The organism is Azospirillum sp. TSO35-2 (assembly GCF_003116095.1).
Classification (GTDB): Bacteria; Pseudomonadota; Alphaproteobacteria; order Azospirillales; family Azospirillaceae; genus Azospirillum.
Genome location: NZ_LGRA01000022.1, coordinates 202,771 through 258,086 on the forward strand (window position 1 = coordinate 202,771; position 55,316 = coordinate 258,086).

52 protein-coding genes and 1 tRNA gene are annotated in these 55,316 nt (G+C 69.4%); 22 read left to right on the forward strand and 31 right to left on the reverse strand.

Going from position 1 to position 55,316, the window contains the following annotated elements:
• Nucleotides 1-178: 178 nt before the first annotated feature.
• Together TSO352_RS30810 and TSO352_RS30815 are read left to right on the forward strand one after the other, a co-directional pair.
• The gene (locus TSO352_RS30810) at nt 179-1,087 is read left to right on the forward strand and encodes an IclR family transcriptional regulator (RefSeq protein WP_109111093.1); all 909 of its coding nucleotides are present in this window, start codon (nt 179-181) and stop codon (nt 1,085-1,087) included.
• A 406-nt stretch (nt 1,088-1,493) separates the two neighbouring features.
• Nucleotides 1,494-2,510 (forward strand): NAD(P)H-quinone oxidoreductase, encoded by a 1,017-nt coding sequence (locus TSO352_RS30815; RefSeq protein WP_109111094.1) that lies wholly within the window; start codon nt 1,494-1,496, stop codon nt 2,508-2,510.
• Nucleotides 2,511-2,520: 10 nt separating this feature from the next.
• On the opposite strand, the gene TSO352_RS30820 is transcribed toward TSO352_RS30815, so the two are convergent.
• From TSO352_RS30820 to TSO352_RS30830, 3 genes are all read right to left on the reverse strand, one after another.
• Nucleotides 2,521-3,945: a hypothetical protein gene (locus TSO352_RS30820; protein ID WP_109111095.1), complete on the reverse strand. Its 1,425-nt coding sequence runs from the start codon at nt 3,943-3,945 to the stop codon at nt 2,521-2,523.
• Nucleotides 3,946-3,957: 12 nt separating this feature from the next.
• Nucleotides 3,958-4,671: a BON domain-containing protein gene (locus tag TSO352_RS30825; protein WP_247872555.1), complete on the reverse strand. Its 714-nt coding sequence runs from the start codon at nt 4,669-4,671 to the stop codon at nt 3,958-3,960.
• A gap of 106 nt (nt 4,672-4,777) precedes the next feature.
• Nucleotides 4,778-5,560 (reverse strand): N-acetylmuramoyl-L-alanine amidase, encoded by a 783-nt coding sequence (locus TSO352_RS30830; protein ID WP_247872556.1) that lies wholly within the window; start codon nt 5,558-5,560, stop codon nt 4,778-4,780.
• A gap of 320 nt (nt 5,561-5,880) precedes the next feature.
• On the opposite strand from TSO352_RS30830, the gene TSO352_RS33690 reads away from it, so the two are divergent.
• On the forward strand, nt 5,881-6,048 hold the full coding sequence (locus TSO352_RS33690) for a hypothetical protein (RefSeq protein WP_199231792.1): 168 nt from the start codon (nt 5,881-5,883) through the stop codon (nt 6,046-6,048).
• Between the two features lie 223 nt (nt 6,049-6,271).
• On the opposite strand, the gene TSO352_RS30835 is transcribed toward TSO352_RS33690, so the two are convergent.
• On the reverse strand, nt 6,272-6,658 hold the full coding sequence (locus TSO352_RS30835; RefSeq protein ID WP_109111098.1) for a hypothetical protein: 387 nt from the start codon (nt 6,656-6,658) through the stop codon (nt 6,272-6,274).
• Nucleotides 6,659-6,865: 207 nt separating this feature from the next.
• Here TSO352_RS30835 and purU point away from each other — a divergent pair, with 207 nt between their 5' ends.
• Nucleotides 6,866-7,732 (forward strand): formyltetrahydrofolate deformylase, encoded by an 867-nt coding sequence (gene purU, locus TSO352_RS30840; RefSeq protein ID WP_109111099.1) that lies wholly within the window; start codon nt 6,866-6,868, stop codon nt 7,730-7,732.
• A gap of 125 nt (nt 7,733-7,857) precedes the next feature.
• Here purU and TSO352_RS30845 read toward each other — a convergent pair whose 3' ends face one another.
• Nucleotides 7,858-8,670: a response regulator gene (locus TSO352_RS30845; protein ID WP_109111100.1), complete on the reverse strand. Its 813-nt coding sequence runs from the start codon at nt 8,668-8,670 to the stop codon at nt 7,858-7,860.
• 772 nt (nt 8,671-9,442) lie between these two features.
• On the opposite strand from TSO352_RS30845, the gene TSO352_RS30850 reads away from it, so the two are divergent.
• Nucleotides 9,443-9,976, forward strand: coding sequence for a hypothetical protein (locus tag TSO352_RS30850; protein WP_247872557.1), 534 nt, complete (start codon nt 9,443-9,445; stop codon nt 9,974-9,976).
• 355 nt (nt 9,977-10,331) lie between these two features.
• The gene (locus TSO352_RS30855; protein ID WP_109111102.1) at nt 10,332-11,963 is read left to right on the forward strand and encodes an AMP-binding protein; all 1,632 of its coding nucleotides are present in this window, start codon (nt 10,332-10,334) and stop codon (nt 11,961-11,963) included.
• Nucleotides 11,964-11,972: 9 nt separating this feature from the next.
• Here the strand turns inward: TSO352_RS30855 and TSO352_RS30860 are convergent, their stop codons facing one another.
• A complete protein-coding gene (locus TSO352_RS30860) occupies nt 11,973-12,848 on the reverse strand; it encodes a ChbG/HpnK family deacetylase (protein WP_109111103.1) in 876 nt (291 codons plus the stop codon).
• Nucleotides 12,849-12,921: 73 nt separating this feature from the next.
• Entirely contained in the window at nt 12,922-13,878 is a 957-nt protein-coding gene (locus tag TSO352_RS30865) for a DMT family transporter (protein ID WP_109111104.1), read from the reverse strand.
• A 394-nt stretch (nt 13,879-14,272) separates the two neighbouring features.
• Between TSO352_RS30865 and TSO352_RS30870 the strand changes: the two genes are divergently transcribed.
• The 8 genes from TSO352_RS30870 (at nt 14,273) to oxlT (ending at nt 22,781) form a co-directional block, all read left to right on the forward strand.
• Nucleotides 14,273-15,871 (forward strand): ABC transporter substrate-binding protein, encoded by a 1,599-nt coding sequence (locus TSO352_RS30870; protein WP_109111105.1) that lies wholly within the window; start codon nt 14,273-14,275, stop codon nt 15,869-15,871.
• 212 nt (nt 15,872-16,083) lie between these two features.
• Entirely contained in the window at nt 16,084-17,094 is a 1,011-nt protein-coding gene (locus TSO352_RS30875; protein WP_109111106.1) for an ABC transporter permease subunit, read from the forward strand.
• Nucleotides 17,095-17,103: 9 nt separating this feature from the next.
• A complete protein-coding gene (locus TSO352_RS30880) occupies nt 17,104-18,015 on the forward strand; it encodes an ABC transporter permease subunit (protein WP_199231793.1) in 912 nt (303 codons plus the stop codon).
• A 4-nt stretch (nt 18,016-18,019) separates the two neighbouring features.
• The gene (locus TSO352_RS30885) at nt 18,020-19,009 is read left to right on the forward strand and encodes an ABC transporter ATP-binding protein (protein ID WP_109111107.1); all 990 of its coding nucleotides are present in this window, start codon (nt 18,020-18,022) and stop codon (nt 19,007-19,009) included.
• On the forward strand, nt 19,009-20,031 hold the full coding sequence (locus TSO352_RS30890) for a peptide ABC transporter ATP-binding protein (protein WP_109111108.1): 1,023 nt from the start codon (nt 19,009-19,011) through the stop codon (nt 20,029-20,031). The genes TSO352_RS30885 and TSO352_RS30890 overlap by 1 nt, the downstream gene beginning before the upstream one ends.
• Nucleotides 20,032-20,161: 130 nt before the next feature.
• The gene (locus TSO352_RS30895; RefSeq protein WP_109111109.1) at nt 20,162-20,650 is read left to right on the forward strand and encodes a YajQ family cyclic di-GMP-binding protein; all 489 of its coding nucleotides are present in this window, start codon (nt 20,162-20,164) and stop codon (nt 20,648-20,650) included.
• A gap of 193 nt (nt 20,651-20,843) precedes the next feature.
• A complete protein-coding gene (locus TSO352_RS30900) occupies nt 20,844-21,236 on the forward strand; it encodes a hypothetical protein (protein WP_109111110.1) in 393 nt (130 codons plus the stop codon).
• 249 nt (nt 21,237-21,485) lie between these two features.
• Complete coding sequence (gene oxlT, locus TSO352_RS30905) at nt 21,486-22,781, forward strand: oxalate/formate MFS antiporter (protein WP_109111111.1); 1,296 nt, start codon at nt 21,486-21,488, stop codon at nt 22,779-22,781.
• Between the two features lie 17 nt (nt 22,782-22,798).
• Here oxlT and TSO352_RS30910 read toward each other — a convergent pair whose 3' ends face one another.
• From TSO352_RS30910 to TSO352_RS30920, 3 genes are all read right to left on the reverse strand, one after another.
• The gene (locus tag TSO352_RS30910) at nt 22,799-23,689 is read right to left on the reverse strand and encodes a S49 family peptidase (RefSeq protein WP_109111112.1); all 891 of its coding nucleotides are present in this window, start codon (nt 23,687-23,689) and stop codon (nt 22,799-22,801) included.
• Between the two features lie 65 nt (nt 23,690-23,754).
• Nucleotides 23,755-24,501, reverse strand: coding sequence for a methyltransferase (locus TSO352_RS30915; protein ID WP_109111113.1), 747 nt, complete (start codon nt 24,499-24,501; stop codon nt 23,755-23,757).
• Entirely contained in the window at nt 24,498-24,704 is a 207-nt protein-coding gene (locus TSO352_RS30920; RefSeq protein WP_109111114.1) for a DUF2007 domain-containing protein, read from the reverse strand. Before TSO352_RS30920 ends, TSO352_RS30915 begins: the two co-directional genes overlap by 4 nt.
• Nucleotides 24,705-24,804: 100 nt before the next feature.
• Between TSO352_RS30920 and TSO352_RS30925 the strand changes: the two genes are divergently transcribed.
• On the forward strand, nt 24,805-25,821 hold the full coding sequence (locus TSO352_RS30925; protein ID WP_109111115.1) for a polyprenyl synthetase family protein: 1,017 nt from the start codon (nt 24,805-24,807) through the stop codon (nt 25,819-25,821).
• Between the two features lie 142 nt (nt 25,822-25,963).
• Nucleotides 25,964-26,040: transfer RNA gene (locus TSO352_RS30930), tRNA-Pro, on the forward strand.
• Between the two features lie 60 nt (nt 26,041-26,100).
• On the opposite strand, the gene TSO352_RS30935 is transcribed toward TSO352_RS30930, so the two are convergent.
• Together TSO352_RS30935 and TSO352_RS30940 are read right to left on the reverse strand one after the other, a co-directional pair.
• A complete protein-coding gene (locus tag TSO352_RS30935) occupies nt 26,101-26,880 on the reverse strand; it encodes a metallophosphoesterase (RefSeq protein ID WP_109111116.1) in 780 nt (259 codons plus the stop codon).
• Between the two features lie 118 nt (nt 26,881-26,998).
• Nucleotides 26,999-28,423: a tetratricopeptide repeat protein gene (locus TSO352_RS30940; RefSeq protein ID WP_109111117.1), complete on the reverse strand. Its 1,425-nt coding sequence runs from the start codon at nt 28,421-28,423 to the stop codon at nt 26,999-27,001.
• Nucleotides 28,424-28,544: 121 nt separating this feature from the next.
• Between TSO352_RS30940 and TSO352_RS30945 the strand changes: the two genes are divergently transcribed.
• Nucleotides 28,545-29,807: an ABC transporter substrate-binding protein gene (locus tag TSO352_RS30945; protein WP_109111118.1), complete on the forward strand. Its 1,263-nt coding sequence runs from the start codon at nt 28,545-28,547 to the stop codon at nt 29,805-29,807.
• 258 nt (nt 29,808-30,065) lie between these two features.
• Here TSO352_RS30945 and TSO352_RS30950 read toward each other — a convergent pair whose 3' ends face one another.
• Together TSO352_RS30950 and TSO352_RS30955 are read right to left on the reverse strand one after the other, a co-directional pair.
• Nucleotides 30,066-30,710: a trimeric intracellular cation channel family protein gene (locus TSO352_RS30950; protein WP_109111119.1), complete on the reverse strand. Its 645-nt coding sequence runs from the start codon at nt 30,708-30,710 to the stop codon at nt 30,066-30,068.
• A gap of 75 nt (nt 30,711-30,785) precedes the next feature.
• A complete protein-coding gene (locus TSO352_RS30955) occupies nt 30,786-31,346 on the reverse strand; it encodes a hypothetical protein (protein ID WP_109111120.1) in 561 nt (186 codons plus the stop codon).
• Between the two features lie 193 nt (nt 31,347-31,539).
• On the opposite strand from TSO352_RS30955, the gene TSO352_RS30960 reads away from it, so the two are divergent.
• The gene (locus tag TSO352_RS30960) at nt 31,540-33,987 is read left to right on the forward strand and encodes a heavy metal translocating P-type ATPase (protein ID WP_109111121.1); all 2,448 of its coding nucleotides are present in this window, start codon (nt 31,540-31,542) and stop codon (nt 33,985-33,987) included.
• Nucleotides 33,984-34,382, forward strand: coding sequence for a Cu(I)-responsive transcriptional regulator (gene cueR / locus TSO352_RS30965; protein ID WP_282183910.1), 399 nt, complete (start codon nt 33,984-33,986; stop codon nt 34,380-34,382). The genes TSO352_RS30960 and cueR overlap by 4 nt, the downstream gene beginning before the upstream one ends.
• A gap of 157 nt (nt 34,383-34,539) precedes the next feature.
• Here the strand turns inward: cueR and TSO352_RS30970 are convergent, their stop codons facing one another.
• Both TSO352_RS30970 and TSO352_RS30975 read right to left on the reverse strand, forming a co-directional pair.
• Nucleotides 34,540-34,737 (reverse strand): hypothetical protein, encoded by a 198-nt coding sequence (locus TSO352_RS30970; RefSeq protein ID WP_109111122.1) that lies wholly within the window; start codon nt 34,735-34,737, stop codon nt 34,540-34,542.
• Nucleotides 34,738-34,740: 3 nt separating this feature from the next.
• The gene (locus tag TSO352_RS30975) at nt 34,741-34,926 is read right to left on the reverse strand and encodes a hypothetical protein (protein ID WP_109111123.1); all 186 of its coding nucleotides are present in this window, start codon (nt 34,924-34,926) and stop codon (nt 34,741-34,743) included.
• 174 nt (nt 34,927-35,100) lie between these two features.
• On the opposite strand from TSO352_RS30975, the gene TSO352_RS30980 reads away from it, so the two are divergent.
• A complete protein-coding gene (locus TSO352_RS30980; protein WP_109111124.1) occupies nt 35,101-36,540 on the forward strand; it encodes an MFS transporter in 1,440 nt (479 codons plus the stop codon).
• A 15-nt stretch (nt 36,541-36,555) separates the two neighbouring features.
• On the opposite strand, the gene TSO352_RS30985 is transcribed toward TSO352_RS30980, so the two are convergent.
• The 3 genes from TSO352_RS30985 to TSO352_RS30995 form a co-directional block, all read right to left on the reverse strand.
• Complete coding sequence (locus tag TSO352_RS30985) at nt 36,556-37,143, reverse strand: PRC-barrel domain-containing protein (RefSeq protein ID WP_109111125.1); 588 nt, start codon at nt 37,141-37,143, stop codon at nt 36,556-36,558.
• A 79-nt stretch (nt 37,144-37,222) separates the two neighbouring features.
• Nucleotides 37,223-37,831, reverse strand: coding sequence for a methionine biosynthesis protein MetW (gene metW / locus TSO352_RS30990; RefSeq protein ID WP_109111126.1), 609 nt, complete (start codon nt 37,829-37,831; stop codon nt 37,223-37,225).
• A gap of 20 nt (nt 37,832-37,851) precedes the next feature.
• Nucleotides 37,852-39,054: a homoserine O-acetyltransferase gene (locus tag TSO352_RS30995; RefSeq protein WP_109111127.1), complete on the reverse strand. Its 1,203-nt coding sequence runs from the start codon at nt 39,052-39,054 to the stop codon at nt 37,852-37,854.
• Nucleotides 39,055-39,236: 182 nt separating this feature from the next.
• Here TSO352_RS30995 and pheA point away from each other — a divergent pair, with 182 nt between their 5' ends.
• On the forward strand, nt 39,237-40,136 hold the full coding sequence (pheA, locus tag TSO352_RS31000; RefSeq protein WP_109111128.1) for a chorismate mutase: 900 nt from the start codon (nt 39,237-39,239) through the stop codon (nt 40,134-40,136).
• Between the two features lie 66 nt (nt 40,137-40,202).
• Nucleotides 40,203-41,294: a histidinol-phosphate transaminase gene (hisC, locus tag TSO352_RS31005; protein WP_109111129.1), complete on the forward strand. Its 1,092-nt coding sequence runs from the start codon at nt 40,203-40,205 to the stop codon at nt 41,292-41,294.
• A gap of 287 nt (nt 41,295-41,581) precedes the next feature.
• Here the strand turns inward: hisC and TSO352_RS33040 are convergent, their stop codons facing one another.
• The 12 genes from TSO352_RS33040 to fliF form a co-directional block, all read right to left on the reverse strand.
• Nucleotides 41,582-42,277, reverse strand: coding sequence for a hypothetical protein (locus tag TSO352_RS33040; protein ID WP_146210820.1), 696 nt, complete (start codon nt 42,275-42,277; stop codon nt 41,582-41,584).
• A complete protein-coding gene (locus TSO352_RS33045; protein ID WP_146210821.1) occupies nt 42,274-42,972 on the reverse strand; it encodes a hypothetical protein in 699 nt (232 codons plus the stop codon). The genes TSO352_RS33040 and TSO352_RS33045 overlap by 4 nt, the downstream gene beginning before the upstream one ends.
• 284 nt (nt 42,973-43,256) lie before the next feature.
• On the reverse strand, nt 43,257-43,610 hold the full coding sequence (locus TSO352_RS31020; RefSeq protein ID WP_109111132.1) for a hypothetical protein: 354 nt from the start codon (nt 43,608-43,610) through the stop codon (nt 43,257-43,259).
• The gene (locus tag TSO352_RS31025) at nt 43,607-45,445 is read right to left on the reverse strand and encodes a hypothetical protein (protein WP_109111133.1); all 1,839 of its coding nucleotides are present in this window, start codon (nt 45,443-45,445) and stop codon (nt 43,607-43,609) included. The genes TSO352_RS31020 and TSO352_RS31025 overlap by 4 nt, the downstream gene beginning before the upstream one ends.
• A gap of 11 nt (nt 45,446-45,456) precedes the next feature.
• Nucleotides 45,457-46,254 (reverse strand): MinD/ParA family protein, encoded by a 798-nt coding sequence (locus TSO352_RS31030; RefSeq protein WP_109111134.1) that lies wholly within the window; start codon nt 46,252-46,254, stop codon nt 45,457-45,459.
• Nucleotides 46,251-47,450 carry a GTPase gene (locus tag TSO352_RS31035; protein WP_109111135.1) on the reverse strand — a complete coding sequence of 400 codons (1,200 nt, stop codon included), beginning with the start codon at nt 47,448-47,450 and terminating at the stop codon, nt 46,251-46,253. Before TSO352_RS31035 ends, TSO352_RS31030 begins: the two co-directional genes overlap by 4 nt.
• A gap of 46 nt (nt 47,451-47,496) precedes the next feature.
• The gene (gene flhA / locus TSO352_RS31040; protein WP_109111136.1) at nt 47,497-49,674 is read right to left on the reverse strand and encodes a flagellar biosynthesis protein FlhA; all 2,178 of its coding nucleotides are present in this window, start codon (nt 49,672-49,674) and stop codon (nt 47,497-47,499) included.
• Between the two features lie 50 nt (nt 49,675-49,724).
• Nucleotides 49,725-51,302 carry a sigma-54 dependent transcriptional regulator gene (locus tag TSO352_RS31045; protein ID WP_109111137.1) on the reverse strand — a complete coding sequence of 526 codons (1,578 nt, stop codon included), beginning with the start codon at nt 51,300-51,302 and terminating at the stop codon, nt 49,725-49,727.
• A gap of 4 nt (nt 51,303-51,306) precedes the next feature.
• Nucleotides 51,307-52,239, reverse strand: coding sequence for a MotA/TolQ/ExbB proton channel family protein (locus TSO352_RS31050; RefSeq protein WP_109111138.1), 933 nt, complete (start codon nt 52,237-52,239; stop codon nt 51,307-51,309).
• Nucleotides 52,239-52,556 carry a flagellar motor switch protein FliN gene (gene fliN / locus TSO352_RS31055; protein ID WP_109111139.1) on the reverse strand — a complete coding sequence of 106 codons (318 nt, stop codon included), beginning with the start codon at nt 52,554-52,556 and terminating at the stop codon, nt 52,239-52,241. Before fliN ends, TSO352_RS31050 begins: the two co-directional genes overlap by 1 nt.
• Nucleotides 52,557-52,590: 34 nt before the next feature.
• Nucleotides 52,591-53,349, reverse strand: a complete 759-nt coding sequence (locus TSO352_RS31060; protein ID WP_109111140.1) for a FliH/SctL family protein — start codon at nt 53,347-53,349, stop codon at nt 52,591-52,593.
• Between the two features lie 41 nt (nt 53,350-53,390).
• Nucleotides 53,391-55,052, reverse strand: coding sequence for a flagellar basal-body MS-ring/collar protein FliF (fliF, locus tag TSO352_RS31065; RefSeq protein WP_109111141.1), 1,662 nt, complete (start codon nt 55,050-55,052; stop codon nt 53,391-53,393).
• Nucleotides 55,053-55,316: the final 264 nt, after the last annotated feature.

The following is a 55,316-nucleotide window of genomic DNA, read 5'->3' on the forward strand; positions in this document are numbered from 1 at the left end:
GCGCTGGGTTCGACCATGCTGACGGTCTTCAAGGGCTGACACCATCCCGCGGGACCGCCGCCAAGCGGTCCCGCGGTTCCAACCGAACGTTCCTTGTCCGCACACACGTCTTTCGTCCGCACATCAGCCGCAACAGACAGGCGCTGCCAAAGCGCCGATACCCCGAGGGAGATGGGACATGAAAGCGCAAGCCCACACCACCGCCATGGCGCGCCGGGTCATCCACCAGGACCCCAGCGAGGGCGCCGCGGCGATCATCAAGACCGCGATCATCGAGACCCCGCTGGTCAAGAACGACAACGCCAAGGCCGAGCGCGGCCAGGTGGTGCAGTCGCTCTGCCGCGCGCTGAACATCCTGACCATCCTGGGTGCGGCGGACAGCCCGATGACCCTGACCGAGATCGCCGAGGCCGCCAGCCTGTCGCCCTCCACCACCCATCGCCTGCTGACGACGCTGCAGTACGAGCGCTACGTCCGCTTCGACCAGAGCGTGCGCGGCTGGGTGGTCGGCGTGCAGGCCTACATGACCGGCACCAATTTCCTGAAGACCCGCAATCTGGTCGACGTCGCCCGCCCGCGCATGCGCCGCCTGATGGAGGAGAGCAGCGAGATCGTCAATCTGGCGGTCGAGGAGAACGGCGAGGCGCTGTATCTCGCCCGCGTCGGCGGTCCGCGCGCCGCCCAGGTCGCGGTGCCGCCGGCCGACCGCACGCTGCTGCACTGCTCGGCGGTCGGCAAGGCGCTGCTCGCCGGCATGCCCGAGACCAAGGTGCAGGCCATCGTGACCCAGCGCGGCATGCGCCAGTTCACCCGCAGCACCCTGTCGTCGCTGCCGGCGCTGCACCGCGACCTGACGCTGGTCCGCACCCGCGGCTACGCGTTGGACCAGGAGGAGCGGGTGTCGGGGTTGCGCTGCGTCGCCGCGCCGATCTTCGACGAGAATTCCCGCGTGATGGGGGCCCTGTCGCTGTCCGGTTCCAGCCGGCGCATCGAGGACGCGCGGCTGCGCGCGCTGGGCGAGATGGTCAAGCGCGCCGCCGCGGCCGTGACCATGGAACTGGGCGGCCGGGTTCCGGTCGCCAACTGATCCGGCTTTCCATCCACGCACAATGAACGCCAAGAGCTGACGGGAGGTGCGCCCGTCGGTGTTTCCTCCCTGGCGCACTCGGGCCGCGTTCCCAACGGAATGCGGCCCTTTTTCATGGTCGTCGGACGGTTTCCGCGAGGTGGAAAAGCCGCGAATTTCCGGCGCGTTCTTGACGGATCGGTGCGATTGTCCGTCTTGGGAAAGGCGTTCCTTTCCCATCGGGCGGATGTGTTGTTTTGCATGTTCGCGCTTCTCTCGGAGACTGGCCGTGCTGATGACAGCACGGCCATTTTTTTTGATCTTTCCGCAGGGCGAAATCCGCTCCGCCGCCGCGTTGCCGCCCACGGTCCCGCCGCGACACAGTGCCCCTCCGTCAACGAAACGACAGGGCAGGGGGAGGTGCGGCATGGGCGAATCCGGAACGATGATGGCGATCGGGGTGAGCCAACCCGGCAAGCCGGAGGTGCTGGTCCCGGTGCGCCGCCCGGTGCCGGAGCCGGCGGCCGGCGAGCTGCTGATCGCCGTGCAGGCCGCCGGGGTCAATCGGCCGGACGTGCTCCAGCGGCTCGGCAAGTACAACCCGCCGCCGGGCACCACCGACATCCCTGGCCTCGAGGTCGCCGGCACCGTCGCCGCGCTGGGCGAGGGCGTCCCCAACGGAGTGGGCGGTTGGAGCGTCGGCGATCCGGTCTGCGCCCTGCTGGCCGGCGGCGGCTATGCCGAATTCTGCGTGGTGCCGGCGGCGCAGGTCCTGCCGATCCCGGCCGGCCTGTCGATGGTCGAGGCGGCGGCGCTGCCCGAGACATTTTTCACCGTCTGGTCGAACGTGTTCGAGCGCGGCGGCCTGCAGCCCGGCGAGGCGCTGCTGGTCCATGGCGGCACGTCCGGCATCGGCACCACGGCGATCCAGCTCGGCGCGGCCTTCGGCGCCCGCGTCTTCGCCACCGCCCGTGGCGCCGACAAGTGCCGCGCCTGCACCGATCTGGGGGCCGAGCGCGCCATCGACTACGACAATGAGGACTTCGTCGCCGTGGTCAAGGACGCGACCGGCGGGGCCGGCGTGAATGTCGTGCTCGACATCGTCGGCGGCGACTATGTCGGCCGCAGCATCGACGCGCTGGCGGTCGACGGGCGTTACGTCTGCATCGGCTTCGTCCGCGGGGCGACGGCGACCGTCAACTTCTTCCCGGTGATGACCAAGCGCCTGACGCTGACCGGATCGACCCTGCGCGCCCGCCCGGTGTCCTACAAGGCGGCGATTGCCGGCCAGTTGCGCGCACGGGTCTGGCCGCTGATCGCCGCGGGCCGGGTCAAGCCGGTCGTCCACGACATCTTCCCGCTGGCGAACGCCGCCGACGCCCACCGCCTGATGGAAAGCAACCGCCACATCGGCAAGATCGTGCTGTCGGTCGGCGGGGAGTAACCCCCCGACCTCAGTCGAGCATCGGCAGCCCGGTTTCGATCCGGACCAGCGCCGCCAGCAGCGGCGCGCCGATGTCGCGGCGGACGAAGTTGCTGGCCTTCTCCGCCGCGTTGATCGCCTGCTGGAAGGTCCGGCGCCAGCGGTCGTCGTTGTAGAAGGATTTTTCCGCCTTGGCCTTCTGGGCCAGCAGGCCGGGCCGGCGGCCGGCGGCCTCGTCGACCAGCTTGTTCAGGCGGTTCATCAGGTCGTTGCCGGCGGCCGGTTCGCCGCGCTTCACCGCCGCCTCGATCAGGTCGGCGTAGGCCTCGCCGCGGGTGTCGATGTCGGCGGTCTGCGCCGCATACTCCACCGCCAGCGCCATGTCGCCGCGCTTGCCCAGCCGCCCGAGCACCGCCGGCACCGTCCAGGGATTCTCGTCCTGCACCGTGCTGAGCAGCCCCAGCGCCAGCTTGGCGTCGCCGAGGTCGGCCGCCGCCACCGCCAGTTCCGGCGGGCAGCACTCGCCCTTGGTTTCCTTGAACTTGGAGAACTGGGTCTCGACCGTGTTCAGGAACAGGGTGCGGGCCTGCGCCTCCTTGCCGGCGCGCAGCAGCGTCTGGGCGACCAGCCCCAGCTCCCACGCGCAGTTGTGGCTGGCGGCGTAGCTCTTGGCCTCGTCGGCCAGTGCGTTGGTCAGGCCGCTGTCGCCGCGCCACGCCGCCGCCTTGGCGATGTCGGCGAGGTTGTAGATGCGGGTGGAGCAGTCGTTGATCTGCCGGGTGATGTCGAGCGCCAGCGGCGACTGGCCCATCAGCGCCAGGGCGCGGGCGACGAACAGGTCCTGGCCCGAGCTGTCGGCGACGCCGCCACGCCGCACGGCGCTGACGAAGGGCGCCACGATCTCCTTGGCGCGGCCGGGATCGCCCAGCTGCTGGTAGGCGACGGCCAGCGACAGCCAGTCCCAGCGCGCCGCCGAGATCGGCGTTTCCACCGGCGGCAGCATCTCGCCGATGCGGTGGAGGAAGCACAGGCTGCTCAGCGGCTCGTTGCAGACCAGCGCGCGGATGCGCGAGCGGAATTCGTAGAAGTCGAAGTCGCCGACGAACTGGTTGGTGACGAGTTGCACCGCCAGCGGGCTGTCGGGGTACTTGGTCACGATCTCGTTGAACAGCTTGTCGGCCTCTTTCAGCAGGCGCGACTCCTCGGCGACGTCATAGGTGCCGTCGGCCTGCCGGATCAGTTGCAGCGCCTGCACGAACATGCGGTTGGCCGGGCCCGGCGTGCCGGCGGGCGCGTCGTTGCCCCCGGCATCCGCCCCGCCGGCGGCCTGCGCCATGGCGGGGCCGGCCGCGGACGCCACCCCCAACGTCGCCCCCGACGCCGCGGACAGCAACAGGGCGGCGGCGACGGCGGCGGTGCGGACGAGCGCGAACGCGCGGGCAAGGGCGGAGGCCATGGCGGTTAGGTTTCAACCCTGGAGGCTGGAGAGCAGGCGGACATAGCTGACGACGCGTTGAACGTTGGCGACCGAACGGGCGTGCCGGACCACCCGGTCCAGCTCGTCCTGCGAGGCGGCGACACCCATCAGATAGACAACGCCATCGACGGTATCGATGCTGTAGTTTTGGCTATGAATATCCGCATCGAACGTGATGGCGCTGCGGATCTGGGTTGAAATCCAGGTGTCGCGCGCGCTGTCGACGATGCTGGAATTGTTGTCGACCTGGATCTCGTTGATGACTTCCTTGACGCCCTTGGCCTGCCAGGCGAGCCGCACCGCGTCCAGGCGCATCTGCGCGTCCGCGGCGTGCCCGGTCAGCAGGACCCGGCCCTGGTCGACCGTCAAACCGATGCGGTTGGCGAGGTCGAACGACTGCTGCATCCACAGGTAGTTGATGCGCGTCCGGATTTCGGTGTCGCTGACGAACCCGCCGAAGCCGCGTTCCTGGGTGGCGACGACGGCGGCCCCACCGGCGCCGCCGAGCACCAGCGGCGCACAGCCGGCCTGGGTCAGCCCCGCCGCGCAGGCAAGGCCAAGCAACGCCCAAAGGCGGCTCAAACCCGTCACAGCGTGCCTCCTCTTGCCGGTGTGCGAAGCGCCGGGCGGACACGGCGCGCGGCCGGAAAAAGTCACGGCGGAACGGAGTTTGCAACGGGGAATTTCGGAGGCTTCGCCAGTCATCGTCACTTTGTCCCGTAGTGATGCACGGATGTTGCAGTTGCTGCGCCTGCGAAGGAAGCCGGCGCAGCGACAACCGCGGTCGGATTCTGGCAGTCTCAGGGCGAAATCAGGCGAAAGCTGGGCTGGAGAGCACCGACGCGATTTCGCGCGCCAGGACGCGGGCGACCACCCGGCGGGCGGTGGGATCGCGCAGGATCTCCTCGTCCTTCGGGTTGGACAGGAAGCCGGTTTCGACCAGCACCGACGGCACGTCGGGCGCCTTCAGCACCGCGAAATTGGCCGAGCGCATCGGGTTGTCGAGCAGGTGCAGCTCCCGCCCGGCGCCCTCGACCAGCAGCTGCCGCGCCGCCAGCGAGGCGTTGCGGGTGTGGCGGGCGGTCAGGTCCAGCAGGATGTCCTTGACGATCCGCCCGCCGCCGACCGCCCCGGCCTTGCCGAATCGGTCGGCCTGGTTCTCCTGCTGGGCAAGGCGCGAGGCGAAGGCGTCCGACGCCTTGTCGGACAGGATGTAGGCCGACAGGCCGCGGGCGTCGGCGTTGGGGGCGCTGTCGGCGTGGATCGACACCAGCAGGTCGGCCCCGGCCTTGCGGGTCAGTTGCACCCGCTCGTCGAGTGTCAGGAAACGGTCGTCGCGCCGGGTCAGCGTCGCGGTCACGCCGTGGCGTTCGGCCAGCGAGCGGGCGACGCCGCGGGCGATGTCGAGCGTCACCTCCTTCTCGAAGGTGCCGCGGGTGCCGATGGCGCCGGGATCGTTGCCGCCGTGGCCGGGGTCGAGCATCACCACGCGCGGCCGCGCGCGGGGCGTCCCCGGCGGCTTGCGCTCCGGCTGGCGCGCCGCCGCCGCGGCCGGATGGGCCAGCGCCAGCCCGGCCGTCCCCATCCCGCTCATCCAAAGCGTGCTCAGCCCAAGCCGAAGCAGCTGTCGTCGCTCCATGGTCGAAAAACACCGTGCCGCTTGAGGAGGGGTCGTCAAGTGCGGAGCGATCCGAACACCGGGTCGCGCCGCCCGTTGGTCTTACCCTGACTCGTTAACCAATGCGTGCGCGAAAAAGTATTGTCAAGGTCGGGCAGGTTACCATTCCTGAATATTTGTGAGAGCTTCGACACACGGGCAGACTTGACGATCCGAGGATTCGACAGACGTCATTGGTTGCTTGAAGACGGATTGGAAAAGCGCTAAAATTTTAGCGATCAGCTCGGGAGGTGTCGATGTTGAGGAAAGCCTTGTTCAACATCATCCGGCAAGAGCAGCGCGAGGTCGAGGACGAGCTTGAGCGCGAGGAACAGCGCCCGGCGCCCGACGTCCGCCGTCTCGTGGGTCTGCGGCAGGAGGCGACCAGCCTGCGCCGCGAGCTGGAGCATTTCAACGACGTCTGACGCCGGCCCCCCGTTGAAGACGCTCCGGTGACGATGCTCCATTGAGGACGCTCTGCCCCAACATGACCAACCGGCGCCGGACATAACGGCGACGCCGGCCCGGGTTACGCCGCTCCGCACGTCCCCCTGTACGCTCCCCCTGGGCGCGGTCGGCCGGCGTTCCCTTCTTTTCCGCCCCTTCTCCGCCAGACCGCGGGGGAGGGGTTTGTTTTTCCGGAGGACGCTACCCCAGCTTGGCGTAGCCGCGCTCGATCACCCGCTCCGCCGCTTCGTAGACCGCCAGCATCTCTTCGTAGGCGGTGCGCAGGCGGGCGAGGTCGGCGACCGCGCCGGGGTCGGGGTGCCGCGCCTCCGAGGTCTTCAGGCCGGCGCGGATGTAGTCGGCGCGCAACTCCGCCACCCGGACCGCCATGCGCAGGAAGGAATCCCGGTTCAGGTTCGGCAGCTCGCGCCCGATGACCTCGCAATTGGCCTCCAGGATCGCGGCGTCCATGTTTTCCAGGAAATGGCGGATGCGCTGGCTGCGGCTGCTGTCGGCGGCGTCGGCCGTCAGCAGCTTGTCGACCTTGCCCTTGGTGTATTCGCCGATGATCTTGCCGCCGGATGTCATGGGGTGACCCGCCTCGCCTGAGTGATGGCGCCGATTGTCGCACCGTCGGCGGGCGGAGGCCAGAGCGCCGTGCCGCCACCCCGCCGGGGCATCCACAGGCTCCGATGCCCCGACCTCAGCCCTGCTCATGAAGCAAGTGCAACAGAGCGGTGTTCGTGATAGGGAAGCCCTCCTTCTGTTCCCAATGCACGCCACGGTGGATGCGCGATGTCTGAGACCGGCTCCGACTATATCCTGACCATTTCCTGCCCCGACACGGTCGGCATCGTCTTCGCGGTGTCCGGTTTCCTGGCGGAGCGGAGCTGCAACATCATCGACAGCGCCCAGTTCGGCGACCGCATCTCGGGCCTGTTCTTCCTGCGCATCAACTTCTCCACCGGCCCCGGCGGCCCGTCCCAGCCGGTGCTGGAGGCCGACTTCGCCGCCCAGGTGGCGGACCGGTTCGCCATGACCTGGAAGCTGCACGACACCCGCCGCCGGCCGCGCGTGCTGATCATGGTGTCGAAGTTCGGCCACTGCCTGAACGACCTGCTGTACCGCTACCGCACCGGCTACCTGCCGATCGAGATCCCGGCCATCGTCTCCAACCACCGCGATTTCTACCAGCTGGCGGCGTGGCACAACATCCCGTTCCACCACATCCCGGTGACGCCCGACAACAAGGCGCAGCAGGAACAGCGCCTGCTGGACATCGTCAACGACGAGAAGATCGACCTGGTGGTGCTCGCCCGCTACATGCAGGTGCTGTCCGGCGCGCTGTGCGAGCGGATGGCCGGCCGGGTCATCAACATCCACCACAGCTTCCTGCCCAGCTTCAAGGGCGCCAAGCCCTACCACCAGGCGCACGCGCGCGGGGTGAAGCTGATCGGCGCCACCGCGCACTACGTCACCTCCAACCTCGACGAAGGCCCGATCATCGAGCAGGAGGCCGAGCGCGTCGACCACACGATGACGCCCGACGACCTGGTGGCCATCGGGCGTGACATCGAGAACATCGTGCTGGCCCGCGCCGTCCGTTACCACGTCGAACACCGCGTGCTGCTGAACGGCAGCAAGACGGTGGTCTTCCGCTAGAGTGCGATCGGTTCAAGCGGAAACGCCTGGGCCGTGAATCACGCGGGAAATCAAAGAGCTGGAGTCTGTCAGATGCGTCAGCAGGCATCTGGCAGACTCCAAGCAGGCGCGCGCCGCCCGCCCCCTCAGTGGGGCTGGGCGGTTTCGCGGGTGTCTTCCGGCTGGGGCATGAACACGGCGCGGGTGATCGCCTGTTCGATCTGGTCGCGGGTGAAGGGCTTCGGGATGACCGGGCCCAGATGCTCCAGCCCGTGCTTGGCCAGATCATCGGGGAAGGCGGTGACGAAGATCACCGGCAGGAAGCGGCGGGCCCGAAGCTCGCGCGCGACCTCCAGCCCGTTGTCGCCGTCGGCCAGCCGGATGTCCATCAGCGCCAGCGTCGGCCGGTGCTCCGCCGCCAGGGCCAGCGCCTCGTCCATCGTCGCCGCGTTGCCGCAGACGATGTGGCCCATGCCGCGCACCGTCTCCGCCAGGTCGAAGGCGATGATCGCGTCGTCCTCGACGATCAGGATGGTGGCGGTCAGCCGGGCCCGCACGCGTTCCCGCGCGTGGTTCAGCCGCTCCATCGCCGCCTCCGGCGGCAGGTCCAGCACCGCCGCGGCGTCGCCGACCGGCAGATCCTCCAGGTTGACCAGCAGGTACAGCCGGCGGTCGACCTCCTCCAGGGTGGCCAGTGCCGATTCCACCGGGTGGTAGGGGGCGATGGACGGCGGGAGGCCTTCCTGGTCCTGCAATTCGTTCAGATGGCGGTAGAGCGTGCCGCGGGACAGGTCGCCGGCCTTGCCGCCCTTGTCGGTGTCCGCCTCGTTCACCTCCAGGTACCACTCCAGGGTCTGGGTCACCAACGCGTCTCCGCGCCCGTTCGTGCCGGTCAGCGCACGGGCGTAGCGGCGCAGGTAGGGCAAATGCTGCATGAAGTGACCGGTGTACTGCTCCATCTTTACTCCCCGTGCCTTTCTTCGGCGCGTGTTCCTGGCATCCTGCCCCGATCGACCGACCGCGTGCCGGGCGGGCCATCGCGGCGGTTGGTCCTTCGCGTGAGGTCGCAACGCCGTCGACGCTGCTTCGATGAACAGACTGACGCATCCCGACCCGCGACGGTCGAAATCATATGGCGCAGTCCACGGCCTAACGGGAGTGAACCCGAAAGATTTATTCGAGATACCTGCAAGGAATTACCCAGCCCGGATAGGGTCGAAGCGTGTGGGAGATGCCTGAATGGGGAGCCGGCCGATGACCAGCGTCACCCCGGCCTAGGGAGTTCCAGGAGGGAGCGCTTAACCGTTCGGAAAGGCTTAGCGGGCTAGTCTGACATTGCCCTCCGGCCCAGGCTGTGCGAGGGCGAGGCGAGTGTTCCCGATCCTCGAACGCGCCGGTCTTCCCCCAGGCCGGCGCGTTTTTCTGCCGTCGCGCCGGTCCGCCGCGCCAAGGCTGGAACCAAACCGCCGGCGCGGTGTTCTGAGAGGCAATGGTGTGATTCCTCCCTGAACCGCCAGTCCCTATCGCCGCCGCGCGCCCCGCGTTCATCGTGAGTGGCGCCGGCGGCGAAATTTTCTCGCCGTGTGGCGACGGAGCGGAACCGGTGTTCGTCGCAACCCGGTGCTTGCAACGCGCTTAATCGGAAGTTAAGGACATCGGCTCACCGTCATTAGTGGGGGGTGGTGGTCGTGCGCCGCCCGTCCAGTTGCCGCATCGGGTCCGGGTTTGTGCATGGAAGACCAAGAGTTCGATCGGTCCCTGATGGACGGCGTTCCGCCGGACGAACTGGCCGACCATGCCTTGTGGCGGGCGCGTGTCCAGGGCACGAACATTTCCGAAAAGACCTTGCTGGCCACCGATTATCTCAATCACTTCAACGAAATCGTGATGCTGATCGAGATGATCCCCGACATGCCGGACATGCTCGAGGAATGCCTGATCTGGCAGCCCAAGACCTACGCCGAGCATTTCCGCGACAGCGGCTTTTCCGACCGCGAGCTGGCCATCGAGGCGTACGAGCATGTGCCGTCCAAGTTCCGGCGGCCGTTCGAGGACACCATCGCCCAGGCCCATCAGGTCATCGCCCGCACCCTGGAGCGGATCGGCACCGACATCGACAGCGGTGATCCGGAAAAGCTGCGGCTCGACTGCCAGACCTCGGTGGCGATGATCCACCGCATCATCCAGGTCGCCAACGGCATCATCCACGGCACCGCCCATGTCATGGAACAGGGCGAGATCGACCTGTATCTGCAAAACGGCTGAGACCTTCGAAGGGCTCACCAATACTTTCGATGCAAAACGCGGGTCTCACCAACGGAAACCAGCCGATTCCAGGCACTTGGCCCAGCGGGAATGGCGATTGATGGTGCATCCACCATTCGTTCGTTGCATGGCTCAGTTCCCGCCCACGGCACTATAGTCGGAGCACAAAGAAAAAGACGGGGGCGTGATCAAACGTCCGCCGCGGGGGAGATGGAGCAAACCCATGAAGGGATGCGCTTTCGCGCCGGCCGATGGCATGGCCGTGTCTGAGTCGCGTGTGTGGCGGCCCGGCCCGCCCGCCGATTATGCCCGTCCAGCCGCACCCGTCGCCCAGCGGGGGGAGGACGGCAGGCGCATGGCACCATCCGGGCATCGCGACAGTTTCGCCCGCGACCGCCTGCCGGCGCCGTCCCAGCGCCCCGATCTGATCCTCGACCGCCCGGAACTCCGGTACCCTGAACGCCTGAACGCCGCCTCCGCCCTGATCGACGGCTGGCGCGACCGCGGCTGGGACGACCGGCCCTGCCTGATCGGCAGCGACGGCGAGGTGTGGAGCTATGGCCGCCTGCGTGACACCGTCGACCGCATCGCCCGCGTCCTGACGGAGGATTACGGGCTGGTCACCGGCAACCGCGTCCTGCTGCGCGGACCGAACACGCCGATGCTGGCGGCCTGCTGGCTGGCGGTGATCAAGGCCGGCGGCGTGCTGGTGCCGACCATGCCGCTGCTGCGCGCGCCCGAACTGGCCGATGTGCTGAAGCGCGCGTCGATCAACATGGCGCTGTGCGACACCCGCTACCTCGACGACCTGGAAGAGGCGGCGGTGCCGTCGCTGCGCATCGTCGGCTTCCGCGACGGCGAGCTGGAGCACCGCATCGCCACCAAGCCGGCGGGCTTCGAGGCGGCCGACACCGCCAACGACGACGTGGCGCTGATCGCCTTCACCTCCGGCACCACCGGCACGCCCAAGGCGGCGGCCCACCTGCACCGCCATCTGCTGGCGATCACCGACCTGTCGCCGCGTTCGGTGCTGGAAACCCGCGCCGACGATGTCTTCTGCGGCTCGCCGACGCTGGCCTTCGCCTACGGGTTGGGCGGGTTGCTGCTGTTCCCGCTGCGCATCGGCGCCTCGGTCATCCTGCTGGAGCGCGGCACCTGCGACCGGCTGCTGGAGGCGGCGGCGCGGCACAAGGCGACGGTGATGTTCACCGTGCCCACCGTGTACCGCGGCATGATCGGTCGGCTGACCGCCGACCCCAGGGTGGCCGACGGCCTGCGGTCGCTGCGGCTGTGCGTGTCGGCCGGCGAACCGCTGCCGCAGTTGACCTTCGACGACTGGCGGGCGGCGACCGGTCTGGAGATTCTCGACAGCCTCGGCACCACCGAGCTGCTGAACGCGGTGCTGCACGCGGTGCCCGGCGACGTCCGCCCCGGCTCCACCGGCAAGCCGGTGCCCGGTTACGAGGCGATGGTGGTCGACGACCAGTTCCGCCGCCTGCCGCCGGGCCAGGTCGGGCGGCTGGCGGTGCGCGGGGCGACGGGCTGCCTCTACCTCGACGATCCGCGGCAGGAATGCTACGTCCAGCAGGGCTGGAACCTGACCGGCGACGCCTTCCACGTCGATGAGGACGGTTTCTTCTGGTACCACGCCCGCACCGACGACCTGATCGTGTCGGCCGGCTACAAGATCTCCGGCCTGGAGGTCGAGAACATCCTGCTGGGCCACGAGGCGGTGCAGGAATGCGCGGTGATCGCCGCGCCCGATCCGGTGCGCGGGACGATCCCCAAGGCCTTCGTCGTCATCCGCGACGGCGTGCTCGCCGACGAACGTCTGGCCGAGGAGCTGCAGAGCTACGTCAAGGAGCACATCGCGCCCTACAAGTACCCGCGCGCGGTGGAATTCCTCGACGCGCTGCCGCGGACCGAGACCGGCAAGGTCCAGCGCTTCAAGTTGCGCCGCCGCGCCTGGGAACCCGACGAGGAGTGACGGTTCGCGTCAGGCGGTCAGCCCGGCGAAGCGGGTCAGGCGGATGTTGCGCCGCTCCAGCAGGGCGGCGAACTCCGGCCCCTTGAGATAGTCGTATTCGCTGCGCCGCGGCTCGACCAGCGTGTCGACCCGGCGCAGGTCCGCGTCGGGCAGGCCGGGATGCACCATCACCAGGGTGCGGTTGCCGGCCCCCCCGGCGATCCCGTCGAGGAAGCGCGGCATCAGCGCGGCGAGCGGTTGTTTGCCGGCGAAGTCGTAGACGCCGGCGAAGCGGTCGTTGGCGGGGATGCCGCGCGCCCGCACCATCCGGGCCAGCCCGCCGCCCAGCCCGCCGATCAGCAGCGTCTTCGGCACCGCCACCCCGCGCCGCAGCACCGCCGACACCGGCTCGCCGCACAGGCGGACATAGGCGCCGGGCAGGGTGGCCAGCGCCTCCACCACCGCCTCGCGCACGCCGGGCAGCTGGTGGACATGCTGGTGGCCGTCGATGTGGTCGGGCGGGCCGCCCCAGCCGTCGCGGAAGGCGGCGAGCTGCCGCGCCAGCTCGGCGCGGATCTCGGCACGGGCGGCCGGCGTGTTCAGGCGCCCGCGGTAGGCCCAGCCCATCAGCCGCCCCAGCGGCGGCAATCGTCCCTCCGGCGCCAGGGTCGGCATCGGCCCCAGCGGCGGCTGGTCGGTCAGGGTGAAGTGCAGCCCGACGTCGGCCTTGTCCTTCAGCGCGCGCAGGGCATCGGCCTCGGGGCGCCAGTGCGGGCACAGGCTCATCACCGAGGTGGCGGTCAGGCGTCCGGCGGCGATCAGCTCGCGGATGGCGGCGTTCACCCCGGGCGCCAGCCCGTAATCGTCGGCGCAGAGCAGGAGCGGGGTGGGGGAGGTCTGGGACATCGGGGTGCCGGTCGGCCGCGGACGAAAGGTCCGGCCAAGATGGGCGGGCGCCGGCCCGGGATCAAGCCCGCCGTCAGAGCGCCTTCGACGGAGCCGGCGCAGCCTCTTCGGCCGTGACCGTCGCCGCCCGGCGGCCGGGCAGCGTCGCCAGCGTCACGCCGGGCAGCACGAACAGCACGCCGACCAGATGGAAGCCCTGCAACGGCTCGTCCAGCAGCAGCATCGAGGCGAGCGCCGCCCACAGCGGCGAGACGTACAGCGCGGTGGAGGCGCGCGCCGCCCCCATCATCGCGATGGTCTTCTGGTAGGCGAGCAGCGCCAGGACCGAGGCGAACAGCGCCACCGCCACGATCGACAGGAAGGTGACGACGGAAAACGGCACCGGCCGCACCGCGACGCTCTCCCACGCGTAGAAGGGCGCCAGCACCAGCACGCCGGCGAAGGCGTTGGCGGCGAAGGCGGTGACCACCGGAAGTGGTGCGCCCGATTGACGCAGAAGGATGGTGTAGACCGACCACGACACCGCCCCGGTCAGCACCAGCAGGTCGCCGACGCTGACGGTCAGGTGACGCAGCGCCTCCAGATCGCCGCGGGTCAGGATCACCAGCACGCCGGCCATCGCCAGCAGGATCCCCAGCACCTGGCGCGGTCGGATCGCGTCGCCCAGCCACACCGCGGCGATGCCCAGGATCATCGCCGGGCTGGTGGCGTAGATCAGGCTGGCGTTGGTGGCGCTGGTCCGCTCCAGCCCGTAATAGACGATGGCGCCGGAAATCCCCTGGCCCAGCACCCCGAGCAGCAGGTAGCGCCGCCACTCCCGCAGCAACCGGTGGCGGTGGACCAGCAACCCCCGCAGGGCGAAGGGCAGGACGATCAGGAAGGCGATCAGCCAGCGCCAGAAGGCGAGCCCGATCGGCGGCACCACATGGGCCACGGCCCGGCCGACCACCGGGTTGGACGCCAGCAGCGCCGACCCGATCAGATAAAGGCTGTAGGCGGCGAACGGACCGGAACGGAACAGGGGCGGCATCGGCGTCGAGAGGTCCCATGGCGGAAATGACTTGCAACTCAGCCTAGCATGCGGCCCCATGGCGACCTTCACGGCGGGTGCGCATGGCTGCCGTCCGGCTGCCGCCGGTGGGCACCCGCTCCCGCGTTTCGCTTGCTCTGTGCGATTCGGTGGGTGAGGGTTCTGTCCGTTCGGTCAAGCAAACAGTTCGCTTCGCAACTGTTGCGTTTCCGGCGACAAAATCAGTTGGAAACATCGTGTTGGCACCTCAAAAGATGCGGTACGGTGTGACGTAACGACGTATGCATGTTCACGTTGACAGGTGCCTTTGGCACGCGCCAAATGGCTGCCTTATTTCCAAAAGCGATCTGGCAAATTCCCTGAACGCTCCAACCGGAATCGGGAGGCAAGACGAATGAAGCGCATCCTGCTGGGTGCCGGGCTTGGTATGGCCGCGGCGCTGGCGCTGACGGCGCCGGCCCAGGCCGCGAAGACCCTTGTTTATTGCTCCGAGGGCAGCCCTGAAAACTTCAACCCGATGTTGAACACGACCGGCACCAGCTTCGACGTGGCGCTTCCGGTCTACAACAACCTCGTCCAGTTCGAGCACGGCGGCACCAAGGTCGTTCCGGGCCTGGCCGAATCCTGGACGATCTCCGACGACGGTCTGGTCTACACGTTCAAGCTGCGCGCCGGCGCCAAGTGGCACAGCAACGCCGACTTCAAGCCGACGCGCGACGCCAACGCCGACGACGTGATCTTCTCGTTCGAGCGCCAGTGGAAGGCCGACAGCCCCTATCACAAGGTGTCGGGCGGCGCGTACGACTACTTCAACGACATGGCGATGCCCAAGCTGTTGAAGTCGATCGAGAAGGTGGACGACCTGACGGTCAAGTTCACCCTGAACGCGGTCGAGGCGCCGTTCCTGGCCAACCTCGCCATGCCGTTCGCGCCGATCATGTCGGCCGAATACGCCGCGATGCTGCTGAAGAAGGGCACGCCGGAGAAGCTGGACCAAGTTCCGATCGGCACCGGTCCGTTCCAGTTCGTCGCCTACCAGAAGGACGCCGTCGTCCGCTACAAGGCGTTCGAACAGTATTGGGGCGGCAAGCAGCCGCTCGACAACCTCGTCTTCGCGATCACGCCCGACGCGGCGGTCCGGCTGGCCAAGCTGAAGGCCAACGAATGCCAGGTCATGCCGTACCCGAACCCGGCCGACATCGAGGCGATGAAGAAGGACACCTCGATCCTCGTCCAGGAGCAGGAAGGCCTGAACGTCGGTTACGTCTCCTTCAACGTGACCAAGAAGCCGTTCGACGACGTGCGCGTCCGCCGCGCCGTCAGCATGGCGATGGACAAGAAGGCGATCGTCGCCGCGGTCTACCAGGCCGCCGGTGTCCCGGCCAAGAACCCGATCCCGCCGACCATGTGGTCGTACAACGACGCGATCGAGGATTATCCGTACGACATCGAGCGGGCGAAGAAGCTGCTGGCCGACGCCGGCTACCCCAACGGTTTCGAAACCGACCTGTGGGCGATGCCGGTGCAGCGCCCCTACAACCCCAACGCCAAGCGCGTCGCCGAGATGATGCAGGCCGATCTGGCCAAGGTCGGCGTCAAGGCGAAGATCGTGCAGTACGAGTGGGGTGAATACCGCAAGCGGATGCAGCAGGGCGAGCACCAGATGGGCATGCTCGGCTGGACCGGCGACAACGGCGATCCCGACAACTTCCTCTACACCCTGCTGGGTTGCGAGGCGGCGCGTCCGGGCGGCAACAACCTGTCGAAGTGGTGCAACAAGGAGTTTGACGACCTCGTCGTCCAGGCCAAGCGCACCACCGACATCGCCGCCCGCACCAAGCTGTACGAACAGTCGCAGGTGATCTTCAAGGAAGAGGCGCCCTGGTACACCATCGCCCATTCGGTGGTGTACATGGGTCTTGCCAAGAACGTCGTCGGCTACAAGATGGACCCGTTCGGCGTCCATCGCTTCGAAGGCGTCGACCTGAAGTGAGCGATGCGCCCTTCGGGTTTCGAAGGGCGCGGGTGACGAGGTGAATGGGGGGCGGGGGTTTTGCGTTCGGCGACGCCCCCGCCCCCCTTCCTTCCCCGCCGGCGGTGGCGAAGGCTGTGTCTGCATGGGGCCGTCGGCCCCGATGATCGTGGGGTTCCGATGAGGAACCCCGTTTCCGTTTTGACCGACGTTTGAAAAATGAGTCCCTCTCGATGCTTCGCTTCATCCTGACGCGGGTGAGCTTGGTGATTCCGACCTTCCTCGGCATCACCTTCCTGACCTTCATCCTGATCCGGCTGGTTCCCGGCGACCCCATCGAGGTGCGCGTCGGTGAACGGGGCATCGCGCCCGAACGGCTGGCCGCCTTCCGCCACGAACTCGGCCTCGACCAACCGCTGTGGCAGCAGTTCCTCGACTATGTCGGTCACGTGCTGTCCGGCGATTTCGGGCTGTCGCTGATCACCCACAACCCGGTGCTGAGCGAGTTCGTCACGCTGTTCCCGGCGACGCTGGAACTGGCGCTGTGCGCCATGCTGTTCGCGACGCTGATCGGGCTGCCGGCCGGCATCCTGGCGGCGGTGAAGCGCGGGTCGCTGTTCGACCACGGCGTGATGGGCGCCAGCCTGACCGGCTATTCGATGCCGATCTTCTGGTGGGGCCTGCTGCTGATCCTGTTCTTCTCGGTCGCGCTGGGCTGGACCCCGGTGTCGGGGCGGCTCGACCTGGTCTATTACGTGGAGCCGGTGACCGGCTTCATGCTGATCGACACGCTGATGGCCGGCGATTACGACGCCTTCCGCTCGGCGCTGTCGCACCTGATCCTGCCGACCATCGTGCTGGGCACGGTGCCGCTGGCGGTGGTGGCGCGCATGACCCGCTCGGCCATGCTGGAGGTGCTGGGGGAGGATTACATCCGCACCGCCCGCGCCAAGGGGCTGGCCGACCGCCGGGTCATCGGCATGCACGCGCTGCGCAACGCGCTGATCCCGGTGGTGACCGTCATCGGCCTGCAGGTCGGCACGCTGCTCGGCGGCGCCATCCTGACCGAGACCATCTTTTCCTGGCCGGGCGTCGGCAAGTGGCTGATCGAATCGATCAACCGCCGCGACTATCCGGCGCTGCAGGGCGGTGTCCTGCTGATCGCCACCTCGGTGATCCTGGTCAATCTGCTGGTGGACGTGCTGTACGGCGTCCTCAACCCCCGCATCCGTCACGCGCGGTGAGGCGAAACCATGTCCGCTGAGATTTCGACCCAATCAGACCCCGCCGTCGCGGTGTCGCGCCCGCCGCACCCGCTGGCCGAGTTCTGGTATCACTTCAAGCAGAACAAGGGCGCGCTGCTCGGCCTCGTGGTGATCCTGCTGATCGCGGTGATCGCCGTGCTGGCCGGCGTGCTGGCCCCGCACGACCCCGACATCCAGTACCGCGACGCCATCCTCTCCCCGCCGGTCTGGCAGGAGGGCGGCACCTGGACCTACCTGCTGGGCACCGACGACATCGGCCGCGACATGCTGTCGCGCCTGATGTACGGCGCCCGGCTGTCGATGCTGATCGGCCTGATCGTCGTCACCCTGTCGCTGGCGGTCGGGCTCGGCCTCGGGCTGCTGGCCGGCTTCTTCGGCGGGATGGCCGACGTGCTGATCATGCGCGCCATGGACATCCTGCTGGCGCTGCCGTCGCTGCTGCTGGCGGTGGTGGTCGCCGCCATCCTCGGGCCGGGGCTGACCAACGCCATGCTGGCGGTGTCGGTGGTGGTGATCCCGCACTACGCCCGCCTGACCCGCGCCGCGGTGATGGCGGAGGTCAACAAGGACTATGTCGTCGCCTCGCGCGTCGCCGGGGCCGGGCCGCTGCGCCTGATGCTGATCGTCGTGCTGCCGAACTGCCTGGCGCCGCTGATCGTGCAGGCGACGCTGGGCTTCTCCACCGCCATCCTGGACGCCGCGGCGCTGGGCTTCCTCGGCCTCGGCGCGCAGCCGCCGACGCCGGAATGGGGCACCATGCTGGCCTCGTCGCTGCAGTTCCTCCAGCGCGCGCCGTGGGTGGTGACCTGGCCGGGCGTCGCCATCCTGGTGACCGTGCTGGCCTTCAATCTGTTGGGCGACGGTCTTCGCGACGCGCTCGACCCCAAGCTGAAGCGTTGACGCCATGCCTCTTCTCGACATCAAGAACCTGTCGGTCGAGTTCACCACCCGCGCCGGAACCTTCCGCGCGGTGGATGGGATCGACCTGACCGTGGACGAGGGCGAGGTCGTCGGCATCGTCGGCGAATCCGGCTCCGGCAAATCGGTGACCTCGCTGGCGGTGATGGGGCTGCTCGGCTCCAACGGCCGGGTGGTCGCCGACCGCATGATGTTCGGCGGCCGCGACCTGCTGACCATGCCGCCGGCCCAGCGCCGGGCGATCACCGGCAAGGACGTCGCCATGGTCTTCCAGGAGCCGATGACCAGCCTCAACCCCTGCTTCACCGTCGGCTTCCAGATCATGGAGACGCTGCGGGTGCATGAGGGGCTGTCCGGCAAGCCGCTGCGCAACCGGGCCATCGCCCTGTTGGAGCAGGTCGGCATCCCGGCGCCGGAAACCCGCCTGTCGGCCTTCCCGCACCAGCTCTCCGGCGGCATGAACCAGCGCGTGATGATCGCCATCGCCATCGCCTGCAACCCGCGCCTGCTGGTGGCGGACGAGCCGACGACGGCGCTGGACGTCACCATCCAGAAGCAGATCCTCGACCTGCTGGTCCAGCTGCAGCGCGAACGCGGCATGGCGCTGATCCTGATCACCCACGACATGGGCGTGGTGGCGGAAACCGCGCAGCGCGTCGTCGTGATGTACGCCGGACAGGTGGCGGAGACGCGGCCGGTGGCCGCGCTGTTCGAGCGGCCGCGCCATCCCTACACCGGCGCGCTGCTCGACGCGCTGCCGGAACGGGCGCTGGGCAAGCGCCGGCTGCCGACGATCCCCGGCATGGTGCCGGGCATCGCCGACCGGCCGGCCGGCTGCCTGTTCAGCCCGCGCTGCCGCTTCGCTGACGACCGCTGCCGCGCCGAGCGCCCGGCCCTGTACGATGTGGACGACGGGCGGGCGCGTTGTTTCTACCCACTTCCCGATGGCGTTCCCGCCGTCGAGGGGGCGCTGTGATGAGCACCGAAACCAACACCCCCGCCCAGGCCCCGGCCGACGGCTCGCCCGACCGCTCGATCGTGCTGGAGGCGCACAACCTGCGCAAGCACTACGCCGTCAAGCGTGGCGCCTTCAAGCCGCTGGCGACGGTCAAGGCGCTGGACGGTGTGTCGTTCCAGCTCCAGGCCGGCTGCACGCTGGCGGTGGTCGGCGAGTCCGGCTGCGGCAAGTCGACGCTGGCCCGTTCCGTCACCATGATCGAGCCGCCGACCTCGGGCCAGCTGCACTATGACGGCCGCGACGTCGTCGGGCGCAGCGCCGCGGAGATGAAGGAGCTGCGCCGCACGGTGCAGATGGTCTTCCAGAATCCCTATGGCTCGCTGAACCCGCGCAAGACCGTCGGTTCGATCCTGACCGAGCCGCTGGTGATCAACACCGACATGGGCAAGGACGAGCGGCGAGCCCGCGCCGTCGCCATGATGGGCAAGGTCGGCCTGCGCCCCGACCAGATCGACCGCTACCCGCACATGTTCTCCGGCGGGCAGCGCCAGCGCATCGCCATCGCCCGCGCCCTGATGCTGAACCCGCGCGTCGTCGTGGCGGACGAGCCGGTGTCGGCGCTCGACGTGTCGATCCAGGCGCAGGTGCTGAACCTGATGATGGATCTGCAGGAGGAGCTGAACCTCGCCTACCTGTTCATCTCGCACGACCTCAGCGTGGTGCGGCACATCGCCGACGCGCTGATGGTGATGTATCTCGGCAAGCCGGTCGAGCATGGCGACAAGGACGTCGTCTTCAACCGGCCGCGCCACCCCTACACCCGCATCCTGCTGGCCGCCACGCCGCGGGTGAACCCGCATCTGCGGGTCGAGCGGGTGGTGCCGAAGGGCGAGCTGCCGTCGCCGCTGAACCCGCCGCCGGGCTGCTCCTTCCACAAGCGCTGCCCCTACGCGACGGAGCGCTGCGCGGCGGAGGTGCCGGCGCTGCGTCCGGTCGACGACCGGCTGGTCGCCTGCCACTACGCCGAACAGATGGACTGACGCCCGTCCGGTCTGGGCCGATGGGGCCAGGACGGTAGGACCAAGGCGGCTGTTGAGTATGACGGCCGCCTTCTTTACGGTGCGGGCCATCCATCCTTATCCGCGTTTGTCCATCAGGGAGAGTGCCGCCATGCCGTCGTTCGACATCGTGTCCGAGACGGACGTCCACGAGATCGACAACGCCCTCGCCGGCGTCCGCCGCGAGATCGAGACCCGCTTCGACTTCAAGGGGTCGAAGTGCACGGTCGAGCGGACCGAGAACGAGATCGTGCTGCTGGCCGACGATGCGCCGAAGCTGGCGCAGATGCAGGAACTGCTGCGCGTCTACGTCACCCGCCGCAAGCTTGACGCCGCGGCGCTGGACTTCACCGCCCAGCCGCAGCGTGCCGCCGGCGACGCGCTGCGCCACACCGTGACGATCAAGCAGGGAATCGCGCAGGACTTGGCGAAGACCATCGTCAAAGGGATCAAGGACAGCAAGATGAAGGTCCAGGTCTCGATCCAGGGCGACGAACTGCGGGTGACCGGCAAGAAGCGCGACGACCTTCAGGAGGCGATCGCCTTCGTCAAGCGGATGGGCATCGAACAGCCGCTTCAGTACCAGAACTTCCGCGACTGACCGGCGCCGGCAGAGGGCTCCCGGCGGCCGGCAACGCTTGCCGACCGCTGGGAATCTTCTGCCGGGCGGCTGGGAATTTTTTGCCGGGCAAAAGGCCGCAGGCGTGCTGCGGCCGTTGCGGCGCCTGACCCCCGCCAGTGGCGTGATTTTTGCGTGACCCTTGTGGTTCGCCGCAAGCCACAGGGGTTGTCCCATGTCGATGATGGCCAACAGCGAGGCCACGCAAGCCATGCGCATCCGGGCGGAAGACGTCCTGGAGCGCAAAGGGACGTCCGCGTCCCGGCAGGCGGGTGCGCTGGCCGGCCAGTTCGCGGCGATGCTGGAAACCCTGAACGGCGTCGGCGAGGCGGCCGGCGGCACCGACGGCAGCGGGGTGGTGGCGAACGCGCAACCCGCGGTCCGGCTGGGCGTCGGCGCCGTCACCCTGTTCGCCCAGGACGAGGGCGGCGGTACGGCCGCGGCGGCCGTCCCCGATCCGCAGGACCCCACCACCGCGGTGCAGGTGGTGCAGAGCGCCATCCAGTCCGGCGACGGCGCCAACTACCGCTGGCTGACCACGCTGCTGACGCAGAACTCCGCCGCCTGACGCTCGCCTCAACGCTGAGCCAAGCGTTGCGCGAATGGCTGCTCCCAGAAGAAAACCAGCGTTTTCAACACTTTCCACGATGCGGGAAAGGATCGCGGATTCGGTATCTGGTATTTGGGATACGGATTGTTGAGGTGCACAGTCATGTCCGAACGGCGCCAGGCCGCGGTGCAGGACCGGGGGTGATCCGAAGCGGGATCGCCGCCCCACCGCCGGCCGGGCGCCCCCACGCTCAATGGGACTTGGGGCATGACCACAGAGACGACCGAAGACCGCGGTCTTCTTCACAACAAATGGTTCCAGCTCAGCGTCGGCCTGCTGTGCATGGCGATGATCGCCAACCTGCAATATGGCTGGACCCTGTTCGTCGACCCGATCGACGCCAAGCACGGCTGGGGCCGCGCGGCGATCCAGATCGCCTTCTCCATCTTCGTCTTCACCGAAACCTGGCTGGTCCCGGTCGAGGGCTGGTTCGTCGACCGCTACGGCCCGCAGGTCGTGGTGCTGGTCGGCAGCCTGCTGGTCGGCGGCTCGTGGGTGATCGACAGCCAGGCCACCTCGCTGCCGATGCTGTATCTGGCGGCGGTGGTGTCGGGCGTCGGCGCCGGCTGCGTCTATGGCACCTGCGTCGGCAACGCGCTGAAATGGTTCCCGCAGCAGCGCGGTCTGGCCGCCGGCATCACCGCCGCCGGCTTCGGCGCCGGTGCCGGCGCCACGGTGATCCCGATCGCCAACATGATCGCGTCGCAGGGCTACGAGCACACCTTCCTGGTCTTCGGCATCGGCCAGGGGCTGGCGATCTTCGCGCTGTCCTGGTTCCTGCGCAAGGCGCCGAAGTCGGACGGCCCGGCGCGCAAGGGCAACCTCGTGCAGACCAAGATCGACTACGCGCCGGCCCGCGTCGTCCGCACCCCGGTGTTCTGGCTGCTCTACATCATGTTCGTGATGGTGGCCTCGGGCGGCCTGATGGCGGCGGCGCAGATCGCGCCGATCGCCCACGACTTCCACGTCGCCGATTCGCCGATCAACCTGTTCGGCCTCGTCCTGCCGGCGCTGACCCTCGCCATCTCGATCGACCGCGTGCTGGACGGCGCCGGCCGGCCCTTCTTCGGCTGGGTGTCGGACCGCATCGGCCGTGAAAACACCATGTTCATCGCCTTCGGCACCGCGGCGCTGGCCATCATCCTGCTGACGCAGCTCGGCCGCAACCCGGTGCTGTTCGTGGTGTTCACCGCGATGTTCTTCTGCGTCTTCGGCGAGATCTACAGCCTGTTCCCGGCGACGGCCGGCGACACCTTCGGGTCGAAGTTCGCCGCGACCAACGCCGGCATGCTCTACACCGCCAAGGGCACGGCGGCGCTGCTGGTGCCGCTCAGCAGCCTGATCGCCAGCCATTTCGGCTGGCACGCCGTGTTCTACATCGCCGCCAGCTTCAACCTGGTCGCCGCGGTGCTGGCGCTGTTCGTCCTCAAGCCGCTGCGGGCGAACTTCCTGCAGGCGGACGACTACGGCCTGCAAGCGGTCGGGGCCACCGCCGAGCGCTGACGCCGACCGTTGAGCCGCTACAGCCCCAGCCGCGCCCAGACCAGCCGGTCTTCCAACGCGGTGAGGGCGGCGGTCGGCAGCGCCTCCGCCACCTGGTCCAACGCCCCGGCCTGCAGCGCCGGGGCGTCGCCGCTTCCGGCCCGCAAGCCCAGCCGCCGCATCAGCCCGCGCTCCGGCTGGACCACGCGCAGCCGCACCTTGTCGCCGAAGCGGCCGCGCAGCACCGCGCGCAGGTCGCCCAGCCCGTCGATCAGCCCCAGCCCCAGCGCCCGGCGGCCGGCCCAGAAGGCGCCGGAGAACAGCTCCTCCTCCGATCCGGTCAGGCGGGTGCCGCGCCGGGCGCGGACCATCGCCTTGAACGCCTCGTGCACGTCGGCCTGCAACGCCTTCAGATGGGCGACGCCGTCCTCCCGCTCGGGCGAGAAGGGGTCGAGCAGCACCTTCTTGTCGCCGGCGGTGTAGAGCCGCCGTTCGATGCCGTGCTTCTCGATCAGCGCGTGCAGCCCAAATCCCGACGACACCACGCCGATCGACCCGACGATGGAGCTTTCATCGGCCCAGATCTCGTCGGCGGCGCAGGCCAGCCAGTAGCCGCCGGAGGCCGCCGCGTCCTCGCAGAAGGCGAAGACCGGCAGCTTCTTTTCCTCCGCCAGATCGCGGATGCGCTTGGCGATCAGCGCCGACTGGACCGGCGACCCGCCGGGTGAGTTGATGACCAGGGCCACCGCCTTCTGGTCCTTGGGCGCGAAGGCGCGCTCCAGCAGCGGGGCGACCGCCGCGAGGCTGAGGCCGGGGCGGAAGGCACCGCCCTGGCCGATGACGCCGGACAGGCGGACGACGGACACCAGCGGCCCGGCCTTGCGCCAGGGGCCGAAGGGGAGTTTGGCGAGGAGGGATTGCAGGCTCATGCCGGCAGAGATGGGAACGAAGTCCCGCGTTTCAAAGATGGTCCCGGTCAAAGATGGCGGCGGCGCTAAAACGCCAGCGCCGCGGCGTCGCGCAGCACCCGTTCCGCTGCCGCGCTGTAGCGCCCGTCGGCCTCGTGCACGGTGACGCCGGCGGTCAGCCGGGCAGGGGCGCGGCCGCCCTTGCGGGCGATCACCAGCAGCCTTTTCGCCTCCTGCCCCGGTTTCGGCCACAGCGGCACCAGGACGAGGCTGCCGAATCGGCGGCGCAACGCCGCCAGGATGTCGTCGATCCGGTCGGCGCGGTGGACCAGCGTCACTGTGCCGCGGGGCTTCAGCATGACGTCGGCGAAGCGCAGCCAGTCGGCCAGTTGCGCCGGTCCCTCGACGTTGGCGGCGGCCTTCCAGGCGTCGGGTGGGTGGCTCGCCGCCGTCGCCTTCAGGTAGGGCGGGTTCATCATGACACGGTCGAATCCGCCGGGGCCGAGCGCCGGCGGCGGGTCCAGCAGGTCGCCCTCCACCACGCTGACCCGGTCGGCCAGCCCGCTGAGATCGGCGTTGCGCCGGGCGAAGGCGCAGGCGTCGGCGCGCTGCTCCAGCCCGACCACACGGACCCCCGGCACGCGGGCGGCGAGGCACAGCGCCGCCGCCCCGGTGCCGGTGCCAACGTCCAGAACCCGTTCTCCATCAACGGCGGCGGTGACGGCGGCCAGGAACACCGGGTCGATGGCGGCGCGGTAGCCGCCCTCCGGCTGGGTCAGCCGGACCCGGCCGTTCAGCAGGAAATCCGTCCGGAACGTGCACGCCTCGCTCACGCCTCGCCGGCCTCGCGCAGGATGCGGACGGCGCGGACCGCGTCGTCGGAGTCGACCATCAGCCGGCGCGGGATGGCGCCGATCGACCCCTCCAGGATGCTGGTGTGGGTGTCGAGGACCAGCGCCTCGATCCCGGCATCGGCCAACAGGGCTATCAGCCAGGACAATCGGACGGGATCGGTGGTTCGAAGCAGTTCTGTCATGGCGTCTCGAAAGAACGGCGGCCTGCGGGCTTGACCGAACAGGCTAGGCCGTTATGCTCCCTAGCGCAATTTCTGGCGTCAATCACCCGTGGAGTCGACCTTGGCGGTCGTGACCAACTTCGAGCCCAAACGGCGCAAGTCCAACCCGCTCGACGACCTGACCGCTTTGGTGGCCGAGGACCTCAGCGCCGTCAACCAGATCATCCTCGACCGCATGCAGTCGTCGGTGGAGATGATCCCCCAGCTCGCCGGCTATCTGATCGCGGCCGGCGGCAAGCGCCTGCGCCCGGTCCTGACGCTGGCGGCGGCCAACATGTGCGGCTACAGCGGGGAGCATCACCGGCTGCTGGCGGCGGTGGTGGAGTTCATCCACAGCGCCACCCTGCTGCACGACGACGTCGTCGACGAAAGCGACCTGCGCCGCGGCATGGCCTCGGCCAACGCGGTGTTCGGCAACAAGGCCAGCGTGCTGGTCGGCGACTTCCTGTTCTCCCGCGCCTTCGAGATGATGGTGGAGGTGCAGTCGCTCGACGTGCTGCGCATCCTGTCGGGCGCCTCGGCGATCATCGCCGAGGGCGAGGTGCTGCAGCTCCGCACCACCAACGACACCGAGACCAGCGAGCAGGCCTACCTCGAGGTCATCAAGGGCAAGACCGCCGAGCTGTTCGCCGCCGCCTGCCGCGTCGGCGCCGTCGTCGCCAACCGGCCCCAGGCGGAAGAGCTGGCGCTGTACGACTACGGCATGAATCTCGGCATCGCCTTCCAGCTCGTCGACGACGTGCTCGATTATTCGGCCCTGCAGGCCAAGCTGGGCAAGAACGTCGGCGACGATTTCCGCGAGGGCAAGATCACCCTGCCGGTGGTCCTGGCCTTCCGCCGCGGCAACGACGAGGAGCGCAGCTTCTGGCGTCGGGTGATGGAGGATCTCGACCAGAAGGACGGCGACCTGGAGCAGGCGCAGTCCCTGATGGCCCGTCACAACGCCCTGAAGGACACGGTGGAGCGGGCCCGCCACTACGGCGCCATCGCGCGTGACAGCCTGGGGCTGTTCGCCGACGGGCCGATCAAGCAGGCCCTGCTGGAAGTCATTGATTTCGTGATCGATCGCGATTTCTGACCGCTGGATCGGGGGGCGAAGCGGGGCCGGCCGGGACGTTGGAAACTTTTTGGGCAGGACGCGTTTTTTGCGTTGCGCACCCCGGGCGGACCGTTTATACACCCGCTCCACCGGCGGACGACACGCCCGCCGGCGACGCGAACGGAGAGTAGCTCAGCCTGGTAGAGCACTGCTTTCGGGAGGCAGGGGCCGGAGGTTCGAATCCTCTCTCTCCGACCAATACGAACAAGGGCTTCCGGAGAAATCCGGGAGCCCTTGTTCGTTTCGGGGTCCGCTTCCTCAGATCGTGCAGAGGAACCGCCGCTGCGTCCCTTCCAGCACCAGGGCGGTCAGGCGGTTGGTGGCGTAGGCGCCGGTGTCGATGCCGATGCGGTTGGGGCGCAGCTCCGGTTCCGCGGCGATGGTGTGGCCGTGGACGACGATCTTGCCGTGGTCGGCGCGCGAGGTCAGGAAGGCGTCGCGGATCCACAGGCGGTCCTTGTCCTCCTGGCGGTCGAGCGGCACGCCCGGCCGCACCCCGGCATGGACGAAGTGATAGTCGCCGACGGTCAGGTGGTTGCGCAGGCCGGTCAGGAAGGCGCGGTGGTGGCCCGGCAGCACGGCGTTCAGCAGGCGCTGGGCCTCGCCCAGATGCTCCGTCGGGGCGTCGGGGTCGGGGGCGGGGACGCCGTAGCTTTCCAGCGTCGCGTCGCCGCCATAGGTCAGCCAGCCCGGCGCGACGCGCAGGTCGGACAGGAAGCCCAGCATCGTGTCCTCGTGGTTGCCGCGCAGGAACACCGCGCCGAAGGCCGTCGGCAGCCCGCAGGCCAGCCGTTCGATCACCAGCCGCGAGTCGGGACCGCGGTCGACATAGTCGCCGAGGAAGACGAGGTATTTCAGCAGGTTCGGCGCCTGGTCGCCGTCGCGGGCGATCTGCCCCAGCAGTTGGTCGAGCAGGTCGAGCCGGCCGTGGATGTCGCCCACCGCGTAGACCCGCATGCCGCGCGGGACCGACGCCGTTCCCGCCGGCAAACCGCCGGAAGTGGCTTCCGACCACAGCTTCCGCGCCAAGCTCAACACGCCGTTGTTCTCATATCTGTCATGACCTGCCCTCAGAGCTGTGTCGGCGCCGCCCCGCCGTCAAGAGGTCGCCGCCTGCTGCACCGCGAAAGGGCGATCCGCGTCTCTCTTGCCCCTTTCAGACGTCGAGATCCCTGGACGACAGCAGGGGGCGTCTCAGCCGTCCGGCGGCGATGTCGGCGCGCAGCCGGTCGCCGTCGGCGGCGCGGACGCGCTCCAGCTCCGCCCGGTTGGCCTCGAAGAACGGGTTCTGCTCGGACGAGTTCGCCGGCCGGGCGTGCTCCAGGTGATAGAGCGGCCCCGGCACCCGCTCGACGCTCAGCCCCAGCCGGCGGAACCGTTCGGCGATCTCGTCGTCCTCGAAGCCCCAGGACAGGAAATTCTCGTTGTAGCCGCCGGCCGCCAGCAGCCGTTCGCGGTTGAAGAAGGCGCCGCCGCCCGGCGAGTTGCGGTGCATCAGCGGGAAGCGCGGACAGACGGCGTTCAGCGGCGCCGCCGACAGCGTGTGGCCGAAGCGCAGCACCTCGCGCCCCATGATCCAGAAGAACAGCCCGTTGTAGGGAAAGACCAGCCCGCCGCCGCGCCGCACCGCGTCGCGCGCCAGGACATACTGCACCGGGTCGACCACGATGTCGGTGTCGTGCAGGGCGACGATCGGCGTTTCGGCCGCCTCGACCATGCGGTTGATCAGATGGGCCTTGTGGGTGAAGGGGGTGTCGTTGCCGCGCAGATGCAGGTGGCGGCAGCGGGCGGCCAGCTCCGGCCCCAGCGCGTCGGCGACGTCGCTCGCCCCGTCCTTGTCCTCGCCGATCAGGATGGTGGTGTCGGCGTGCTTCAGCAGGAAGCCGACGATCCAGCGCAGGTTGCGCTTGCGGTCGTCGCTGTCGGCGCGGAAGGGGATCAGCACCGTGGTGTCGCGCAGGTCGTGCCGGCCGTCGGGCAGCCGCGCCGCCATCGCCGCCCGCCGGACGCGGAAGGCGGCGTCCTGCTCCGCCAGCCGGGCCTGCGACAGCGTGTCGTCGGGGGCCAGCGCCAGCGCCATCTCGTAGAAATGCACCGCCGCCCCCGGCCGGCCCAGCTCCGCCTCGATGTCGCCGCGCTGGCGCCAGCCGGGCGGGAAATGCGGGTGGCGGCCCAGCAGGACGTCCAGCGCCGCCAGCGCCTCGTCCAGCCGGCCGATGCCCTGCAGCGATTCGCTGAGATGGTATTCGGCGCTGGGGAAGTCGGGGCGCAGCGCGATGGCGCGGCGGTAGGTGGCGATCGCCTCCTCCGTCCGCAGCGCGCGGTGGTGCAGGGTGCCCAGGTTGAACAGCGCGTCGGCATCGGGCGCCAGTTCCACCGATCGGGCCAGCAGGGGCAGCGCGCCGTCGTCGTCCCCTCGGCGCGCGGCGAGGAAGCCCATCCGGTGCAGCGCCTCGGCGTTGTCGGGATCGGCGTCGAGGACGCGGCGGTAGAGGACGTCGGCCTCGTCCAGCCGGCCGGCCTTGAGAAGGTCGAGGGCGATGGCGAGCGCTTCGCCGAGGGTGACCGTGCTGGTGGTCATGATGCTGGGTCCGTTGCGTCCTGGGCGGCGGCGACGATTCCACTTTGACACAAGGGGGCGTGCCGGTGGACTCTCCGGTCGACATGTTTCGCCGCGTCCAGCCAAAGGCACCCGTTGCATCATGACCAACGATCATAAGAACCGTTCCATCGGAGGACTCGCCCTCAACCGCCGCCAGCTCGGCCAGGCGGCCGTCGCCGGCGGCGTGCTGGCCGGGTTCGGCCGCGCCCCGGCCTTCGCCCAGGACACGACGCTGAAGGTCGGCGTGCTGCTGCCGCGCTCCGGCCTGCTGGCCCAGGCGGGCCAAGCCTGCCAGCGCGGCGCGGAGATCGCGCCCGCCGTGCTCGCCGACCTCGGCTACAAGGTGGAGGTGATGTCGGCCGACACCGAATCGAACGCCGACGTCGCCCGCTCGCGCACGGAAAAGCTGATCAACGACGGCGCCCACGTCATCGTCGGCGCCTTCGACAGCGGCCAGACCGCCGCCGCCGCCCAGGTCTGCGAACAGCGCGGCGTGCCGCTGGTGATGAACATCGCCGCCGCCGACAAGCTGACCGAGCAGGGCTACAAGACCGTCTTCCGCAACTTCCCGACCTCCACCATGCTGGTGTCGAACGGGATGGCGCTGATGAAGGACCTGTTCGCCGCCACCGGCACGACGCCGAAGACCGCGGTGTTCCTGCACGCCAACGACACCTTCGGCATGGCCAACCGCGCGGCGGTCGACGCGCTGTTCCCGACGCTGAACATGCCGTTCCAGATCCTGGAATCGATCTCCTACGACCCGAAGGCGCAGGATCTGGCGGTCGAGGTGGCGAAGGCCAAGGCGACCGGCGCCGAACTCGCCATCGTCACCACCCGCGCCAACGACGCCATCATGATGGTGCGCGAGATGGTCAAGCAGCGCTGGGAGCCGAAGGGCATCGTCTCCCCCGGCTCGCCCGGCCTGTACGACGAGCAGTTCTACAAGGTGCTGGGCAAGTACGCCGACTACGCCATCACCAACCTGCCCTGGTACGACCCCAAGGCGGCGATGACCAAGCGGGTCGAGGCGGCGTTCAAGAAGCAGTACCCGAACGACCGCTTCGAGGGCTACGCCTTCAACGTCGCCTTCACCTTCGAGGCGATCCTGATCGCCGCCGACGCCTTCAAGCGGGCGGGCACCGCGGAATCGGCGGCGCTGCTGTCGGCGCTGCGCCAGACCAAGCTGGCCGACAAGCTGATGGTCGGCCCGCCGATCACCTTCGACGACAAGGGCCAGAACACCAACCTGATCTCCGCCTGCGTCCAGAACCACAAGCTGCGCCCGACCGTGGTCCTGCCCAAGGAGTCGGCCGAAGCCGACCCGGTCTTCCCGATGCCGGGCTGGGGCAAGCGGGGGTAAGGGTTCGGGACGTTGCAGTCTCCCTCTCCCGCCCCGGGAGAGGGCATGGAGCCGACGGCCGCAGGCCGGGAGAGCGCCGATAGGCGGTCTTAGGCGGAATGCGGTCGCGAGGCTTGCGAGCGACCTCGGGGCCCATGCGGAGCATGGGAAGGGTGAGGGGTAATGCAAGAATCAGGGGCTCCCTGTCCGGATCGCCCCTCACCCTCCCCACCGCTTCGCGGCGGGTCCCCTCCCTCTCCCGGGGCGGGAGAGCCCCCCTCAGCTCCCCGGCGCCCGCGGTGCGCTCCAGCCGCGCAGCACGCTGACGACGCGCAGCGCGAACACCGCCAGCGCGCCGACCACCGCCACCGGCACCGGCGGCAGGTCCAGCCGCTGGCCGGCGATCACCACCACCGCGCCCAGCAGCGAGGCCATGGCGTAGATCTCCTCGCGCAGCACCCGCGGCACCTCGGCGACCAGCAGGTCGCGCATCACCCCGCCGCCGCAGGCGGTCATCACCGCCAGCAGCGCCGCCGGCAGCGGGCTGAGGCCGAAGGCCAGCGCCTTGCCGCAGCCGGCCACCGTGAACAGGCCGAGCCCGGCGGCGTCCAGCACCATCACCGGCTTGCCCAGCCGGTTGATCGGCCTGTGGAACAGGAAGGCGACGGCCCCGGCGGCCAGCGCGGCCAGCAGATAGCGGTCGTCGCCGAGGCTGGCCGGCGGGACGGCGCCGATCAGCAGGTCGCGGAACACGCCGCCGGCCAGCGCCGCCGCCAGCGACAGCACCATCACCCCGAACAGGTCGAGCCGCTTGCGCACCGCCAGCGTGCCGCCGCTGAGCCCGAAGACGAACACGCCGACCAGATCCATCACCATCAGCAGGCTGGACAGGTCGGTCGGCATCGGAATGGGGATCGGCGGCATGGTCGGGGCTCGGGCGCGGTTCGGCTGCCCATGGATTGAGCACGCCCGACCCCGCCGCGCCAAGCGAAACCTCCGCTACACCGTGTCGGGCGCCGACAGCCGGATGCCCATCCGCCGCGCCTCCAGCAGGAAGGCGCGCGTCATCTGCAACAGGTCGGTGCGCCAGTAGAGCTGGGTCAGCGGCTCGTCCAGGAAATCCTCCGGCAACATGGCGTAGCAATAGGTCTCCACCACCCGCAGCTCCGGCTTCCAGGGATCGACGCCGTCGCGCCAGCCGATGGTCCAGCCGGCGTGGCCGGCGCCGATGGCCCAGCGTTCGAAATGCGGGGCGATGGTGTTGCTGTCGATCGGGTCGCTCACCGGCACCTGATAGATCGCGACGAAGCGCCAGACATTCAGTTGAAGCCGCATCAGCAGCGAATCACCGAAGGCGGCGATGCGGTACAGACAGTCGGGGGAGCCGGGGGCGTGGCTGAAGGTGACGCCCGCCCGCCGCAACTCGGCCAGCGGCGTGGCCGACGGGGCGTCGGCCAGCGGCGGGGTCTCATACTCCACGGCGCGCAGGTCCTCGACCACGTCATGGGTCAGCAGGCGGGAGACGCGGCTTTGCGCCTCGTCGATGGTCAGGCGGGTCACGGGCGGCCCCTTCGTTCCGGTTCGCGGGTTGGATGGTCGCGGGGTGGATGTTGGCGGTGTGGACAGGACACGAACGCACCGCCCGGCGCTTTGTTCAGGGCAGTGATGCCGTGTGCGTCGATGCGCCCCTTGACCTTCCAATCGTTGGAAGCCCCATATCTTCCTATGCCGCGGGAAACAGAGGAGAACCGGCATGACCACCACCCAGCAGCACAGCGCCGAACCGGCGGCGGGCTCCCCCCTCAGCGAACTGGATCTCGGGGTGTCGGGCATGACCTGCGCGTCCTGCGCCGGCCGGGTGGAAAAGGCGCTGGGACGGGTGCCGGGCGTCACCGACGTCTCGGTCAATCTGGCGACCGAGCGGGCGCGGCTGACCTTTGCCGGCCCCCCCGACGCCAAGGCCGCCGCCGCCGCGGTCGAGGCCGCCGGCTATCACGCGGAGCGGCGGGAGTTCGACCTGTCGGTGACCGGCATGACCTGCGCGTCCTGCGCCGGCCGGGTGGAGAAGGCGCTGACGCGGCTGCCGGGCGTCGAGTCCGCTGCGGTCAACCTGGCGACCGAGCGCGCCCATGTCGTTGCCTTTGCCGGCAGCGTCGACGCCGCCGCCCTGGCCGCGGCGGTGGAGAAGGCCGGCTACGGCGCCGCTCCGCTCGGGCAGGGCGGCGAGGCGGCGGAGGAGCAGGCGCGGGCCGACCGCGGCCGCCGTGACCTGCACCATGTGCTGATCGCCGCCGCCCTGTCGCTGCCGCTGCTGGCCGGCATGGTCGGCGATCTGTTCGGCGCCCATTGGATGCTGCCGGCCGCGGTGCAGCTGGTGCTGGCCAGCGTCGTGCAGTTCTGGCTGGGCGCCCGTTTCTACCGGGCCGGCTGGAACGCGGTGCGGGCGGGCGCCGGCAACATGGACCTGCTGGTGGCGCTCGGCACCTCGGCGGCCTGGGGCCTCAGCCTCTACCTGATGCTGACCGCGCACCCCGGCCACGAGCCGCACCTGTATTTCGAGGCGTCGGCGGTGCTGATCACCTTCGTGCTGTTCGGCAAGTGGCTGGAGGCGCGGGCCAAGGGCCAGACCGCGGCGGCGATCCGCGCGCTGATGGATTTGCGCCCGGCCACCGCCCGGCTGCGCCGCGACGGCGTCGAGACCGAGGTCCCGGTGGAGCGCGTGCGCGTCGGCGACCATGTGGTGGTCCGCCCCGGCGAACGGATGCCGGTCGACGGCCGGGTGGTCGAGGGTGCCGGCGGCGTCGATGAATCGATGCTGACCGGCGAGAGCCTGCCGGTCGACAAGGAGCCGGGCGCCCGCGTCACCGGCGGCTCGATCAACGGCGACGGGCTGCTGGTGGTGGAAACCACGGCGGTCGGCACCGAGACCATGCTGGCGCAGATCGTCCGCATGGTGGAAGGCGCCCAGGCGTCGAAGGCGCCGATCCAGCGGCTGGTCGACCGGGTCAGCGCGGTCTTCGTCCCGGCGGTGCTGGCGATCGCCGCGCTGACGCTGGTCGGCTGGTGGATCGTCGGCGGCGACCTGGAGGTCGCCATCGTCACCGCGGTGTCGGTGCTGGTCATCGCCTGTCCCTGCGCGCTGGGGCTGGCGACGCCGACCTCGATCATGGTCGGCACCGGCGCCGCCGCCCGCCACGGCATCCTGATCAAGGACGCCGAAGCGCTGGAGCGCGCCCATGCGCTGACCGCCGTCGCCTTCGACAAGACCGGCACGCTGACCGAGGGCAAGCCGCGCGTCACCGACCTGATTGCGGCCGAGGGCGTCGATGAGGCGACGCTGCTGCGCCTCGCCGCCGCGCTCCAGGCCGGCAGCGAGCACCCGCTGGCCCACGCGCTGCGCCGTCGCGCCGAAGAGGCCGGCGCCGCGGTGGGACCGCTGACCGACTTCCGCGCGCTGGCCGGCCGTGGCGTCGCCGGCACGGTGGAGGGGCGGGCGCTGCAACTCGGCAACGCCCGCGCGGTGACGGAGGCCGGCTTGCAGCCCGGTGCCCTGGCCGACCGCGCCGAGGCGCTGGCCCATTCCGGACGCACCCTGTCCTGGCTGATGGAGGTCGGACCGGCGCCGCGCCTGCTCGGGCTCGTCGCCTTCGGCGACACGGTGAAGGACAGCGCCCTCACCGCGGTCGCCTCGCTGAAGGCGCAGGGGGTGGAGCCGGTGATGGTGACCGGCGACGGCTGGGGCGCCGCGCGCTCCGTCGCCGCCGCGCTGGGGATCGAGCGGGTGTTCGCCGAGGTGCTGCCGGGCGACAAGGCCGCCGTGGTCGCCACCCTGAAGGGGGAGGGCAAGAGTGTCGGCATGGTCGGCGACGGCGTCAACGACGCCCCCGCGCTGGCCGCGGCGGATGTCGGCATCGCCATGGCGACCGGCACCGACGTGGCGATGCACAGCGCCGGCGTCACCCTGATGCGTGGCGACCCGCGGCTGGTCGCCGGGGCGATCGACGTGTCGCGGCGGACCTACGCCAAGATCCGCCAGGGCCTGTTCTGGGCCTTCGCCTACAACGTGATCGGCATCCCGCTGGCGGCCTCGGGCCATCTCAGCCCGGTGCTGGCCGGCGCGGCGATGGCGCTCAGCTCGGTCAGCGTCGTGGTGAACGCCCTGACCCTGCGCGGCTGGACTCCGCCGGAGGAAACGCGATGAAAGACGGCATGACCATCGGCGACGCCGCGAAGGCGTCGGGCGTCAACGCCAAGCTGATCCGCTATTACGAGTCGATCGGCCTGATCCCGGAGGCGGTGCGGACGGCGTCGGGCTACCGCGTCTACAGCGCGACCGACGTGAACATCCTGCGCTTCGTCAAGCGGGGGCGGACGCTGGGCTTCGGGATCGAGCGGATTCAGAAGCTGGTCGGCCTGTGGAACGACCGCAGCCGCTGCAGTTCGGAGGTCAAGCGCATCGCGCTCCAGCACATCGAGGAGCTGGAGGCCAAGATCACCGAATTGCAGGCGATGCGCGACACCCTGCACGACCTCGCCGACGCCTGCCACGGCGACGAACGCCCGGAATGCCCGATCCTGAAGGACTTGGCGTCATAGCAGACGCTCCCTCTCCCGTCCCGGGAGAGGGAAGGGGCCCGCGAAGCGGGAAGGGTGAGGGGTACGGCAAGAATTGTGAATCCATGTCCGGAATGCCCCTCACCCTCCCGCCTGCGGCGGGTCCCTCCCTCTCCCGGGGCGGGAGAGGGCATGCCGGTCACCGCTTCGTCTTGGGATCGTGCGTGTGGTGGATGTCGCGCTCGCCGCCGCCGCCGGAGCTGCCGCTGTGGCGGGTGTTGGTCGGCTCGCCGGGATGGGGGTGCTTCTCGGCCGGCGGCGCCGGCTTGTCGGCGTTCTGCTGGCTGCTGCCGGGGCCGCCCTGGTGGCGGTCGGTGGCGTCGTGATGCTTGGTCATGCCTCACCGATCCTGTTGATAGCCCTGGTGGGTGGTGTTCTGGCGGGTGTTGCCGGGCTGGCCCTGTTCCTTGGTGTTGGGGGCGCCGCGGTTGCCGCTGCCGTCGTCTGGCGAGGCGCTGGTCGCCGGCTCGCCGGGGCCCTTGTCGCTGCGGCCCTCGGGCGGGACGGGCGGGATGTGCTTGGTCATGGTGGCGCTCCTTTCGGGTGGCTCGCGTCCTTCTCCAACAGGGCGGGGCGGGAGCGGTTCCGGCCCCGGCCCCGGCCCCAGCGGAGAAGCCGAGCCGCCAACTGGGCCAATGCAACGCATGCATGCGAAATTGCTGCGTCGGCGGCACGGCCGGCGCCCTCTATGCTTGGAACCATGCCCGACCTGCCCGCGCTCGACCTGACCCCCGCCCCCTCGTCCGCCGCCACGCCCGTCTCGTCCACCGCCGGTCCGCTGACCGGTCCGGTCGCCGACGGCCTGCCGATCCCCCAGCGCTATTGGGCGATGGCGGCGATGACCGTCGCGCTGATCATGGCGGTGCTGGACGGGGTGGTCGCCAACATCGCGCTGCCGACCATCCAGCGCGAGTTCGCGGTGGACGCCGCCGGCGCCATCTGGGTGGTCAACGCCTATCAGATGGCGGTCACCGTCTCGCTGTTCCCGCTGGCGTCGCTGGGCGAGATCATCGGCTACCGCCGGGTCTACGGCTTCGGGCTGGCGATCTTCACCCTGGCCTCGCTCGGCTGCGCGCTGGCGCCGAACCTGCCGCTGCTGACCGCCGCGCGGGTGCTGCAGGGGCTGGGCGGCGCCGGGATCATGAGCGTCAACCTGGCGCTGGTCCGCCACATCTACCCCTCCACCCATCTCGGCCGCGGCGTCGGCTACAACGCGATGATCGTCGCGGTGTCGTCGGCGGCCGGCCCGACGCTGGCGGCGCTGATCCTGTCCGTCGCCTCCTGGCCCTGGCTGTTCGCGGTCAACGTGCCGCTGGGGGTGGCGGCGCTGGTCGTCGCGGCGCGGGCGCTGCCGGTGTCGGCCCCGGCCGGGCACCGCTTCGACTGGCTGAGCGCGGCGCTGAACGCCGGCACGCTCGGCCTGCTGATCATCGGCTTCAAGGGGGTGGACGGCAGCCAGCCGGCGTGGCTGGTCGCGGCGGAGCTGGCGGCGGCGCTGGCCATCGGCGTGACGCTGGTGCGGCGCGAGCTGGCGCAGACCGCGCCGCTGCTGCCGGTCGACCTGCTGCGCCGGCCGGTCTTCGCCCTGACGGTGGTGACCTCGGTCTGCTCCTTCGCGGCGCAGAACATCGCCTTCGTCGCCTTGCCCTTCTTCTTCGAGGACGTGCTGCACCGCTCGCTGGCCGAATCCGGGCTGCTGATGACGCCCTGGCCGCTGATGGTGGCGCTGATCGCGCCGATCTCCGGCCGCCTCGCCGACCGTTACGAGCCGACCCGGCTGGCGGCGATCGGGCTGGCGCTGTTCGCCGCCGGGCTGGCGCTGATGGCGCTGCTGCCGCGCGACCCGTCGACGCTGGACGTGGCGTGGCGGATGGCGCTGGCCGGTTTCGGCTTCGGCCTGTTCCAGACCCCGAACAACAAGGTGCTGGTCAGCAGCGCGCCGAAGGAGCGCAGCGGCGGCGCCAGCGGCATCCAGGCGACCGGCCGGTTGCTGGGCCAGACGCTGGGCGCCGCGGCGGTCGGGCTGGTCTTCACCGCGGTGGGCAAGGCCGACGGCACGGTGGCGGTGCTGTGGCTGGGCGCCGGCCTGTGCGTGGTCGCCTGCCTGTCCGGCGTCTTCCGCCGGCGCGGCACCGCCTGACCGGTCCCCGGTCGGCTACGGATTGGCGCGGGTGAGCGTCGGCTCGCTGCCGTAGGCGAAGGGCGTCGCCTTGGTCAGCTCGGCCTGGTCCATGCTCAGCGTCAGCCCCTCCGCGCCGTTGGCGAGCGCGCCGACCGGCACGGTGACCAACTTGCTGCCCATCCCCAGCACCTCGTTCGGGGCGACGACGACGTTGCCGATGCGGTCGCCGGTCAGGGTGAAGTCGACGATGCGCCCGCCCGGCTGGCCGTCGGCGGTGCGCAGCTCGGCGCCGACCAGCGAGCGCGCCTGCTGCGGGTCGATGGCGCCCGGCGGCAGCGCCGCCACCGGCGGCGAGTTGGCCGGTGGCGAGTTGACCGGCGCCGCCGGGTTCTGCACCTCGCGCGACGGCGCCTCGCCGCTGACGCCCGGCGGCGAGGTGACGGCGTCGGTCGTCGACTGGTCGTCCGGCCGCGGCGCGGTCATCAGCGGCGGCGGGTTGGCGGTGCCGGGATTGGCCGTGCCGGGATTGGCCGTGGTCTGGGCGGTGGCGGCGCCGGTCAGCAGCAGCGCGGCGGCCGGGACGGCGAGCAGCAGGGGGCGGAGCGTGAGCGGGCGGAGCATCGGGGCAACCCTTCCGTTCGGATGCGGTGTCCCCCTGTAAACAGCGCAACCGCCCCCAGGGTTGCGGCGAAGCGTCGGCTTATCGGTTCCGCCGCAGCAGGAAGACGCCCTGCTCGCCCAGCAGGTTGGCGAATCCGGAATGGGCGCGGCTGGTCACCCGGCCGGCACGGTCGATGATGTGGGTCTGCTCGATGGTGAGGCCCATCTCCTCGGTCAGCACGACGAAGTCGCGCAGCGTGCAGAAATGGATGTTGGGCGTTTCCCACCACTGGTAGCCCAGCTTTTCCGTCACCGGCATGCGGCCGGTCAGCATCAGCTGCATGCGGACCCGCCAATAGCCGAAGTTCGGCACCGAGACGATGGCGCGGCGGCCGATGCGGCACATCATCTCCAGCACGTCGCGCGGACGCCGCATCGCCTGCAGCGTCTGGCCCAGGATGACGTAGTCGAACGCCTCGGCGGGGTAGTCCTTCAGGTCGGTCTCGGCGTCGCCCTGGATCACCGACAGCCCGTGCGCCACGCATTGCCGCACGCCGTCCATGCTCAGCTCGATGCCGCGGCCGTCGACGTTCTTGGCGTGGGCCAGATGGTCGAGCAAAGCGCCGTCGCCGCAGCCGACGTCCAGCACGCGGCTGTTCGGCTCCACCATCTCGGCGATCAGCTTCAGGTCGTCGCGAATGTCCGGCATGGCGGTCGTCGGGCCTCTGGTCAGCGTGCGCGGCGGCGGACGGACAGGCCGCGATGCTCGGCACAGCCCTCCAGGAAGCCGTGGATCACCTGATGGAACTCCGGCTCGTCCAGCAGGAAGGCGTCGTGGCCCTTGTCGGTCTCGATCTCCACGAAGCTGACATTGGCGGCGACCGCGTTCAGCGCGTGGACGATGGCCCGCGATTCGGCGGTCGGGAACAGCCAGTCGCTGGAGAAGCTGGCGAGGCAGAAGCGCACCGGCGTCGTCGTGCCGCCCGGCCGGAAGGCGTTGGCCAGCGACCCGCCGGCGTCGGCGGCGAGGTCGAAGTAATCCATCGCCCGGGTGATGTAGAGGTAGGAGTTGGCATCGAACCGCTCGACGAAGGCCGCCCCCTGGTAGCGCAGGTAGCTTTCCACCTGGAAGTCGGCGTCGAAGCCGTAGGTCACCGCCTTGCGGTCCTGCAGGTTGCGGCCGAACTTGCGGTGCAGCGCCGCTTCCGACAGGTAGGTGATGTGCGCCGCCATGCGGGCGACCGCCAGGCCGGCCTCCGGCCGGGTGCCTTCCAGCAGGTAGTTGCCGCCGCGCCAGCTCGGGTCGGCCATGATCGCCTGGCGCCCGACCTCGTGGAAGGCGATGTTCTGCGCCGAATGGCGGGCGGCGGTGGCGATCGGCACCGCGGCGAACACCGACTCGGGGTAGGCGACCGCCCATTGCAGCACCTGCATCCCGCCCATCGAGCCGCCGACGACGCAGAACAGCTTCTCGATCCCCAGATGCTCGACCAGCAGCTTCTGCGCCCGCACCATGTCGCCGATGGTGACGACCGGGAAGGACAGGCCATAGGGCTGGCCGGTCGCCGGGTCGACGTCCTTCGGCCCGGTGCTGCCCAGGCAGCCGCCCAGCACGTTGGAGCAGATGACGAAATAGCGGTCGGTGTCGACCGGCCGGCCGGGGCCGACCAGCATCTCCCACCAGCCGGGCTTGCCGGTGACCGGGTGCGTTTCCACCACGAAATGGTCGCCGGTCAGCGCGTGGCAGATCAGGATGGCGTTCGACCGGTCGGCGTTCAGCGTGCCGTAGGTCTGGTAGGCGATCTGGAAGCCGCCGATCTCCACGCCGCTGTCCAGCCGCATCGGCCGGTCGACGGCCAGCCGGACGCGCTTGCCCGGAAAGCCGCCCGGAAGGGCGTCTGCGTCGGCCGGGGCGACCGCCGGGGCGACCATGGAGGGGTGTTGCGCGGGCATGGCGGTCGGATCGAAGCCTGAGGAGAACCGGGGGCGGGATCTGTGGCGGAAGCGGAGCGTATAGCTACGAAGCCGGCCTTCGAAGTGTCAACGTTTTCTTTGATTTCCGGGCGCATGCGGACTACTACTATCCGGCTTTGCATTCGATGGTTTTGTGCCCCATGCCCCCCGCCAGGACTCCGCTCGACGATTTGCGCCGCGAGATCGACCAGATCGACGACGCGATCCATGACCTGCTGATGCGCCGCGCCGCGGTCGTGGAGCGGATCGGCGCCGCCAAGGGCACCGAACCGGCCGTGGGCCAGCCCGTCTACCTGCGCCCGGGGCGGGAGGCGACGATCCTGCGCCGCCTGATGGCCCGCCACGCCGGGTCCTTCCCCGCCCAGGTCGTCGTCCGCATCTGGCGCGAGATGATCACCGCCTTCACCCGCATGCAGGGGCCCTTCGCCGTCGCCGTCTACGCGCCGGAGGACCGCCGCGGCTTCTGGGACGTCGCCCGCGACCATTTCGGCAGCTTCGTGCCGATGACCGCCGTCAACACCCCGGCCGCCGCGCTCCGCGCCGTGTCGGAGGGGGCGGCGACCGTCGCCGTGGTGCCCTATCCGGCCGACGACGACTCGGACCCCTGGTGGCGCTTCCTGGTGTCGGCCGACGCCGCCCGGCCGCAGGTGGTGGCGCGGCTGCCCTTCGGCGGGCGCGGCAACGCCCGCGGCGAGAATCGCGACGCGCTCGCCATCGCCGCCGTCCCGCACGAGGCGACCGGCGACGACCGCACGCTGCTCAGCATCGAGATCGGCGGCGACCTCAGCCGCGGCCGGCTGAAGGACATGCTGGAGGCTTGCGGCCTGCCGCCGGTCAATTTCTGCACCTGGCATCCCGCCGGCCACGCCACCAGCCCGTCGGGCAGTTCCTCCGGCGGGCCGTCGGTGCATCTGGTCGAGATCGCCGACTTCGTCGATCGCGCCGATCCCCGCCTGACCGCGCTGGTCGAGCGGTCCGGCGACATTCCGGTGCGGGTCAACACCGTCGGCGGCTACGCCGTGCCGTTGAATCTGGGCTGATCGCCCGAAATACGGCAGGATGGCGCCGTCATTCCCTAAAGCACGCTTCAGAAGGTTCGCAACGCCATGACCCAACCGAACGGCCCGCAGCCGCGTCCGGGGATTCTCGACATCGCCGCCTATGTCGGCGGCGAGCATCAGGGTCACATCCGCCTCGCCTCGAACGAGGGGGCGCTCGGCCCCAGCCCGCGGGCGATGGAGGCTTATGCGGCGGCGGCGCCGACGCTGCACCGCTACCCCGACGGCGGCTCCGCCGCGCTGCGCGGCGCCATCGCCAAGCGCTTCAACCTGGACGCCGAGCGCATCGTCTGCGGCGCCGGGTCGGACGAGATCATCAGCCTGCTGATCCGGGCCTACGCCGGGCCGGGCGACGAGGTGCTGTATTCGCAGTACGGCTTCCTGATGTACCCGATCGGCGCCAAGTCGGTCGGCGCCACCCCGGTGACCGCGCCGGAGGATGGGCTGACCGCCAGCGTCGATCAGCTGCTCGCCCGCGTCACCCCGCGCACCCGGCTGGTCTTCCTCGCCAACCCGAACAACCCGACCGGCACCTACCTGCCGGCGTCGGAGGTGGCGCGGCTGCACGCCGGCCTGCCGCCGGACGTCATCCTGGTCATCGACGCGGCTTACGCCGAATATGTGAACAAGGACGACTACACCGCCGGCGAGGAGTTGGTGGACCGCTTCCCCAACGTGGTGATGACCCGCACCTTCTCGAAGATCTTCGCGCTGGGCTCGCTGCGTATCGGCTGGGGCTATGGCCCGGCCGGCATCGTCGACGTGCTGAACCGCGTCCGCGGCCCGTTCAACGTGTCGACCGCCGCCCATGTCGCCGGCGTCGCCGCGGTGGAGGACGCCGACTTCCTCGACCGCTCCCGCCGCCACAACGAGAAGTGGCGCGCGTGGTTCTCCGCCGAGGTGCAGGGGTTGGGCCTGACGGTGCATCCCAGCGTCACCAACTTCGTCCTGGTCGACTTCCAGGGCCAGCCGGCCGGCAAGGACGATGCCGAGGCGGCGCGCCAGTTCCTGAAGGCCCGCGGCATCCTGGTCCGCCAGATGCCCGCCTACGGCCTGCCGAGCTGCCTGCGCGTCACCATCGGCACCGAGGCGGAAATGCGCGCGGTCGTCGACGCGCTGAAGGGCTTCCTGCAGGGGTGATGCGGGGGCGGGGCGCGTCGGTAACGGTGCGCCCCGTTTTGCGACACGCCCCTGCCGCCGTTCGACCGGGCGAACCGCGCGATCAGGACCAGTCTACACTGGAGAGGCGCTAGATTTCGTGCGCGCTGTAGGCGGGATTGACCAAGGAGGCTGGCGGCACGCCGATCAGGGTGATGCCCGTCCGTGCTTTGATTTGTATTCTGTTGTGGCTTTGGTTCAGCCAGAACAGTTATCTCGAACGATTTTGACGATATCTCCCGAAATTATCGGAACTTGAAAACTGAAGGTTAGAAATCCCAAGTGACTTCACATCCGAGGTATTCGCTGAGCACCATCCGCACCACACTCCCATCTTCGACACCCGCCATGTATCGGTACCTGCCCTTCTGAACGACCACCCATCCCGGTCGGTCTCCTGGATAGCCCTCAAGAAGCCTTTGCATTGCTCGTGAGCCAACGTCCGGCCACATCGCCAACTTGCCGTCGCCGAAGTTCTCGAAGTTGAGCAAAGCTTGATCGGAGAGCAATGATAGCGGGAAGACGTCGACGGCTAACGGTTCGTGCTCAAAATGCTCATGCAGTTCGTAGGCCGCGTGTGCGCGCGCGATCTTGGTTATAATTCGCCTCACTCGATCCATATCGGGATGGAACATTGTTCCATTCTCGGTGATCGAGCGGATTGCTGCCATTGATGACGCCAGCGCGGGGCTACGCGCGAGCATCTTGGCGACTACAGGCCGGGATACGCGCGCTGCATCCACCTCGCCGGTCAGAGCGCACTCGACCACACAGGCGAGCCAACTCTCGTCAAGCGAAGCGGAGTTATTGCAAACGTAACAAGAGGGGACAACGATCATTTCATCAGGATACGGCTTGTCCAGCAGTACTTTCGGGGGCGCATGATCAACAGTGTTGGCTTTGCCGCCACAGTGATAGCAGCCGGTCAGAATGCGGCTATCGCCGTAGCATTCGATCCGCTTCATCGACGGAGTCTTATACTCAGTTCCTTGTCAATAGCGGCTAGTTCGCGCTCCCACCAGTTGATCGCCTCCTCGAAAACGTCGCGAGCGTCCTCGCCTTCGCCGTAACCCTCGACAAGCGGACGGAACAGATTCTCATCAAAATCTGCGATTTGATCCAGGTAGCTGACCTCGCCGGTCTCCGGATTTACAAGCGTCAATCGTATCGCCATCGGCACCTCGGCGAGCGGGTGCACTTTGGACCGATACTCCTTGAGGATATTGTTGCGCTCTTCGAGAATAAAATCTCGATACACCGCATGTGAAGGATCGGCGCTTCTCCAGCGTCGGTGCGCTTCATCGCCGATCTTCGCAAGTTCGACATTCGCTCGTTGATCAACATTGAGTAGGACGTGTCCAACGGCTCGAAGTAACGCTACACCACCCGCCCAATGCACGCGCCAGCGATCTGGATCGGTTTCAGTCTGCAACATATCGAGTGCAAGCCTTGCATCTAAAAGAACCTCGCGTGCTGCGTGTGTCATCTCGTTTATCTCCGCCGATTTTTCTGCTTTATCTCGATATACTGTGATAACTAAGCAGTCTGCATCATTCCGCGCTTTAGATGACCAATCTTCATGAAATTTTCGATCAACTTTATGAACTATATGCCACATTAGATTAGCAGAAATGATGTTGCTTTGTAAATTGTCGATCAAAGTGAAGGGCGGCTCTTAGTTCCCCGTAGCTTTGGCCGCCCTAACAGAACTTGAAAATAGCGAGATATGTGTTAGTAAAATATCATTGAAAGATGGACGATTGAATGAATTGGTGACATTGGTGATGGATAAAGGCCTGACTGTCGCCCGAAGTCGTCCAGGATACGGTGCACCAACCGACAGCAGAAATTTAGCTTTTATCTGCAGAAACGCGCCAATTTATTTTAGGCCGAATACAGTTATTCACTTCCATGGAGGCCACCTCCGCCCCCAACCCCGCCCCCTCACACCCGCCGCAGCCGTCCCAGCAGTTGCGGGTTGTCCCAGGTCGGTTGCCGGTCCTCGATCACCACGCGGTGCGGCAGCGGGGCGTCGCGCTCGACCGTCACCTCGACCCAGCGCGGCACCAGTTCGTTGTTGAGGTCGTCCAGCACCGCCAGCGCCAGCGCCTCCAGCCCCTCGGCGACGTCGGCGAACGTTGCCAGATAGGCAACGACGCCCGCCGGGTCCGGCACCAGCCGGTCGGGCACCAGGCGCAGCGTCAGCCGGGTGCCCGGCATCGGCTCGCCGCGCAGTTCCACCAGATAGTCGTGGCGGGGGTCGGGCGACGGCCGGGTGGTCAGCCGCTCGCGCCTCATGCCGACACCCCCAGCCCGGCCTTGCCGGCGCGGGTCAGCTTGACCCAGCTCTTGGCGCCGGACTGGAAGGACAGGCCGCCGGTGTAGCCGACCGCCCGTACGCTGTCGGCGAAGACCTGGATCAGCTCGACCCGCAGTTCCGGCGGCAGGGCGGCGTGGCTGCGCAGGATCAGGTCGAAATGGTTGGGCCGCACCAGCCCGTCAAGCTGCATCGGGCCGAAGCGGCTGAGGTCGAGGTCGATCAGGAAGCGGCTGCCCGGCTTGCCGCGCTCCTTGCCGCCGCCGGACTCCTCGTCCTCCTTCAGCGGGTGGACGTGCAGCTTGATCGGCTTCGGGCCGTGCGCGTCCATCAGCGGAATGGTGTAGGAACGCCAGTCGCCCGGCAGCGGCTCGGCGGCCTCGCGCTTCAGCCCGTCGAAATCCTGGGTCAGCCGGTCGAGCAGGTCGCGCCGCCCGGCCTTGTCGAGCGCCGTCGACGCCTCGTCGCCCAGCCAGCCCTGGGCGTCGCCGCCGCGCATCGCCGACAGGAAGAAGCTCAGCGCCGCGGTCAGCTTGCGGTTGGGCTGCGGCATGGTCGCCTGCATCGCCTTGGCGACCGCCGGGTCGCTGGCCGCCAGCGCCGCCATCAGTTGCCGCATCGCCGGCCAGTCGCGGTCGCCCAGCGGTCCCGGCGGGCCGGGCAGGGTGGGGGCCGCCGCCTGCGTCGCCCGGGCGAGGTCGGTCAGCGCCGCCGTCACCGTCGCGCCCTGCGGCAGGCTGGCCGGCACGTTCAGCGCCAGCATGCCCTGTTTCGTCGCCAGGATCGGCTGGCCCTGCGGCGTGGTGCCGGCGACGGTGCCGCGCAGGATCGGCGCGTCCGCCGGCGGAGCGGCCGGATCGTCGGGCAGCGCGGGCTGGCCACCGGCCGGGGTGCCGCCGCCCTGGCCACCGGTCTGGCCGCCGCGCGGCCCGGCCTCCGCCTCACCCGGTGGTCGGGGTTGTTGCGGCGGCGGGGTCACCGTCAGGATCTTCAGCGCGACCGTGGCGCCACGCGGCAGGTCGGGCGCCTCGGCGGGTTGGGAGGGCAGGCCGGGAGCCTCGGCGCCGGGATGCGCCGCGTCGCCGCCCAGTTCGACCGGCGTGCCGAAGGTGGCGCTGCCGCCGGCCATCGGCGCGGACAGCGTCGGTTGCGCCGCCGTTCCGGCCGCCGCGCCGGGCGTCGCCGCGGCGTTGGGGGATGCCCCCGCCGGGGCGGCGGGCGCCGCCGGCGTGGAGGCGGGAGCGGCGGGTGTGGTGGCCGGCTTACCGCCCGAGCCGCCGGCCAGCACCAGCGCCGGCACCACCGTGCCGGGGGTGAGCGGCGGCAGGGTGGGGACGGTGGTCGGCTGGGCGGTCGGCAGCAGCACGGCCGGGTTGGCGCCGCCGCCGGGGGCGGGCGTCGGCGTTGGTCCACCAGCACCACCGGCAGCGCCGGCCTGGGTGGTGCCGGCCGGCGCAGCACCGGACGGCGTGCCCAGCGCCTGGAGCAGGATCAGCGCGGTCGGCTTGGCCGGGATGGCGGCGCCCGTCTGGGTGGTCGCGGCGCCGGGGGTGAGCTGCACCGTCACCGGCTTGTCGGCCGGCAACTCGGCCGCGCTGTCGAGCAGCAGCTCGCCGGCCGCGGTGCGGATGCGGGTCAGCCCCTCCGGTGTCTGGCCGGCGACGGTGCCGGTCAGCACCACCGGGCGGGTGACCTCCGGCAGCCGGTCGGGAAGCTGCACCACCGTGGCCTCGGCCGTGACGGTCGCGGGCGTGGCGCTCGTCGCCGCGGCGGTGGCGGCGGCCGGGGTGACCGACGGTGGGATCGACCCGCCCATCGGCCGTTCCGTTACTTGGCGCTGGCGAGCAGCCGCTGCACGATCGCCTCGACGTCGCGGGCCGCGTCGCTGGCGGGCGAGCGGGTTAGCAGCGGGGTCTGGCTGCGGATGGCGTCGCGCACCTTCAGGTCGCGGCGGATGATGCCGGCCAGCGACGGCTTGTATTTCAGGAAGTTCTGGCAGGCCTTCAGGATGGTGCCGTAGGTCCGCTCGCCGTCCTTCACGCTCTGCGCCATGTTGACGACGATGCGCAGGTCGGCCGACGGGTTGGTGGCGTGGGTCAGCTTGATGAAGGCGTAGGCGTCGGTCAGCGAGGTCGGCTCGTCCGTCGTCACCACCAGGGTGATCCCGGCCGGGCCGGACAGGGTGCGCACCGTGCGGTCGACGCCGGCGCCCATGTCCATCACCACGCGGTCGTAGCTCTTGGCCAGCTCCAGCAGGTCGTTGCGCAGGCCCGACAGCCGCTGGCTCGGCAACTGGGCGAGCGTGCCCGAGCCCGACCGGCCGGCGATGATGTCAAACCCCGTCTCGGGGAAGCGCTGCGCCGCCTTGGACAGCGTCACCTCGCCGTTGATGACGGCGCCCAGGTCGTTCTTGGGCGAGAAGCCGAGCTGGATGTCGACGTTGGCAAGGCCCAGGTCACCGTCGAACAGCAGCGTGTTCATCCCCGCCTTGGTCAGGGCGTGGCTGAGCGTGATCGAGAACCACGTCTTGCCGACGCCGCCCTTTCCACTGGCCACGGCGATGACGTTGGCACCGCGCAGCGGGCGAACGTTCTTGAGGGCGGCCGGGAACACCGGATCGGTCATGGCAGGGTCCTCGACGAGGGGGAACTGGCGGCTTTAGCCTTGGTTGCGGGTTTTGCTGGTTTGGCCGGGGCCCGGCGGGGCGGTGGCGGCGCCCGTTCGGGTTCATCCAGTTCCGGCTCGCCGTCCGGATCGTGGTCGTCGTCCCAATCACTGGGATCCGCCCCCCTGGCCACCCGATCCCTCGCCGTCCGGTCGTTCGGCGCCGCGTCCTTGGGCGCCGCCGCCTCGTCCGGTGGGATCATCATGCGGGCGAGCGCCAGCGGGTTCAGCGCGGTCAGCCCCTCCGCCACCTTCGACGACACGCTGGCGTCGCAGAAGGCCAGCCGGGCGCGGTTGGCGATGGCGAGCAGGCTGCCCAGCCGCCGCGCCATGTCCAGCCGGGTCACCAGCATCCGCCGCACGCCGACCGCCTTGAAGGCCAGCGCCATGTCGGCCGCCTCCAGCGCGTCGAGCCCGGCGGGCAGCACCAGCACCGGCTCGACCTCGCCCGCCGACAGAAGGGCGCGCAGATCGTCCATGTCGTCGGCGTTGAACGGGTTGCGCCCGGCGGTGTCGACCAGGACGAGGTCGGTCCGGCGGTGCACCTCGAAGGCGCCGGCCAGCGCGTCGGGGTCTTCCACCGTCGCCAGCTTCAGCTTCATCAGCCGGGTGAAGGCGGCCAGCTGGTCGACGCCGCCGGCGCGCACCGTGTCGGTGGTGATGACGCCGACCGAGCGTTTCTTGAACACCGCACGGGCGGCCAGCTTGGCGGCGACCAGCGTCTTGCCCGAGCCGGGGGGGCCGACCAACGCCAGCGGCTTCACCGCGCTGCGGCCGTCGGGCAGCGGCTTGAAGGTGAACATCTGGTCGAGCGCCGAGCCCAGCGCCAGCCGCGGATCCTCGGTGTCGAGGCCGGAGGCCGCGTCGATCAACTGTTCGGCCAGCGCGGCGGGCACGCCATGGCGCTGCAGCGCGTCGGCGACCAGCTCGCCGACGTCGATCTCCGGTTCGACCGGCTGGGGCGCCGGCTTGGCCGAGCGGCCCGACCCGCGCGCCGGGGCTGCCGGCAGGTCGTCCTCCTCCACCGCCGCCGTGACCCGCACGCCGCCGCCTTCCTCCTCGCGCGTGGCGACGATGATGGCGTCGTCGCCCAGCGACTGGCGCACCATCCGCATGGCGTCGGACATGGTCTTGGCGTGAAAGGACTTCAGCCGCATCGGCGGAGCCCTCGGTCAGGGGAAGCGGGAGGACGGGCGCGCGTCATCAGATCTGACCCAGGGTCTTGATCCGCGCCTTCGGGTGGATCTCGTTCTGCGACATGACCACGGTCGCCGGCCGGAACCGCTCGACGATGGAGCGGACGAAGGGCCGGATCAGCGGGCTGGTCAACAGAACGGGGCTCTCGCCCATCATGGCATGTCGCTCGAAGGTTTGACGGACGGAGGTGATGAACTGCTGCAGGCGGGACGGGGCCATCGTCAGCTGCCGGTCGTCGCCGTCGCCCACCAGCGACTCGGCGAACCCCTGCTCCCATTCGGGCGACAGGGTGACGAGCGGGATGAAGCCCATCTCGTTCGTGTTCGCGTCGCAGATTTGCCGGGCAAGGCGGGACCGCACATGCTCGGTGATCTGGGTGATGCTGCGGGTCTGGCTGGTCGCTTCGGATACCCCTTCCAATATGGTTGGAAGATCCCGGATCGAGACGCGTTCGGCAAGGAGATTCTGCAACACCCGTTGCAATCCGCCCACAGTGATCTGTCCGGGCACCACATCGGCGATCAGCTTCTGGTGTTCCTTGTCGGTTTCGTCCAGCAGCTTCTGCGTCTCGGTGAAGGACAGCAGCTCCGGCATGTTGTCCTTGATCAGCTCGGTCAGGTGGGTGGTGACCACGGTCGACGGGTCGACCACGGTGTAGCCCTTGAACAGCGCCTCCTCGCGATAGCCGGGCTCGATCCAGATGGCGGGCAGGCCGAAGGTCGGCTCCACCGTCTGTTCGCCGGGCAGGCTCATGGCGTCGCCGCGCGGGTCCATCACCAGCAGCATGTTGGGCCGAATGTCGCCGCGCCCGGCCTCGATCTCCTTCACCCGGATGATGTAGGTGTTGGGCGGAAGCTGCAGATTGTCCTGGATGCGCACCGCCGGCATGACGAAGCCGACCTCGCCGGCGATCTGCCGGCGCAGCCCCTTGATCTGGTCGGTCAGCCGGTGGCTGCCGGCCTGCGGCTGGTTGATCAGCGACAGCAGGCCGTAGCCCAGCTCCAGCCGGATCAGGTCGATGGCCAGCGCGGTGGAGATCGGCTCGTCCGGTGCTGGCCCGGCGCCCGGTCCGCCGCCGCCCGGCGCGCCGGCGGCCGCGGCCTCCGCGGCGGCCTCCGCCTCCGCCGCCTCCTGCTTGGCGCGCAGGCGCGGCATGTACCAAGCGGCGGCGCCGACCAGGCCGATGACCGGGGCCAGGGTGAAGATCGGCATGCCCGGCATCAGGGCCAGAACGCCGATGGCGCCCGCCGACAGGGCGAGCGCCTGGCTGTGGCCGGTCAGCTGGCCGACCACCGCCTTGTCGGTCGATCCGCCGGTGCCGGCCTTCGACACCAGGAAGCCGGCGGAGATCGAGATCACCAGCGCCGGGATCTGCGACACCAGACCGTCGCCGATCGTCAGCTTGGTGAAGGTGTCCAGCGCGGTCATCACCGGCATGTCGTGGCGCAGCACCGCGATGGTGACGCCGCCGATGATGTTGATGAACATGATCATCAGGCCGGCGACCGCGTCGCCCTTCACGAACTTCGACGCACCGTCCATCGAGCCGAAGAAGGCGCTTTCGTCCTCCAGCTCCTTGCGGCGGGCGCGCGCGGTTCCCTCGTCGATCATGCCGGCCGACAGGTCGGCGTCGATCGCCATCTGCTTGCCGGGCATGGCGTCGAGGGTGAAGCGCGCCGCCACTTCGGCGATGCGGCCCGAACCGGCGGTGATGACCTTGAAGTTCACGATCGTCAGGATGGCGTAGATGATCACGCCGATGACGAAGTCGCCGCCCATCACCAGGTTCGCGAACGCCTCGATGACGTGGCCGGCGGCCGCCGTGCCCTCGTGCCCCTGCGTCAGGATCAGCCGCGTCGAGGCCATGTTCAAGGACAGGCGCAGCAGCGTCGTGATCAGCAGGATGGTCGGGTAGGACGACATCTCCAGCGGCTTCTGGATGAACAGCACCACCATCAGGATCAGGATGGCGACGGTGATGTTCAGCCCGATCATCATGTCCAGCATCAGGCTGGGCAATGGCATGATCAGCCCGACGACGACGATCAGGATGCCGATCGCCATCGCCACGTCGCCGCGCTTCAGCGACGACTTGACGACCGCCAGCATCTCGCCGAAGGCGGCCATGTTGCCGGGGCCACCCCCGCCGCCACCGCCGCCCGTGTTCTGTTCCGTCAGCGCCATGGCTGCTCCCGCCCCTCAGGCATCATCGTCCGACCGTTGCCGTGACGGCGTCAGGCGGTCGCACGCTCGTCGTTGCCGGGGGCGTCGTTGCCGGGGGTGGGCACGCTGCGGCCCTCGTCGCCATACTGCTTCAGCTTGTTGCGCAGCGTGCGGATCGAGATGCCCAGGATGTTGGCGGCGTGGGTGCGGTTGCCCAGGCAGTGGGTCAGCGTCTCCAGGATCAGGTCGCGCTCGACGTCGGCGACGGTGCGGCCGATCAGGGCGGCCAAGCCGCCGTTGCCACCGCCATTGCCACCGCCGTTCCCGGCCATGCCGTAGGCGCCGGCCTTGGCGCCCTTCGGGCCGTAGCCGGACGCCAGCCCGGCCGGCGGCGGGATCACCAGCGAGGCCGGCGGCTGGCTGTTGGCCGGGGTGCCCGGGGCGGCCGTGCCCTGGGCGGCCGGAACCGTGCCGCCGGGGCCGGCGAACGGGTTGGCGACCGGCGAGTTGGCCGGGATGGCGGCCTGGGCGCTGCCTTCGGGGGCGAGCATCTTGCTGGTCAGCATGATCGCCTCCGGCCCGACCTCCTCGCCGCGCGACAGCAGGACGGCGCGGTGCATGGTGTTTTCCAGCTCGCGCACGTTGCCGCGCCAATGGTGGGCCTTCAGCATCAGCAGCGCGTCCTCGGTCAGGCGCTTGTCGCCCAGACCGTTGGCCTCCGCGTATTTCTTCAGGAAATGCTCGGCGATCAGCGGGATGTCGGCCGGGCGGTCGCGCAGGCTGGGGATCTCGACGCTGAACACGTTCAGGCGGAAATACAGATCCTCGCGGAAGTTGCCGGCGCGGACCTCCGCCTCCAGGTTGCGGTTGGAGGTGGCGATCAGGCGGACGTTGATCTTGACCGGCTGGCTGGAGCCGATCCGGTCGATCTCCTTCTCCTGGATCGCGCGCAGCAGCTTGGCCTGGAGGCGCGGGTGCATCTCCGACAGCTCGTCCAGCAGCAGGGTGCCGTTGTTGGCCTCCTCGAACTTGCCGAGCCGGCGGGCGACGGCGCCGGTGAAGGCGCCCTTCTCGTGGCCGAACAGCTCCGATTCCAGCAGGTTCTCCGGGATGGCGGCGCAGTTCACCGCGACGAACGGCTCGTTGGAGCGCCGGCTCTTGCGGTGGATGTAGCGCGCCATCAGCTCCTTGCCGGTGCCGCTCTCGCCGGTGATCATCACCGAGGCGTCGCTGGGCGCCACCTGGTCGGCCAGACGCAGCGTTGCCAGCATCGCCGGGTCGGTGCAGACGATGGAGTGGCTTTCCTCCGCCACCGCTTCCAGCACCGCGGCGATCAGCTCGGCGTTGGGTGGCAGCGGCAGGTACTCCTTGGCGCCGGCGCGGATGGCGCGCACCGCCGCCGCGGCGTCGGTGCCGATGCCGCAGGCCACCACCGGGATGGTGATCCGCTCGTTCTTCAGACTGTCGATGAAGGTGGCGATGTCCAGCTTGACGTCGATCATCACCAGATCGGCGCCGGCGGCGGCACGCAAGGCGGTCAGGGCCCCCTCGATGCTGTCGGTGTGCGACACCTTGGCCCCCCGCTTCATGGCAATCTTGCCGGCGGCGGTGATGTAGCCTTCCAACGTTCCAACGATCAGCAGACGCATAGCCTTACGCTCCCACTCTCGGGGCTTCCCGGTCGAAATACTGGATCCGCTTTCCAGGCGGCAGGACGGCGTTCAGGAGCATCTCCAGACGCCGGGGATTCTCTTGGCGCGCGATGGACACGGCGCCGATGGTGTAGAGGGTCTTGACCAGCGCGTCCTCCTCCGCCGCCCGCTCCACCTTGGCGGCGAGCGGGGCGAGGACGACGTTGCCGAGCACGGCCCCGTAGAAGGTCGTCAGCAGCGCCAGCGCCATCGCCGGGCCGATGGCCGACGGGTCGCTCAGGCTGCCCAGCATCTGGACGAGGCCGACCAGCGTGCCGATCAGCCCCATCGCCGGCGCCACTTCCGACGCGCGGCGCAGCACGCCGGCGCTCTTGCCGTGGCCGCCGGCGGTTGCCTCGACCTCGCCGGTCAGCATCCGCTCGATGGCGTCGGGCGGCAGCCCCTCGGTGATCAGGGTGACGCTGCGGTGCAGGAACGGCTCGCCGCGCAGCTCGGGCAGGACGTTGCGCAGCGTTTCCGGCCCGGCCCGCCGCGCCGCTTCCGCCAGCAGCAGGACCTGGCGGGCGACGCCCTTGGGGTCCAGCGTCTGGTGGATCAGCACGGCGGCGGCGTTGCGCCAGGCGACGGCGACGTCGCCCAGCGAGAAGGACGCGGTGGTGACCGCCAGCGTGCCGCCCAGCACGATCATCAGCGACGGCGGGTCGAGGAAGGCGCGCAGGCTGCCGCCGGCGGTGATGGCGACGACGATCACCCCGACCGCGGCGGCCAGCCCGACCAGCGTCGCCACGTCCAGCCCGCCGCGCAGCCGCACCGTCCGCCCCGGCGCCGCGACGCCGGCCGCCGCCTGGGCCGCCGGAGCCGCCGCGCCGCGGGCCGGACCGCCGGCGGCGGCGGCCTTGGCGCGTGGGCCGGTCGTGTCGGGAGCGATCGCCATCAGCCCCGGTCCGACTTGATGATTTCCGTCATGGTCACGCCCAGCCGGTCTTCCACCACCACCACCTCGCCGCGGGCGACCAGGCGGTTGTTGACGTAGATGTCGATGGCCTCGCCGACCTTGCGGTCCAGCTCGACCACGGCGCCGCGGCCCAGCTTCAGCAGCTGCGCCACCTGCATCGTCGACTTGCCCAGCACCGCCGAGATCTGGACCGGGATGTCGTAGACGGCCTCCAGGTCCTTGGCGATTCCGGGGCTGGCGTAATCGTCGCCGTCACCGGAGTTCAGGTCGTTCAGCGAAAAGTTGTCGCTCGGCATGTCGGTCTCGGACCTCCTTCAATCCGGCATCCCCTTAGACGGGAGCCGGAGCCTCCAGCATGTGCGCGGCGCGGCGTTCAATTTCGGCGAGCAGTTGCGCGGTGTCCCGCTCCATGCCGCCCTCGGCCCATTCGATCCGGCAGCCCCCGGGGGCGACCGACGGGTCGCCGACCACCATCAGCTTGGCGCCGAAGCCGCGGGCGCCGACGGTCTGTTCCAGATGCTCGCGCACCAGATCCATCGTGCCCTCGGCGACCCGGATGACCAGCCGCGGCTCGTCGATCAGGTCGGTCAGGCAGGCGCGCACCATCCCCTCGACCTCGACCATGCCGCCGCGCCGGGCCCATTCGGGCATCAGCTTGCGGACGATGGCCAGCGCCAGATGGACCGGCTGGTCGCTGCGCATGGCGTTGGTCGCCTCGCGCTCCGCCAGCAGGCGGGCGACGCCGTCGGCGATCTGGGACAGGGCGTTGGCGATGCGGTTGTTCACCGTCGCCTCGATCTCCGTCTTGCCGCGGTCGTAGCCGGTGGTCTGGCCGGCGGCCATCCCCTCGGTGAAGCCCTTGCCATAGCCGGCGCCGGTGCCTTCCGACTTGCCGGCGGCGAAGCCCTCGTCATAGCCCTGGGCGCGGGCCGCGGCCAACTGCTCCTCGCTGAAGGTCGGCGGCGGCGGCGCTTCCGGCTCCGGCGGCTCCTCCGGCTCCGGCATCAGGTCGTCGTCCTCCACATGGGTGATGCGGTGGACCGCGTCCACGTCGAACGACTCGTCGAACAGGAACTTGCGCACGCTCATGGCCGGTGCGCTCCGTCAGCGTGGTGGGAGGCCGGCATGGCTCAGCTCTCCTGATACAGCCAGTTGCGCAGGATGGAGACCGCCTCTTCCGGGTGCTTGTCGACGATTTCGCCCACCTTGCGCAGGGAGGAGGCGCGGACGCGGCCCTCCACCCGGTTGATGTCGATCATCTGCTCCAGCTCCTCGTCGGCCTGCGCCGCTTCCAGCGCCAGATCCTGGGCCAGCGCGCCGGTCGGGGCGGCCAGCGCCGCCGGCATGCCGGCCTGGTCGGTCAGCAGGCGGTCCATCTCGTCCTCCTCCTGCATCTCGGCCTTCTCGAAGGCGCGGGAGATCAGCGGGCGGATGACCAGCAGGATGATGAGGACGGCGACGATGCCCAGCACGACCATCTCCGCGATGCGGAACAGGTCGTCCTTTGTCATGCCCATGAACAGCTCTTCGGGCTTCTGGATGTCGTCGTCGGGCGACCAGAAGCGCAGGTTGACCACCTCCAGCGTGTCGCCGCGCACGGCGTCCAGCCCGACGGCGGAGCGCACCAGCGCCTTGATGCTCTCGATCTCCTGCTCGCTGCGCGGCTGGTAGGCCGGCGGCGCCTCGCGGGAGAGCTGGTAGGTGCCGTCCACCAGCACGGCGACCGACAGCCGGCGGACCTGCCCGGCTTCGCGCACATGCGACTTGGTGGTCTTGGTGATCTCGTAGTTGATCGTCTCTTCGTTGCGGTTCGACTTGTTCGAGGACAGCGGGCTGGCGCTGCTGCTCGACTGGGCGGTCGGCAGGTTCTGGTCCACCGTCACCGGGGCCAGCGGGTCGCGGTCGCTGCTCTCGTTCGATTCGGTGACCGTCTGGGTCGAGCGGACGACTTGGCTTTCCGGGTCGAAGATCTCCGACTGGGTGGTGATGCGGTCGAAGTCGAGGTCGGCCGACACCTCCGCCCGGACCTTGCCGTAGCCCAGCGTGCGGCCCAGCAGATCCTCGATGGTGCGGGCCAGCCGGCCCTCGTAGGCCTGCTTCTTCTCCTCCGCCGACGCCATCATCGCCTCGGCGCTGTCGCTGCCGGTGCCGCGGGCCAGCAGCTTGCCCTTGTCGTCGACGATGGAGATGCGGTTGGGGTCGAGGTTGGGGACCGAGGCGGCGATCAACTGCTGGATCGCCTGGATGTTCTCGCGGCTGAGCTGGGCGCCGGGGCGCAGCTTCAGGAAGACGCTGGCGGTGGCCGGGTTCTGCTGGCGGGCGAACAGCTCGCGCTTGGGCAGCACCAGATGGACCCGGGCGTTCTGCACGCCGTTCAGCGTCTGCACCGTGCGCGCCATCTCGCCTTCCAGCGCGCGCAGGTGGTTGATGTTCTGCATGAAGCTGGTGGCGCCGAAGCCCTCGCCCTTGTCGAACAGCTCGTAGCCGACCGAGCCGCCGGACGGCAGCCCCTGCGCCGCCATGCGCATGCGCATCGGCCCGACCTGGTCGGCGGGGACGGTGATCTTGGTGCCGGACTTGTCGACGGTGTAGGGGACCTTGGCCTCTTCCAGCTTCTTGGCGATGGCCGCCGCCTCCGTCGGCTGGAGTTCGGAGTACAGAAGCTCCATCTCCGGCGTCGACAGGCGGGTGGTCAGGTAGACGAAGAAGCCGATCAGCAACAGCCCGACGCCGCCGATCGCCGCGAGACGGGCGGGGCCGAGATTGCGCAAGGTCTGCAGCAGGTTGTTCACGCGCGGTCCCCGATCGGAAGGCGTCCCGGCATGCTCTCCACACCATCCGTTTCGCGATTGCGAGACGTTTTGTGCAAGTTCCGCGCCGGGCTTGGGCTATAAAGGGGCATGCTGCGTTGTCTTGATGAAGAGAGGGTTAATCGGCGGCAGTTTTTGCCGGGTGCCCGGCAAAATGTGCCTAGTGCCCCACAAATGTTGCCGGTCTGCCGCTCATCGCCGCCACAACCGGCGGCTGCCGTGCCGGCGGCTTGAGCCGGGCGGCGC

What these genes read in the sequence shown, in the direction of transcription:
- TSO352_RS31025 (WP_109111133.1), bottom strand. Translation starts at nt 45,445, where the DNA reads ATGGGCGGGTCGATCCCACCGTCGGTCACCCCGGCCGCCGCCACCGCC.
- TSO352_RS33040 (WP_146210820.1), bottom strand. Translation starts at nt 42,277, where the DNA reads ATGAAGCGGATCGAATGCTACGGCGATAGCCGCATTCTGACCGGCTGC.
- TSO352_RS30970 (WP_109111122.1), bottom strand. Translation starts at nt 34,737, where the DNA reads ATGACCAAGCATCACGACGCCACCGACCGCCACCAGGGCGGCCCCGGC.
- TSO352_RS30900 (WP_109111110.1), top strand. Translation starts at nt 20,844, where the DNA reads ATGTCGATGATGGCCAACAGCGAGGCCACGCAAGCCATGCGCATCCGG.
- TSO352_RS30985 (WP_109111125.1), bottom strand. Translation starts at nt 37,143, where the DNA reads ATGCTCCGCCCGCTCACGCTCCGCCCCCTGCTGCTCGCCGTCCCGGCC.
- TSO352_RS30950 (WP_109111119.1), bottom strand. Translation starts at nt 30,710, where the DNA reads ATGCCGCCGATCCCCATTCCGATGCCGACCGACCTGTCCAGCCTGCTG.
- hisC (WP_109111129.1), top strand. Translation starts at nt 40,203, where the DNA reads ATGACCCAACCGAACGGCCCGCAGCCGCGTCCGGGGATTCTCGACATC.
- TSO352_RS30910 (WP_109111112.1), bottom strand. Translation starts at nt 23,689, where the DNA reads ATGAGCCTGCAATCCCTCCTCGCCAAACTCCCCTTCGGCCCCTGGCGC.
- purU (WP_109111099.1), top strand. Translation starts at nt 6,866, where the DNA reads ATGTCTGAGACCGGCTCCGACTATATCCTGACCATTTCCTGCCCCGAC.
- TSO352_RS30865 (WP_109111104.1), bottom strand. Translation starts at nt 13,878, where the DNA reads ATGCCGCCCCTGTTCCGTTCCGGTCCGTTCGCCGCCTACAGCCTTTAT.
- TSO352_RS30980 (WP_109111124.1), top strand. Translation starts at nt 35,101, where the DNA reads ATGCCCGACCTGCCCGCGCTCGACCTGACCCCCGCCCCCTCGTCCGCC.
- TSO352_RS31045 (WP_109111137.1), bottom strand. Translation starts at nt 51,302, where the DNA reads ATGCGTCTGCTGATCGTTGGAACGTTGGAAGGCTACATCACCGCCGCC.
- TSO352_RS30820 (WP_109111095.1), bottom strand. Translation starts at nt 3,945, where the DNA reads ATGGCCTCCGCCCTTGCCCGCGCGTTCGCGCTCGTCCGCACCGCCGCC.
- TSO352_RS30945 (WP_109111118.1), top strand. Translation starts at nt 28,545, where the DNA reads ATGACCAACGATCATAAGAACCGTTCCATCGGAGGACTCGCCCTCAAC.
- TSO352_RS31030 (WP_109111134.1), bottom strand. Translation starts at nt 46,254, where the DNA reads ATGACCGATCCGGTGTTCCCGGCCGCCCTCAAGAACGTTCGCCCGCTG.
- TSO352_RS30875 (WP_109111106.1), top strand. Translation starts at nt 16,084, where the DNA reads ATGCTTCGCTTCATCCTGACGCGGGTGAGCTTGGTGATTCCGACCTTC.
- oxlT (WP_109111111.1), top strand. Translation starts at nt 21,486, where the DNA reads ATGACCACAGAGACGACCGAAGACCGCGGTCTTCTTCACAACAAATGG.
- TSO352_RS30920 (WP_109111114.1), bottom strand. Translation starts at nt 24,704, where the DNA reads ATGACAGAACTGCTTCGAACCACCGATCCCGTCCGATTGTCCTGGCTG.
- TSO352_RS30870 (WP_109111105.1), top strand. Translation starts at nt 14,273, where the DNA reads ATGAAGCGCATCCTGCTGGGTGCCGGGCTTGGTATGGCCGCGGCGCTG.
- TSO352_RS30880 (WP_199231793.1), top strand. Translation starts at nt 17,104, where the DNA reads ATGTCCGCTGAGATTTCGACCCAATCAGACCCCGCCGTCGCGGTGTCG.
- TSO352_RS31020 (WP_109111132.1), bottom strand. Translation starts at nt 43,610, where the DNA reads ATGAGGCGCGAGCGGCTGACCACCCGGCCGTCGCCCGACCCCCGCCAC.
- TSO352_RS30830 (WP_247872556.1), bottom strand. Translation starts at nt 5,560, where the DNA reads ATGAGCGGGATGGGGACGGCCGGGCTGGCGCTGGCCCATCCGGCCGCG.
- TSO352_RS30895 (WP_109111109.1), top strand. Translation starts at nt 20,162, where the DNA reads ATGCCGTCGTTCGACATCGTGTCCGAGACGGACGTCCACGAGATCGAC.
- TSO352_RS30855 (WP_109111102.1), top strand. Translation starts at nt 10,332, where the DNA reads ATGGCACCATCCGGGCATCGCGACAGTTTCGCCCGCGACCGCCTGCCG.
- TSO352_RS31050 (WP_109111138.1), bottom strand. Translation starts at nt 52,239, where the DNA reads ATGGCGATCGCTCCCGACACGACCGGCCCACGCGCCAAGGCCGCCGCC.
- TSO352_RS30815 (WP_109111094.1), top strand. Translation starts at nt 1,494, where the DNA reads ATGGGCGAATCCGGAACGATGATGGCGATCGGGGTGAGCCAACCCGGC.
- TSO352_RS30850 (WP_247872557.1), top strand. Translation starts at nt 9,443, where the DNA reads ATGGAAGACCAAGAGTTCGATCGGTCCCTGATGGACGGCGTTCCGCCG.
- TSO352_RS30975 (WP_109111123.1), bottom strand. Translation starts at nt 34,926, where the DNA reads ATGACCAAGCACATCCCGCCCGTCCCGCCCGAGGGCCGCAGCGACAAG.
- TSO352_RS30860 (WP_109111103.1), bottom strand. Translation starts at nt 12,848, where the DNA reads ATGTCCCAGACCTCCCCCACCCCGCTCCTGCTCTGCGCCGACGATTAC.
- metW (WP_109111126.1), bottom strand. Translation starts at nt 37,831, where the DNA reads ATGCCGGACATTCGCGACGACCTGAAGCTGATCGCCGAGATGGTGGAG.
- TSO352_RS30890 (WP_109111108.1), top strand. Translation starts at nt 19,009, where the DNA reads ATGAGCACCGAAACCAACACCCCCGCCCAGGCCCCGGCCGACGGCTCG.
- TSO352_RS30825 (WP_247872555.1), bottom strand. Translation starts at nt 4,671, where the DNA reads ATGACTGGCGAAGCCTCCGAAATTCCCCGTTGCAAACTCCGTTCCGCC.
- TSO352_RS30960 (WP_109111121.1), top strand. Translation starts at nt 31,540, where the DNA reads ATGACCACCACCCAGCAGCACAGCGCCGAACCGGCGGCGGGCTCCCCC.
- TSO352_RS30835 (WP_109111098.1), bottom strand. Translation starts at nt 6,658, where the DNA reads ATGACATCCGGCGGCAAGATCATCGGCGAATACACCAAGGGCAAGGTC.
- TSO352_RS31060 (WP_109111140.1), bottom strand. Translation starts at nt 53,349, where the DNA reads ATGAGCGTGCGCAAGTTCCTGTTCGACGAGTCGTTCGACGTGGACGCG.
- TSO352_RS31035 (WP_109111135.1), bottom strand. Translation starts at nt 47,450, where the DNA reads ATGCGGCTGAAGTCCTTTCACGCCAAGACCATGTCCGACGCCATGCGG.
- TSO352_RS30810 (WP_109111093.1), top strand. Translation starts at nt 179, where the DNA reads ATGAAAGCGCAAGCCCACACCACCGCCATGGCGCGCCGGGTCATCCAC.
- pheA (WP_109111128.1), top strand. Translation starts at nt 39,237, where the DNA reads ATGCCCCCCGCCAGGACTCCGCTCGACGATTTGCGCCGCGAGATCGAC.
- fliN (WP_109111139.1), bottom strand. Translation starts at nt 52,556, where the DNA reads ATGCCGAGCGACAACTTTTCGCTGAACGACCTGAACTCCGGTGACGGC.
- cueR (WP_282183910.1), top strand. Translation starts at nt 33,984, where the DNA reads ATGAAAGACGGCATGACCATCGGCGACGCCGCGAAGGCGTCGGGCGTC.
- TSO352_RS30995 (WP_109111127.1), bottom strand. Translation starts at nt 39,054, where the DNA reads ATGGTCGCCCCGGCGGTCGCCCCGGCCGACGCAGACGCCCTTCCGGGC.
- TSO352_RS30885 (WP_109111107.1), top strand. Translation starts at nt 18,020, where the DNA reads ATGCCTCTTCTCGACATCAAGAACCTGTCGGTCGAGTTCACCACCCGC.
- TSO352_RS33690 (WP_199231792.1), top strand. Translation starts at nt 5,881, where the DNA reads ATGTTGAGGAAAGCCTTGTTCAACATCATCCGGCAAGAGCAGCGCGAG.
- flhA (WP_109111136.1), bottom strand. Translation starts at nt 49,674, where the DNA reads ATGGCGCTGACGGAACAGAACACGGGCGGCGGTGGCGGCGGGGGTGGC.
- TSO352_RS30845 (WP_109111100.1), bottom strand. Translation starts at nt 8,670, where the DNA reads ATGGAGCAGTACACCGGTCACTTCATGCAGCATTTGCCCTACCTGCGC.
- TSO352_RS30940 (WP_109111117.1), bottom strand. Translation starts at nt 28,423, where the DNA reads ATGACCACCAGCACGGTCACCCTCGGCGAAGCGCTCGCCATCGCCCTC.